Source organism: Franconibacter helveticus LMG 23732, from assembly GCF_000463115.2.
Taxonomy (GTDB): Bacteria; Pseudomonadota; Gammaproteobacteria; order Enterobacterales; family Enterobacteriaceae; genus Franconibacter; species Franconibacter helveticus.
Genome location: NZ_AWFX01000042.1, coordinates 114,456 through 171,539, shown reverse-complemented (window position 1 = coordinate 171,539; position 57,084 = coordinate 114,456). Strand labels below are relative to the sequence as shown.

The following is a 57,084-nucleotide window of genomic DNA, read 5'->3' as shown; positions in this document are numbered from 1 at the left end:
TCTGCATGCCTACCTGCCAGCACTGCTGTTCGAATCCCAGCATCGCCTCGCGAAAGCCTGGCAGTTCCGTTTCGGCGGGCCACAGACCTGCCATGCGCGGACGGGTTATCTGGTACGACTCTTTTTCATCCGGCGTGCCGGTGGAGGGACGAATTTGCGCGCGCTTTTCCCACCCCGCGTTGCGGTTGAGCGGGTACTGCGCTTTCACATCATCCGCCAGCGCGAAAAAGTGTTCGGCGCGTGCAAAGGCCTGATTAATGGCGTCCGGGGCAATGCCATGGCCGGAAACCTGGAAGAAGCCGATATCGACTGCCGCGCTCCAGAGCGCCTGGGCGATCTCCTCTTTACGGTTTGCGAAATCAGAAATATCAATGATGCGCACCTCGCGGCTGGTCTCTTTGCCGGTTGCGCCCATGCGGGATTCTTTGGTCAGTTCATGCAGGGAAAATGCTGCGTTAGCGATTGTCATGGTTCACCCTTCTCTGTTTGCTGAACGGGTGGCCCGCCGTCTGCGCCGGGCCACGTCACGGGCGCAGAACGTGAAACGCCCTGCGCCATGAGCAATGACCCGCCATCGTTAACGCCATGGCTGAACGCTTCTACTCGCTTTCCCTTAAGCAAGCGGCGTACCAGAAAGCGCGCTGCGCATAAAACCCCGGCAGCATAAGCCTTTAGCGCGGCGCGGCGTCTCAGCATTCCGGCATAACGCAGAGGCAACGTTCCGCCAGTGGGCAAAAAATTCACAAATGCTTCACAACTGTGCAGCACGTTTTGCTTTTCTCGCGTTTGCGACGTCTATTCCCGCCAAAGCACGCCCTCTGGCCGCCTCGCTCGCGGCTGGCACAACCTTTGCAAAACAGCCAGCAGAGTATAAGCGGTTAGCGCGCAGGCACAGCCTCGCGTGGGACATTGCTCTACAGCGCAACGCTGTTCCTCGTCAGGGGACGACGCCACCTGGCGTCGGGAGAACCGCTCACCCCTGATGCAGACCAATCTGACGCTTATTCGGGGGTTTTATGACATCTCGCACCGCTTTTACCGTCGCGCTTTCCGCGTTGCTGCTGAGCAGCGCCGCACATGCCGCAGACAAACTTATTCTGCAAACCACCTGGGTGGCCCAGGCTGAACAGGGCGGCTATTACCAGGCCGTGGCGGAAGGCATCTATAAAAAATATGGGCTGGATGTGGAGGTGCGCTCCGGCGGCCCGCAGCTTAACAACATGACGCTGCTGCTGGCGAAACGCGCGGACGTCATCGTCAGCTACGATTTGCAGGTGCTGAAAGGCATTGAGCAAAACTTCCCGCTAAAAGCCATCGCCGCGCCGTTTCAGTTCGACCCGCAGGGCATGCTGACCCACAGCAATGTGTCCGATCTCGCCGGGCTGAAAGGCAAAACGGTGCTGGTCTCCGCCAGCGGCCAGGCCTCGTGGTGGCCCTGGCTTAAAGCGAAATACCAGCTCAGCGACAGCCAGGTGCGCCCTTACACCTTCAACATGCAGCCTTTCCTTGCCGACAAAAACACGGCGCAGCAGGCTTACGCCACCTCGGAAGTGCAGCAGGCGAAGCAGGCGCAGCCGGACAGCCGCTTCTTCCTTTTTGCCGAGCACGGCTACCCTGCCTATGGCGGCATTCTCGTTACGCGAAACGATCTGCTGGCGGAAAAACCGGATGTACTGAAACGCTTTGTAGAAGCCTCAATGGAAGGCTGGCAGCGCTACCTGGCGGACCCGACGGCGGGCAACCGGCTTATCAAACAGGAAAACCCGCAGATGAGCGACGCGGTGCTGGCGTTCGGCGTTGCGCAGCTTAAAGCGCTGCATCTGATAGACGGCGGCGACGCGGCGCAAAAAGGGCTTGGCGTGATGACCGATCCGCGCTGGAAAGCGACGCGCGATTTTATGGTCAGCGCGGGCCTGCTCAATGCCGCCACTGACTACAAAGCCGCCTTCACCACGCAGTTTTACCCTAAAGCCGCCATGTAAGAGCGGCACGCACTGGAGCGCATGTATGAGTACTGTACTGTCGTTTGACGCCGCCCCTGCGGCGCAGGAAACCGCCGATCCGCGTTTTTTAATGGCGCGCGGCGTGGAGAAAGTTTACCCCAACGGCACGCTGGCCTTGCAGCGGCTGAATCTGGATATCGCGCGCGGTGAAATTGTCTCGCTGCTTGGCCCTTCCGGCTGCGGCAAAAGCACGCTGCTGAAAATGTTCGCCGCGCTGGAAGGCCCTACGGCGGGCCAGGTGCGCTGGAACGGCAAAGCGGAGATGGCGGCGGAATGCCGCATGGCGATGGTCTTTCAGGAAGCGACGCTGATGCCCTGGGCGACGGTGGAAGAAAACGTCCGCCTGCCGCTTTCTCTGCGCGGCATAAGTAAAAAGGCGAGCGCGCCGCAGGTGATGCAGGCGCTGCTGGCGGTGGGGTTGGAGAATTTTTTGCACGCCATGCCGCGCGAGCTTTCCGGCGGCATGCAGATGCGCGTGTCGCTCGCCCGGGCGCTGGTCACCGAGCCGGATCTGCTGTTAATGGACGAGCCGTTCGGCGCGCTCGACGAGTTCACCCGCCATAAGCTCGACAGCGATATTCGCAAACTCTGGGCGAAGCGCGGGCTGACGGTGGTGTTCGTGACCCACAGCATTTACGAGGCGGTTTATCTCTCCTCCAGGGTCATTGTTATGGGCGCGCGGCCGGGGCGCGTGGTGGCGGATGTCGCTATCGACGGCCCGCAGGAGCGCGATAAGGGTTTTCGCACCTCCGAGGCGTTTATTCGCCAGTGCGCGGCGCTTTCCGCGCTGCTGGAAAAAGCGAGCGCAGGAGCTGACCATGACTAAACCGCTGATGTCTTATCCCCAGGCGCAGCGCGCCGTCTGGCCGCTGGTCTCCGCCCTGGCCCTGCTGCTGCTCTGGGAGCTGCTGTTTCGCCAGTTCGCGGTGCCGGTCTATCTGGCGCCGAAGCCGAGCGATATTTTCTCAACGCTTGTCAGCCAGCGGGAGGCGCTGTTCGCCAGCCTGTTTACCACCCTGAAAGTGACCGTGCTGGCGTTCCTGCTGGCGGTGGCCATCGGCACCCTTATCGCCTTTCTCTTTGTGCAGAGCCGGATTATTGAATCCTGCCTGATGCCGTGGGCCATCTTATTTCAGGTGACGCCCGTGGTGGCTATCGCCCCGCTGGTGATCATCTGGATCCACAACACCACGCTTGCGCTGGTGGTCTGCGCCATGCTGGTGGCGGTTTTTCCGGTGTTGACGAACACCACGCTTGGCCTGCGCAGCGTGAATCCCGGGTTGCTGAACCTGTTTCGCATTAATCAGGCTTCACGCTGGCAGATCCTGCTGCGCCTGCGGCTGCCTAACGCTCTGCCGTACTTTTTCAGCGGGCTGCGTATTTCAAGCGGCCTGGCGCTTATCGGCGCCGTGGTGGCGGAATTTGTCGCCGGCACCGGCGGCAGCGGCGCGGGCCTTGCGTGGCAGATTTTGCAGGCGGGCTTTCAGCTCAACCTGCCGCTGATGTTCGCCGCCCTCTTTCTGATTACCTGTAGCGGGCTGGCGCTCTTTGGCCTGATGTCGCTGCTAAGCCATCTCTTTTTACGCCGCTGGCACGACAGCGCGCTGGCATAAGGAACCTTTATGAGCGCCATACTGATAAAAAACTGCGCCGCTATTCTCACCGGCCAGCGCCACGCCCCGCGAAGCGCGGCGCGGGATATTCGACTGCGCGACGGGTTGATTAGTGAAATGGGCGAACTTGCGCCCGCGCCTGATGAGCAGATTATTGACGCCCGCGATTGCGTGGCGTATCCCGCCTGGGTGAATACCCACCATCACTTGTTTCAGTCGTTGCTCAAAGGCGAGCCGCAGGGGCTGAACCAGAGCCTTTCCGCCTGGCTTGCCGCCACGCCCTACCGTTTTCGCGGCGCTTTTGACGAGCAGACGTTTCGCATCGCCGCCCGCATTGGGCTGGTTGAGCTGCTGCGCTCGGGCTGCGGCACGGTGGCGGATCACCATTATCTTTACTGGCCCGATATGCCGTTTGACGGCGCGGCTATTTTATTTGAAGAAGCTGAAGCGCTCGGCATGCGTTTTGTACTTTGCCGGGGCGGCGCCACGCAAACCCGCGGGCTTGAGGCTGATTTACCTACCGCCCTGCGCCCGGAAAAATTTGACGCCTGGATGGCGGATGTTGAGCGCCTCACCGCGAAATACCATCAGCCGGGCGCGCTTGCCTGGCGGCAGGTGGTCATGGCGCCCACCACCACCCTGCACTCCACCACCCCGCAGGAGCTTCGGGAAAGCGCCAGGCTTGCGCGAAGCCTGGGCATTCGCCTGCACAGCCACCTGAGCGAGACGGTGGATTATCTTGACGCCGCACGGGCGAAGTTCAACATGACGCCGCTGCAATTTTGCGCCGAACAGGAGTGGATTGGCGAAGATGTCTGGTTCGCCCATCTGGTGAAATTATTGCCCGAAGAGATCCAGTTGCTCGGCGCGGCGGGCAGCGGCATCGCCCACTGTCCGCAAAGCAACGGGCGGCTCGGCAGCGGCATTGCCGACCTGGCGGCGCTGGAAGCGGCAGGCGTGAAAGTGTCGATAGGCGTGGATGGCGCGGCCTCCAACGAGGCGGCGGACATGCAGAGCGAAACTCACGCGGCCTGGCTTTTACAGCGTGCACGCAAAGGAATGCTGGCGAAGCCGCGCTATGAAGGCGGCGAGTTTGAAGGCGGCGGCGCAGCCGCGACCATTGAAGAGGTGGTGCGCTGGGGCACGGCGGGCGGCGCGCAGGTGCTCGGCTTAACCGGTTTGGGCACGCTCGCCCCCGGCCAGGCGGCGGATATTGCGCTCTACCGGCTGGACGACCCGCGCTATTTCGGCCTGCACGATATCGCCATCGGCCCGGTAGCCTGCGGCGGTCGCGCATACCTGAAAGCGTTGCTGGTGGGGGGACGCGTGGCGGTGGAAGAAGACCGCATCCCCGGCCTCGACCTCGCGGCGCTGGGCCGTCAGGCGCAGGAGGCGGTCTTTACCCTGCAACGGCGGGCCGGGGTGCGGTGAGCTATTTTAAACCGAGCCGCTTCGCCAGCCGGTGCAGGTTCGCCACGTCAGTCTCCAGCGCCCTGGCGCTGGCCGCCCAGTTGTGATGGTGCTGATTAAGCGTTTCGCGGATGAGCCGCCGCTGGAACGCTTCCGTAGCGGCGCGCAGGTTTTGCTGTGCGACCGGCCCGGCAGGCGGCGCGGCGACAGGCGTTTCGCGCCCGGCGGTTTTCAGCGCGAAGTGGTGCGCTTCCAGCACCACTTCCGGCGTTCCCTGGGCGGCGCGGGCGAAGATAGCGGCGCGATGGATGGCATGCTCCAGCTCGCGCACATTGCCCGGCCAGCGGTAAGCGCGCAAATGGGCGATCGCCCCCGGGCTTAACACCAGCCGGGAAAGACCGAGGCGCGCCCGGCACTGCTCGCAGAAAAAGCCTGCCAGCAGCACGGTATCTTCTGCGCGCTCGCGCAGCGGCGGCACCACCAGCGGAAAGACGCTCAGGCGATGGTAAAGGTCGGCGCGAAAACGCCCTTCCACCACTTCGGTTTTGAGATCGCGGTTGGTGGCCGCCAGCACCCGCACATTCACCCGCAGGCTGCTATCGTCGCCCACGCGCTGGATATCGCCATATTGCAGGACGCGCAGCAGCTTGGCCTGTAACGGCAGCGAAAGCTCGCCAATTTCATCCAGAAACAGCGTGCCGTTATCGGCCATTTCAAATTTGCCGCTGCGGTTGCTGATGGCCCCGGTAAATGCCCCTTTCACATGACCGAACAGTTCGCTTTCCGCCACCGTTTCCGGCAGCGCGGCGCAGTTCAGGTAGACCAGCGGATTCGCGGCGCGCGGCGAACCTTCGTGTATAGCGCGGGCCACCAGCTCTTTGCCGGTGCCGGTTTCGCCGCTTATCAGCACGTTTAAATCGGAGGGCGCGACAATGGCTATCGCCTGCTTTAGCTCCTGCATCGGCGGCGATTCGCCGATCATCTCACCTGCGCTGCCTTCGGCTGCGGCCGCGCGCTGCGGCGCGATAAGCGGGCTCTGGTGCTCAAGCTGCTCAATCAACAACGCATTATTCAGCGCGCCCGCCGCCAGCACCGCCAGCAGCCGCAGCTCTTCATCGCTGAAATTATCGAACTGGTAAGGATCCATGCCGTCGAGGGTCAGCGCGCCAATCAGCGTCTGCCCGGCAAAAAGCGGCAGGCCGACGCAGGCGTGGACTTTTAACTGCTCGTGGCCCGGGATAAGCCCGTCGTACGGGTCCGGCAAGGCGCTGTCCGCCGGAAAGCGGACAATGTCGCCCGCGCGGGCGATGGCTTCCAGCCGCGGATGTTCAGCAATGGCGAAGCGCCGGCCGGGCACATCCGGCGACAGGCCGTCGGTGGCCAGCGGACGAAACGCTCCCTGCTCATAGCGCAGCAGCGCTGAGGCGTCGCAGCGCAGTACCTGGCGAAGCGTGGTGATAAGCCGCTGGAAGCGGTCCTGATGGCTGATGCCGCTTTGCAGCTCAATGGCGATAGTGGCGAGAAGGTTGACCGAGAGGCTCATGAAGGTGCTCCTTTGTGGTCGCAGAGACCACAAAGGATGCCACAGCAGAAGGCAGTCGCATAGTCAAAAGGACAATCCTCACCCTGATGAATACCCGCCTGCCTCTTGCGGATCACATACTGTAACCCGGTTTTTTGGCGAGTTTATCCAGATTCGGGGCAATCTCTTTGTCCCACACCTGCGCTTTCCAGTTGTCCGGCTCGACTTCTTCCAGCGCCACGGAAACGGAACTCGCTTTGCTTTGCAGATGCTTAACGATAACGTCGCTCAGCTCGTCGGCCAGCGCCTGCTGCGCCTCTTCGGTTAATCCGCGCGGAAAAAATTTTACGTCAACGTGCGGCATGGTTTGCTCCTTACTCATAAACGGGAGGTTCAGCCTGCGTTATCCCGCCTTGATTTACAAGAGCTTGTTGGCCTTCAGCACCGTTTCCAGCTCCACGCGCCCGCATACGTTATCCGCCATGGCGTTAAGTTTCGGCGTATTGGCGGCGAACCATTCTCGCCCTGGCCCCCAGCAGCGCAGCACCGGCCAGTAGGCATCCAGCAGGGTTATCTCTTCGCCGAAAGTATAAGGCCCTTCGCCCAGCTCCTGCTCAAGCCACTGGTAGTACGTTTTGCGCAGCCGTTGCGCGTTCGCCTTAAGTTGCGCCTGCTGTTCGTCCACCAGGCGTTCCGGGTAGTCGGCGAGCGTAAAGGTGGGATATACGTTCGCCACCAGCCAGACCAGCAGCCGCCAGAACCTGTCGCGGGCAGGCGTGCCGGGCCGGGGGGCGAACTGGGGATGACGGTCAAGCAGCATTAGCGCAATGGCGGCGCTTTCGGTCATGATGCTCTCATCTTCCAGCACCAGCGTCGGCACCTGGCAAAGCGGGTTGATGGCGATAAGCTTTTCCTGCTGCGGACCGGGCTGGTCAAAGCCCTCGACATTAACAAAATCGTAAGGCTCGCGGGTCATCGCCAACATCACTTCGCTGATAGCCGACCCGAATCCTGGCACACCATAGAGCGTAAGCATTGTCACCTCCTCAGTTTCAGATAAGTGTAGAAGCTGACGCCGCCTGGCGGTAACCGCTTAAGGTTTTCCTAATTTTGCTCTGGCACTCTGGGCGCCTTAATTGTTATCAGGCCTGCGCTATGCCACTGCTGAATGAAAAAAGACCGACGCTCGGTCGGCTCGCTTTTCTGGCGATTTTTTCGCTTTATATCTCACTTTTTCTGAACATCGCATTCTACCGCCAGGTGCTGAAAGCGATGCCGATCGTCACGGTTCACGAAGCGCTGGTGTTGCTTTCCATGCCGGTCGTGGCCTTTAGCGTCATCTTTATTGTGACGACGATAGCCTCTTTCTTCCGGCTGTCACGGGTGGTTCTCGCCGTGTTTATTCTTGTTTCGGCGTCGGTGCAGTATTTCATCATGAACTACGGCATCATCATGGACCGCAACATGATAGCCAATATTCTGGATACCACTGGCGCGGAAAGTTTCGCTCTGCTCACGCCCGAGCTGGCGCTGACGCTGCTGCTGACCGGCGCAGGCGCCGTGGCGGTGATGTTCTGGATCCGCATTCGTCCGGCCGCTTCGCGCTGGAAAGGCGTGCTGTGGCGTCTTGTCAGCATGCTGGGCTGTTGCGCGGCTATCGTCATCGTGGCGCTGCTGTTTTATAAAGATTACGCTTCGCTGTTTCGCAATAACCGGGAGCTGGTGAAAACCTTAAGCCCCTCCAGCAGCATCGCGGCAGGCTGGTCTTATTATTCCCACCACAGGCTGGCGAACCTGCCGCTGGTGCGTATCGGCGAAGATGCCCATTTGCTTGCCAGCCATCAGACCGGCAAGCCAAACCTCACCATTTTGATCGTCGGCGAAACGTCGCGCGCGGATAACTTCTCGCTGGAAGGCTATGGCCGCCAGACCAACCCGAAGCTTGCGAAAGATGAGGTTATCTGGTTCCCGCACACTGCCTCCTGCGGCACCGCAACGGCGGTTTCCGTGCCCTGCATGTTTTCCAATATGCCACGTTCGCATTACGACGAGGCGCTGGCGAGCCACCAGGAAGGGTTGCTGGATATTTTGCAGCGTGCGGGCTTGCAGGTGCTGTGGAATGAAAACGACGGCGGCTGCAAAGGCGCCTGCGACCGGGTGCCGCACCAGGACATGACCGCGCTCAATCTGCCGGGCATGTGCCAGGAGGGCGAATGTTACGATGAGGTGCTCTTTCACGGGCTTGAGGAGTACATTCAGAAGCTCAGGGGCAACGGCATCATCGTGCTGCATACCATTGGCAGCCACGGCCCGACCTACTATCACCGTTATCCGCCGCAGTTTCGGATCTTTACGCCCACCTGCGAGACGAATGAAATCCAGAGCTGTTCACAGCAGCAGTTGATTAACACCTACGACAACACGCTGTTATACGTGGACTATATTGTCGATAAAGCGATTACCATGCTGAAGGCGCACCAGGATAAATTTACCACCAGCCTGGTTTATCTCTCCGATCACGGCGAGTCGCTGGGGGAAAACGGCGAGTATCTTCACGGGCTGCCTTACGCCATCGCCCCGGAGCAGCAAAAACATGTGCCGATGCTGTTATGGTTATCGCCGGAATATCAACAGCGGTACGGTGTGGATGCGGGATGTCTGACCCATCTCGCGGCATCGAACCCTTTTTCTCAGGATAATCTTTTCTCCACCGTGCTTGGCATAACCGGCACGCAGACCCGCGAATACAAACCGGGCGATGACATCCTCACGGCATGCCGGAGCAAAACGTAATGAAAATTTTAGTTGTGGAAGACGACGCCCTGCTACTGGAGGGCCTCCTGCTGGCGCTGGAAGGCGAAGGCTATGTTTGTGACGGCGTCACTTCCGCCAAAGCCGCGCAGGCGCACCTGGCCTGCGGGTTATACAGCCTGATTGTGTTAGATCTCGGCCTGCCGGATGAAGACGGGCTGCATTTTTTGACGCGGCTGCGGCGAGAAAAAAACCGCCAGCCGGTGCTTATCCTGACCGCCCGCGATACGGTCAGCGAACGCATTGCCGGGCTTGATGCGGGCGCGGATGACTATCTCGTCAAGCCTTTCGCGCTTGATGAACTGCTGGCGCGCATTCGCGCCATTATTCGCCGCCATCTCAACCAGGCGGATAACCAGTTGCAGGTGGGCGAGCTGGCGCTGGATATGGCCCATCGCCAGATCCGCCTTGCGGGAGAACCGCTGGAGTTAACGCCCAAGGAGTACGCCATTCTCTCAAGGCTGATGCTGAAAGCGGGCCAGCCGGTACACCGCGAAATGCTTTATCAGGATATCTATAACTGGGAGACGGAGCCTTCCACCAACACCCTGGAAGTGCATATCCATAACCTGCGGGACAAAATCGGCAAATCCGCCATTCGCACCGTGCGCGGCTTTGGCTACACCCTGACCAAAACGGACGACGCGCCCGAATGACGCTGCGCAAACGCCTTAGCCGCAACAGCAAAAGCCTGAGCTTTCGCCTGCTGTTAGCCATCGGCCTGATTCTCTTCTTTTGCCAGGCCATCAGCGTGCTGTGGCTGTGGCATGAAAGCAAAGAGCAAATCCAGCTGCTGGTGGATGCCGCCATGCACAGCCATAACAACCACCGGCATATTGAGCGGGAGATCCGCGAGGCGATAGCGAGCCTGGCGGTGCCGAGCCTGGTGATTATCGGGCTGGCGCTGGTGCTCTGTTTACAGGCGGTAAAGTGGATAACCCGCCCGCTTCGCAAGCTGCAAAACCACCTTGAGCACCGCACCGAAGATAACCTCGAGCCAATTCAGTACCACAGTTCCGTGCAGGAGATAGACGCGGTTACCCACGCCATTAATCAGTTGCTCTCCCGCCTGACCGCGAGCCTTGAGCGCGAAAGGCTTTTCACCGCCGACGTGGCGCACGAGCTGCGCACGCCGCTGGCCGGGCTGCGCCTGCATCTTGAATTACTAGAGCGCAACAGCCATGTCCAGGTACAACCGCTCATCTCCCGCCTTGACCAGATGACCAGCAGCGTGGTGCAACTGCTGCAACTGGCGCGCGCCGGGCAATCTTTCACATCCGGCAACTATCAGGATGTCTCGCTGATTGAAAATGTCGTGCTGGCGACGGAAAACGAACTGCGCATGATGCTGGCCCAGCGCGATCAAACGCTGCGCCTGCGGCTACCCGAGGAGGTCCACGTACGCGGCGACACCACCCTTTTGCAGGTATTGCTGCGAAACCTGGTGGAAAACGCCCACCGCTACAGCCCGGCAGGCAGCGTGATAACCGTCAGCGTGGCGGCGCACCCTGCGGCTGCGCTTACGGTTGAAGACGAAGGGCCAGGCGTGGACGAAAGCAAAATCGGCGAGCTGAGCAAAGCCTTTGTGCGCATGGACCGCCGCTACGGCGGCATCGGTCTTGGGCTGAATATCGTGAGTCGCATTGTTCAGCTGCACAAGGGCGAATTTATTCTCGAAAACCGCACGCCGGAGCCGGGAAGCCGCGCCACGGTGCGGTTTTCTGACGAGCACTAAAGCGCGTTATAACGCCTGTTTTTCGCTGAGGCTTTGCAAAAACGCCTCGCTCTGCGCAGGGGAGCGCAGATGCACAAACCGGATATGGCGCCATGCCGGGTTTTGCATGTCGGCGAGGTAGCGGATCCGGTTGCTGCGCCAGGTTTTCAGCGTCCACAGCAGAATGGAGTCGCGGCTGAAAAAGCTTTGCCGAAAGCTTTCGCGGTTGCCGGTCCCCGGCCACAGCTCGCTTTTATGCCAGGCGCGCGTAAAAGCGCGGCGTATGGCCTGGCTCAGGGTGCGCGTGAAGGAATAATCAAGCCAGATAACGCACTCAACCTCCTGCCATTTCACTGGTTTTGTACGGTTGTAATTGCCGTCCAGCACCCATCCATGAGGATGGGAAGCCAGTTGCTTGCGGATCTTTTCCATAAACTCGTCATCCGGCGTGCCCTGCCAGTTCGCCCGCCAGTAAAGCGCATCCAGCTGGATATAAGGCAGCGAAAGCTGTTGCGCCAGACGGCGCGCGAAGGTGCTTTTGCCGCTGCCGCTGGTGCCTACCACATTAATTTTCACTTGTCTGCCCTCAGTTTGGGTGTTTCTTAGCGCCATGCGAGCCGCTATGTTATTGGCACTGGCAGAAAAAAACAGTCATTACTGCGTTGTTCACCATTTTCAGGGGGGTCAGCATGTTTTCAGGTTTAAGCGCTTTTCCTTTAACGCCGATGCGGGGCGAGCGTCCCGATGAGCAAGGTTTTATCAGGCTGGTGACGCGTCTGGCTGAGGCCGGGGTGCAAAGCATTGGCGCGCTGGGCTCGACAGGCAATTATGCCTACCTGACGCTGGATGAGCGGCTGCGCCTGACAAGGCTCGCGGTAGAACATGCCGCAGGCGTGCCGGTGATGGTAAGCGTGGGCGCCGTGCGCACCCGCGACGTGCTGACGCTGGCTGAAGGGGCGCAGCAGGCCGGAGTCAGCGCCCTGCTGCTGGCGCCGGTTTCTTACCAGCCGCTGACGCAAGATGAAGTGTTCAGCCTTTACCAGACGGTTGCGCAAAACAGCGATGTGCCGCTGTGCGTTTACGATAACGCCGCCACCACCCATTTTACGTTCACCGACGCGCTTTATTCGCGCCTCGCCGCGCTGCCTGCGATCGGCTCAATCAAGCTGCCCGGCGCGCCGCTTGCCGCGCCGGATGGCCGCGAACGGGTAGCCGCCCTGCGCGCCGCGCTGCCGCAAAGCGTGAAGCTCGGCGTGAGCGGCGATATGTTCGCACAGGCTGGCATGAGCGCAGGCTGCGATCTCTGGTATTCCGTAGTGGGCGGGTTGTATCCGCGCCTGGCGCTGCGCCTTATGCGCCATGCGCAGGAAGCCTCGGCGCAAAGCGCTGCATTTTTTGAAAGCCTGGCGCCGCTGTGGGCGCTCTTCAGTCGCCACGGCAGCCTGCGGGTGATCGCCGCCCTGGCGGTACTCTCTGGCCTGCTTGACGAGCCGCCGCTGCCCGCGCCGTTGAAAATGCTGCCAGCGCAGGAGCAGGAGGCGCTGCGCGCGCTGTTGCCGGTGCTTGACTCCTGGGAAACCGCGTAAGCCCGGGGTTGAATATGCCAGCAGGCGCGCTTGCCTGCCCCCTTCTTTTCACATTTATTGCGGCTTGCCGCCGCCATCCTGAAACCGTATGGCATCGCGCTGTAAAAATCGGGTAGGCTTGCACGGTCTATTTTACAAGCGGCTTGTGGACAGGCCGCCCATTAACCGGGAACAGAAAATGACGCTAGATGAAATCATCCGCACCCGCTTTACCAGCAAAGCCTATGACGAAACGCGCAAGCTCACTGCCGAACAGCAGCAGCAACTGCTTGACGTACTGCGCTACAGCCCCTCTTCCGTCAACTCCCAGCCCTGGCACTTTTTCGCCGTGACCAGTGATGAAGGGAAAGCCCGCCTGCTGCCTGCCGTAGCGGAAGCCAACGCCGGGAAAATCGAGAAAGCGGCGATGGTGGTGGTCTTCGCCATTCATGAGCGCATTACCGATGAACACTTGCAGGCTCTGCTTGATAAAGAGCAGCAGGATGGACGGTTTATCAGCGAAGAGATGCGTCAGGGCCAGGACAAGGGCCGCCGCTATTTTGTCGACCTGAACAGCGCATCGGTGGAAGACCAGCAGGCGTGGATGGCGCGCCAGGCTTATATTTCGCTTGGTTTCTTCCTGCTCGGCGCCGCAAGCCTTGGGCTTGACGCCACGCCGATAGAAGGCTTTTCGCCGGAAAAAATGGACGAGGCGCTGGCGCTGACGGACAAAGGGCTGAAAAGCGTTGTCATGGCGACGGTGGGCTATCACAGCGAAGCCGACTTCAACGCCGCGCTGCCGAAATCCCGTCTTGACGCCGAACAGGTTATTACCCTGCTCTGACCTTCCCGGGGCCGCGTCGCAGGCGGCCCCTTTCCGCGCTTTCTTCTTCCTCGTGTACTGGCACGCTGAAACGTGTCCGGGGCGGCTTCACACCCTCACTGGTATGTTTTGCTTAGGCCTGAGTTTGCAGGTAGGATGCTGCGCCATGTTTCGCTTTTAACGCATAGCTATTCACTATAAAAGCGGACATTTCCCGTACAGAAGACCAGCAAAAGCAAACGATTGGTCAGCAACGGGCTTTCCCAGTTAGCAGACAGGATGACAGGAAAACAATGAAGACAACGAAGCAAAGCGCGGCCGATCATCAGGCCGCGAAACGTCGCTGGTTGAACTCCCACGAGGAGGGATATCGCAAAGCGATGAGCAACCGTCACGTACAGATGATAGCCATCGGCGGCGCCATTGGTACGGGGCTCTTTTTAGGCGCGGGCGGGCGGCTCCAGGCGGCGGGTCCGTCGCTGGCTATCGTCTATCTGGTGTGCGGTATTTTTTCTTTCTTTATTCTGCGCGCGCTGGGCGAACTGGTGCTGCATCGCCCGTCGAGCGGCAGCTTCGTCTCTTACGCCCGTGAGTTTCTCGGCGAAAAGGCCGCCTACGTGGCGGGCTGGATGTACTTTGTAAACTGGGCGATGACCGGCATTGTGGATATCACCGCTGTCGCGCTTTATATGCACTACTGGGGCGCGTTTGGCGATGTGCCGCAGTGGGTCTTTGCGCTGGGCGCGCTGGCGATTGTCGGCACCATGAACATGATCGGCGTGAAATGGTTTGCCGAAATGGAGTTCTGGTTTGCGCTGCTTAAAGTGCTGGCTATTGTGCTTTTTCTGGTGGTGGGCACCATTTTCCTCGGTACCGGCAAACCGCTGGACGGCGGCGCGACGGGCTTTCATCTGATACCCGATAACGGCGGTTTCTTCCCGCACGGCCTGCTGCCGGCGCTGGTGCTGGTTCAGGGCGTCGTGTTCGCCTTCGCCTCTATCGAGCTGGTGGGTACGGCGGCGGGCGAATGTAAAGATCCGGAAACCATGGTGCCGAAGGCTATCAACAGCGTTATCTGGCGTATCGGCCTGTTTTATGTCGGGTCGGTGATCCTGCTGGTGCTGCTGCTGCCGTGGAACGCTTATCAGGCGGGGCAAAGCCCGTTCGTCACCTTCTTCTCAAAACTTGGCGTGCCTTACATCGGCAGCATTATGAACATCGTGGTGCTGACTGCGGCGCTCTCAAGCCTGAACTCCGGCCTTTACTCCACGGGACGCATCCTGCGCTCAATGTCGATGGGCGGCTCTGCGCCGAAGTTTATGTCGAAGATGAGCAAGCACCAGGTGCCGTTCGCCGGGATTCTGGTCACGATGGCCGTCTACGTGGTAGGCGTGTTCCTGAACTATCTGGTGCCGTCCCAGGTGTTCGAGATTGTGCTGAACTTCGCCTCTTTGGGCATTATCGCCTCGTGGGCGTTTATTGTGGTTTGCCAGCTGCGTCTGCGTAAAGCCATTAAAGAAGGCAAAGCGGCAGACATTCACTTTAAACTGCCGGGCGCGCCGTTCACCTCCTGGCTGACGCTGCTGTTCCTGCTGGCGGTGCTGGTGCTGATGGCGTTCGACTACCCGAACGGGACTTACACCATCGCCTCAATTCCGCTAATCGCCCTGCTGCTGGTTCTCGGCTGGTTCGGCGTGCGCAAGCGCGTCAATGAGATCCACAGCGCCGCGCCGCAAAATCCCGATGCCGTAGAAACAGTGACGCTGAAAGAAGAGCATTCGCGCTAAGCGCTTAGCCATGCTGCAAAAAACCGCCCCCCGGGCGGTTTTTTTATGCGCAGCGTAGAAAAACGGGTGACGTTTCACTGCTGAATGCTTTCTCTCCCTACGCCTTCTCTCTCTCTCCGCCTGGGCGTTTCTGCCCTTCGCCAAAACGAAAAAGCTTTCCCTCTTCCTGCATTAGCAAAGCAAAAAAAAGCATTTATCCATTACGACTAACTTATTCCAATAAACACTTTTGCTTTTTCTTATCACGCCTGCACGATTAAGCCATCGATATAGACAAAATCCTTTATTTATCACTTACGGGAATAACCATGAAAATAACGAAAACAACAGGCGCCATTGCGCTGGCGCTGTTATTCGCCACGGGCGCGGCGCAGGCTGAAGGAGAAATCAGCATCGCGCAGCAGTTCGGTATTGGTTATTTAATTCTGGATGTCGTACGCGACCAGCAATTAATTGAAAAACAGGGCAAGAAACAAGGGCTGGATATAAAGGTGGACTGGCGAACCCTTTCCGGCGCAACGGCGATGAACGAAGCGCTGCTGTCCGGCGCGCTGGATGTCGCCTCGGCGGGCGTGCCGCCGCTGCTCACACTCTGGGATCGCACCAAAGGCCGACAGAATGTCAAAGCCATCGCCTCGCTCGGCTCCATGCCCAATTATCTGCTCAGCAATAACCCGGCGGTAAAAAGCATTAAGGATTTAAGCGATAAAGACCGCATCGCGGTGCCGGCGGCAGGCGTCGGCTTCCAGTCCCGCACACTGCAAATTGAAACCGCGAAACTTTTCGGCGACGCTGACTACAAGCGCTTCGATAAAATCAGCGTCAGCCTGCCGCACCCGGACGCCAGCGCGGCGCTTATTGCCGGCGGTTCAGAAATCTCCACCCACTTTTCCAGCCCGCCATTCCAGTACCAGGCGCTGGAACATAAAAACGTGCATAAAATTTTAAGCTCTTACGACGTGCTGGGCGGCCAGGCCACCTTCAACGTGCTTTACACCACGCAAAAGTTTCACGACGAAAACCCTAAAACCTATCGCGCTTTTTATGACGCGCTGGCCGAAGCCGCGCAGATTATTAATGCGGATAAAAACAAAGCCGCTGAAACCTATATTCGGGTAGAAAAATCGCGCCTGCCTTTGCCGCTGGTACAGAAGATTGTTAATGACCCGGAAATTAGCTTTACGATTTCTCCGGAGCGCACCTTTATTTATGCCGATAAGCTCCACCAGCTTGGGGTAATTAAAAATAAAGCCGACTCCTGGAAAGCTTATTTCTTTAACGAAGCCTGGCAGAATCCGGGCAGCTAATTCACCTGTAAGGATAGCCTTATGACAACGACATTCGACGCTCCCGTACGCCCGCAGGATTTTGTGGTTAGCCCGTTTGAAAATCTGGGTGCGGAAATAACCGGCCTTGATTTAAGCCAGCCGCTGAACGAAGCGGATTTCGCCCGGGTAAAGCAGGCGCATCTTGATCACCATCTGGTGGTCTTTCGCAACCAGCGCATTACTGCGCAACAGCAGGTAGATTTCAGCCGCCGCTTCGGCCCGCTGCAAATCCATGTGCTGAAACAGTTTTTATTAAAGGATCACCCGGAGATCCTGATTGTTTCCAATATCGTTGAAAATGGTCAACCGATTGGCCTCGGCGATGCCGGGAAATACTGGCACTCCGACCTCTCTTATAAAGCACTGCCAAGCCTCGGCTCCATGCTTTATGCCCAGGAGTTACCGGAAGAAGGCGGCGATACGCTGTTCGCCGATATGCATAAAGCCTGGGAGACGCTGCCGGTTGAGCTGAAAAAAGCGGTGGAAGGCCGACGGGCGGTGCATTCCTATACGGCCACCTACAGTAAACCGAAATTCGGCACGCAGTGGCGACCGCAACTCACTGAACAGCAACTGGCGGAGGTAAAAGCGGTTTCGCACCCGGTGGTGCGCACCCACCCGGAGAACGGACGCAAAGCGCTGTTCGTAAGCGAGGGGTTCACCACCCACATTGAAGGTCTGCCGGAAGAAGAAAGCCGCGAGATTTTACAGGCGCTTTATGACCACAGCATCAGGCCGGAGCACCTTTATCGCCACCGCTGGCAGTATGGCGACATGGTGTTCTGGGATAACCGCTCGCTTATTCATCTTGCCACCGGCTGCCCGGAACACCTGCGCCGCAAGCTTTATCGCACCACCATCGAAGGCGACGCGCCGTACTGAAGGAGGCAACATGATCCAACCCCGCCCGAACGGGCCGCTGCTGACCGTTAAAAATGTCGATCTGGAGTACCGCACCCGGCAAAGCCGCGTGCGCGCCACGCATCAGGTGAGCTTCGACGTCTGGCGCGACGACCGGTTTATTCTGCTGGGGCCGTCGGGCTGCGGGAAATCGAGCCTGCTGAAAGCCGTCGGCGGCTTTATGGCGCCGGTAAGCGGCGAGATCACGCTTGAAGGTGACAACGTCACGCAGCCAGGGCCGGAACGCATGATGGTGTTCCAGGAGTTTGACCAGTTGCCGCCCTGGAAAACCGTGGTTGAAAACGTCATGTTTCCGCTGGTTGCCAGCCGCAAGGCGAGCAAAGCCGAGGCGCGGGAGCGCGCGCTGCACTATCTGGACAAAGTGGGGCTTTCGAAGTTTGCCGATGCCCTGCCGCATATGCTCTCCGGCGGCATGAAACAGCGGGTGGCGATAGCCAGAGCGCTGGCGATGAAGCCGAAAGTGCTGCTGATGGATGAGCCGTTCGCCGCACTCGACGCGCTGACCCGGCGAAAGATGCAGGAAGAACTGCTGACGCTGTGGGACGAAGCGCGCTTTACGCTTCTGTTCGTCACCCATTCCATTGAAGAGGCGCTGGTGGTCGGCAGCCGCATCCTGGTGCTTTCGCCGCACCCCGGTCAGGTGCGCGCCGAACTCAACTGCCATCAGTTCGGCATGGCCGATTTCGCAAGCCCGGCGTTTCAGCACGCCGCCCAGCAGATCCACGATCTGCTTTTCCCGTCTGCGGTCACGCCGCAGGCGCCTTCTTCACCCAAGGAGCCAGCTTATGTCGCAACAGCCGCCCGTCCGTCCCGAGTATCAGCGTGAGCTAACCGCGCCAGGGGCGCTGTCGCTGGATGTGCCGCTGCCGCTTACCACGCGGCTATGGAACCAGACCTGGCTTCGCAAAACGGTCATCGTTTTTCTGCTGCTGGCGGTATGGGAAGCCGTGGCGCGGCTGCAAAACAACGATCTGATGCTGCCGGGCGTGGTGCAGACGCTGCGCGCCTGGGCGGAGGATATGCACAGCGGCGAGCTGCCGGCGAAAATCGTGAACTCGCTCGGCACGCTGCTTAAAGGCTATCTTATCGGCAGCGTGCTGGCGTTGCTCTTTAGCGCGCTCGCCATCTCTACCCGTCTGGGGCGCGACCTGCTAAGCACGCTGACGGCGATGCTCAATCCGCTGCCTGCTATCGCCCTGCTGCCGCTGGCGCTGCTCTGGTTCGGTCTTGGCAAAGCGAGCCTGATTTTCGTGCTGGTGCACTCGGTAATGTGGCCGATTGCGCTCAACACCTGGTCTGGCTTTACCAGCGTGCCGGAAACGCTGCGCATGGCCGGGCGCAACTACGGCTTAAGCGGCCCGCGGCTGGTGCTCAATATCCTTATTCCCGCCTCGCTGCCGTCGATTATCTCCGGGCTGAAAATTGGCTGGGCTTTCGCCTGGCGCACGCTGATTGCCGCAGAGCTGGTGTTTGGCGCCTCAAGCGGCGACGGCGGGCTGGGCTGGTATATATTCCAGAACCGCAATGAGCTTTTTACCGACCGCGTTTTCGCCGGTCTCGGCACGGTGATTGTCATCGGTTTGCTGGTGGAAGGCCTGGTATTCGCCACCCTTGAGAAAGCCACGGTGAAGCGCTGGGGCATGCAGCGCTAGCTCGCCACCCGCATTCCTTTGCGCCGCCGCCAGATTTTGGCCAGCGCCCGCCGGGCGGTGTTAATCCACCCCGTCGGGCGCGGGTCCGCCAGCATGCTGAGGGCGCGGGCGTAATCCAGCACCAGCCCTGGCGTCCAGGCCATGGTCTGGCCGCGCTTGCGAATTTGCAGCGCCACCCACAGCTCCGGCGTTGTCATCAGCTTCCCGAAGGCGACCCAGAAGCCTTTGCGTTGCCAGAGCCGACCCACGCACCCTTCCAGCGCCGCCTCCAGCCCTTTCGCCACGCTGCTGGAGCAGTTGCGGTGGGTTAAATTGTAAGTGCTGTCTTGTCGGTAATGCTGCCAGAAGCGCTCAAGACGCGCCGGGCTGTAGTTGCGAATGCGGACCTGGCGCGTGAAGGGGCACCATTGCGCCGCCTCGCTTTCGTAGTCGCTGAGAAACCGCCCGGCGACGTTGTTCTCTCGCGTAGCGCGCAACAGGCGGGTGAACTCATCCGGCGAGCGGTCAATCTCCTGCGCCGGGTAAAGGCTGATATAGACCCCTTCAGGCGAGGCCAGCGCGGCGTGGCCGGTAGAAATAACCCCTTTTTCGTCCACCGCGGCGATGTATCGGCTGATAACCGGGCGCTGTCGCGCGCTGCCTGACGCCGTGCCGGTGGGAGTCCAGACATGCACCGTTAGCGCCGGTTCATCCGGCGCAGGCGGCCCCTCCCACTGGGTAATTAACGGCGCGCCAGGAATGCCCGCCTGCGCCGCCGGGTCGTCCAGCGCCGGGTTGCGCTTCGCCCGTTTCGCCCGTCGCGCCAGCAGCATCAGATTCCAGCCGGTAAACGCCAGCCCCAGCCCCAGGCAGTACGGCACCACACCCTGATAATGGGTCGGCCAGGGTTGATAAAAGAAGATGGCGATAAACACTTCCACCACGCCGCCGAACAGCGCCAGCCGCCAGTTGGGGTAGCGCACCACAATGGCCGAGGCGATTTGCAGCGCCCCATCCGCCAGAAATAGCGTGCCGAACAGCAAAGAAAGCACCAGATCGCCATGATGGTTGCCTGCCAGTATCAACAGCGACGAGATAACAAAAGCCGCCCCTTTTACATAGCGCAGACGTTTCTGCCCGCCGATGCCGCTGCCTGCGACCATTAACGTCGCGCAGCCTTCCACCAGCAACAAAAACGCAAAAGGCTCGATGGGAAAATAGAGCACGCCGTCCAGCGCATCGATAAAAATCACCGTGCCGGCAAGCAGCGTAAAAGCGCCGAACCGGCGCAGGCCGCGCCAGTGGGTACGCAAGAAATCAACGCCAAGCAGGATCAAAATCAACCGGACCATCGCGCCCTCCCTTTTGTTATGCAGGGCCACCGATTTGGATTTTTCAAGCGTAGCTCAGGCCGTGCGCCTTCGCTGCCTTGTTAGCAGCGCAAGTCGCTGCTAAGCGTTATAGAAACAGCGGGAGAAAAATATGGGCGACGCATGGCGTGGAAAAGCCGTGGTGATAACCACGGTTATGGTGTTCGGCCTGACTTATGGCCTGACCGCGCCGCTGGTCTCTCTGCGCCTGAGCGCGGCGGGTTACGGCGAAGCGCTGATTGGCCTGAATGCGGCGATGCACGCCGCAGGCGTGTTCGCCATCGCGCCCATGCTGCCAGGACTTTGCCGCCGTTTTTCGCCGTGGGCGCTGATGCTGTTTTCGCTGGCAGCGATTTTCCTTACCCTCTGCCTGTTTGCTTTTTTGCCGCTGGCAAGCTGGTTTGCGCTGCGTCTGCTGCTGGGCGTTTTTAGTGAAATCATTCTGGTGGTGACCGAAACCTGGCTTAACCATGCCAGCGTGGAAAGCGCGCGGGCTAAAACCATGGCGTGGTATGTGGCGAGCCTGTCGCTTGGGTTTGCGCTCGGGCCGTTTTTCCTGCTGGCGGGCCATGGCGAAGCCCCCTTTTTCTACGGCGCGCTGCTGGCGCTGGCGGCGGGGGCGATTCTCCTCGCTCATCGCAAAAAGCAAGCGCCGCTGGCGCAGGAAAAAACAGCCCCCTTCTGGCGCTATCTGGCGCTTGCGCCAGTGGCCATGGCCGCCACCATGCTGAATGCTGCGCTGGAAGCGGCGGGCATGAACCTGCTGGTCATTTATGCGGTGAATCTTGGCTGGAGTGAAAATCTCGCCGCTCTGCTGCTTAGCGTGCTGATGACTGGCGCTATTGTGCTGCAACTGCCGGTGGGCTGGCTGGCGGACCGCGTTGATCGCAGGCGGCTGGTCGTAATATTTGCCGCAGCCTCAACTTTCGGCGCGCTAATCTGGCCGTGGGCGCTTGCCTTCGCGCCGCTGGCATGGGGGGTGATGTTCTTCTGGGGCGGCCTGTTTGTTGGGATCTACACGCTGGTGATAATCCAGGTTGGCGAACGCTTTTCCGGCGCGCAACTGGCCGGTGTTTACGCCGCTATGTCGATAATGTGGGCGGCGGGCGCGCTGCTCGGCCCTTCCCTCGGCGGGCTGGCGATGAGCGTTGGCCGTGACGGTTTGCCATGGCTCGCGGCGACGCTCTGCGGCATGTTTACGCTTTATGCGTGGCGGGGAAACCGGGGCGACGCCTGACCGCTGACTCCCAAAGGGGCTAAGGCGTTAACCAGCGGGCAGCGCTTCGCTACCCGCTTCGTATTGCGGCGCGCGCTCAGGTCGCCTGCTGCGCGTTACAGCGCAATGCGCACCACATCGTCGGGGCTGGCGGCCTCTTTCTGGCGGCTCGACGCCTGCTTCACGCTCACATACAGCGTTTTACCGTCGGCAGAAAGCGCCAGGCTGTTCGGGTGAGTCGGCGTCTCAACGGTTTTGACTACTTTGTAACTCTTCGCATCAATGATGCTCACGCTGCCTGCTTCACGGTGGGTGACGTAAATCTCATTGCGAGCCGGGTTGAACAGCACAGCCAGTGATTTCGGCGCGTCGATTTTATGCGTCACGTTGCCATTGTTTGTATCCACCACCAGCACCTGCGCCTGTTTTGAGTCGGTGACAAATGCGCGATGGTTGGCGGTATCCAGCGCCAGGTTGAGGTACATATGCTCGCCCTCTTCCTGCAATTTCTTACGGGAAACTACGCTGTTATTCGCGGTGTCGATGGTGATGAACTCGCCGTCGGCGTTAGTGGTGTAGAGGCGTTTCGCTGCGGCATCGAGCGCCAGGCCGGTATTCATTTTACCAAGGCCGGTAATGGTGGCGCGAAGCTTCAGCGTTTCGCCGTCCACGACCCAGACCACGCTCTCTTTGCCAAGACCGCCAATGTAAACGGTGTTGGTCGCTTCATCGACCGCCAGCTCGCGCGGCTGGAGCGGGCGCGCGGTTTCAGAACGCTTTGTCGGGTCCAGCACCAGGCGGCCTTTCACTTCCGCCGTTTTGGCGTCGATAGCCGTCACTGCGCTGTTTACGGTATTGCCGAAGTAAAGCGTATTGGTTTTGGTGTTGATGGCGGCGCCGAACGGTTTCACGTCGTTATGAATAACTTGCGTGATTTCAAGCGTGGTCGGATCCAGACGGTAGACCACGCCGCCTTTATCGAGCGTCCGGCTCTGGGACGTGGCGAGATAAAGCGCCTGCTCTGTCGGGCTGTAAGCCATTTCATAGGCGCCTTTGCCTACCGGCTTGCGCAGCAGTTCCTGTGCCGCCTGGCTTGAGAAAGCGGTAAACGTGGTGGCGAACAGCAGCGCGCCCAGCAGCGCACGCGGCGCGGACAGATGAGGTAATTGCATAAAGACTCCCTTTTAAAACATGCGGTAATGGTTACGTCACATTGCTTCCGTTAAGGACAGCCGGGGTACCTGCCGCCGGCCTGTTTTGTTGAGAATAATAATCATTATTTCACGAAAAAGGGATCTTTTTCTCTGCGAAGGGCAAACGCCGGAGAAAGCGCGGGTAACCATGGCTGTTGCCGCAGTTTCGGCTACACTTTGCCTGGCTGCGCATTACTGTTAACGATATGTGCCGTTTGGGTTTTCAAAAATTTACATAAAGTTTAACATAGCGCCGAATGTTCCATCTGGTTCGTATGCGAACCCCTAACCCGGTTTGATGAATGAAAATCTCCCGTGCCGCGAAAGCGCCTCTGTGGCTGCTGCCCGCCGTATTCTCCCCCTGCTTTATCGCCAGCGCCGCTGCGGCCGATGAGCAGACGATGGTTGTTACCGCTACCCCTGGCACCGTTTCCGAACTGGATACGCCTGCCGCGGTGAGCGTGGTGAATGGCGAAGATCTGCGCCACGCCGCGCCGCGCGTCAACCTCTCAGAAAACCTCGGCAGCGTGCCGGGCCTGCAAATCCAGAATCGCCAGAACTATGCGCAGGATTTACAGCTTTCGATGCGCGGGTTTGGCTCCCGTTCCACCTACGGCGTACGCGGCATTCGCATGTACGTTGACGGTATTCCGGCAACCATGCCGGACGGCCAGGGTTACACCTCTAACTTTGATTTAAACAGCGTCGACAGCGTGGAAGTGCTGCGCGGCCCCTTCTCGGCGCTCTACGGCAACGCCTCGGGCGGCGTGATTAATGTCAAAACCGAGACCGGCGCCCAGCCGCCGAAAATTGAAGCCGGTACGTATTACGGCAGCTACGGCAGCGTGCGTTACGGCCTGAAGGCCACTGGCGCCACAGGCGACGGCACCCAGGCGGGCGACGTGGATTACTCCGTTTCCACCACCCGCTTCACCACCCACGGCTACCGCGACCACAGCGGCGCGCGTAAAAACCTCGCTAACGCGAAGCTTGGCGTGCGTCTGGATGACGCGAGCAAGCTGTCGCTGATTTTCAACAGCGTGGATATTAAAGCCAACGATCCGGGCGGCCTGGACCGTGACGAGTGGCGGGACAATCCGCGCCAGTCGCCGCGCGGCGACCAGTACAACACGCGCAAAAACACGAAGCAGACCCAGGCGGGCCTGCGCTATGAGCGCGCGCTGACGGCGAATGACGATCTCAGCGTCATGGCTTACGCTGGCGAGCGCGAAACCGTGCAGTATCAGTCTATCCCCCGTGCGCCGCAGCTTAACGCGACGCACCCGGGCGGCGTTATCGACCTCACCCGCCATTATCAGGGCATCGACAGCCGCTGGACCCACCGCGGCGACCTGGGCGCCGTGCCGTTCAGCTTCACCACCGGGCTTAACTACGAAAACCTTATCGAGAAGCGCAAAGGCTTTGAAAACTTCTCGATGGTGAACGGCGCGCCGGTTTACGGCGAAAAGGGAAATCTGCGCCGCGACGAACGCAACCTGATGTGGAACGTAGACCCTTATCTGCAAACCACCTGGCAGCTTACCGACAAGCTGAGCCTGGATGCGGGCGTGCGCTACAGCAATATCTGGTTCGACTCTAACGACCACTACGTTAATGCCCGCAATGGCGACGACAGCGGCGAGGCGAACTACCACAAATGGCTGCCGGCAGGCTCGCTGAAGTATGCGGTCACCGAGGCGTGGAATGTCTATGTGTCCGCCGGTCGCGGCTTTGAAACGCCGACCATTAACGAGCTTTCTTACCGGGCGGGCGGCATCAACGGCCTGAACCTGGATCTGAAGCCTTCGACCAGCGATACCGTAGAGATCGGCAGTAAAACGCGTATCGGCAACGGCCTGGTGACCGCCGCACTGTTCCAGACCGACACCGATAACGAGATCGTGACCGACACCAGCAGCGGCGGGCGCACCACCTACAAAAACGCCGGTAAAACCCGTCGTCAGGGGGTGGAGCTGGGTGTGGATCAGCAGTTTGGCGACGCGTGGAAGCTGAAAGCGGCGTGGACTTACCTTAACGCCACCTACCGCACCGACGTTTGCAACGGCGACGTCAACTGCAACGGCAACCGCATGCCGGGCATCGCCCGCAACATGGTTTACGCCTCTATGGGCTATGAGCCGGAAACCGGCTGGTACGCGGGCGGCGACGTGCGCTACATGAGCAGCATTATGGCCGACGACGAGAACACTGCTAAGGCGCCTTCCTATACCACCGTTGGCCTGAACACCGGCTATAAAGTGAAACAAGGCAACTGGATGCTGGATGTGTTTGGCCGCGTCGACAACCTGTTTGACCGGGATTATGTCGGCTCTGTTATCGTTAACGAAGGCAATGGCCGTTACTACGAACCCGCGCCGGGCCGTAACTACGGCGTAGGCGCGGCAGTGACCTACAGCTTCGAATAACCCACCGAAAACCCTCAGAGGCGGTATGGCGCTTGCGCCTGCCGCCTCGCTTTACGGCCCTTGCCGTCACGCCTGCCAGCGCAGCGGCTTTGCTGATGGGTCAGGCGGTTTTGCTGTTAGCCTTCTCGCTTAACGCCTCTGCCAGCTTGCTGTAAATCATCTCTGGCTCTTTGCCCAGCCCAATATGCTTGCTGGACAACACCGTCATCATTTCTTTGATTCTGTCGACTTTGCCTTCCGACGCTTCCATTATGGCGGCCTGGGTATCATAAAGCTCCGCCAGACGGGCGTAATACCGTAAGAACCCCACCATGATTTGCAGGATATAGGCAATAAAACCCACGGCTCCTGCGGCGATGAGCAACGCGCTTATCATGTTCGACCAGGTGTTGTCGGTCTTGATAACCGGACGGCTGTTCAGCGACTGGGCAATTTTCACATAATTATCAACGAGCTTATCAAGCTGCTCCATGGCCTGTTTACGCTGCGCGTCCGTGAGCGAGGCGTTAGCGCCGCCGGGCTTTGTCTTTTCGCTGGTAATTTGCGGCTCTGCGCCGTTTTTTATCGCGCCGCGCTTTTCTTCCCCGGCGACGGGCGACAGCAATTGCGCCTGCCTGCTAATGGCAGTAATCAACGCCGCATTATCGGTGTAGCTGCCCGTTGCCGGCGCGACGGGCGCAAACGGCAGCTGCGTAATGCCGGGGGCGTTTAAGAGACGCAGAGAAATAATGGCGATAAGCGCAAAGGCTGCCAACACCAACGCCGTCATTAACGTATTCCTGATACCTCTGGCCTTTTTTGATTGCTTCTTCAGCGAGGCAACCATGTCAGTTACCGCCTGGCTCGATAACGCATCCATAATGCATCCTTACCTGATTGTTTTTCATAATGAATCTGCTCTACGGCAGTTCATGCTGTCAGGTCAATTAACGACCGGCAAGCTCTGACGATAAAACAGCAAAGGTTAAGTCCAAAACCGCAATCTACAGGCAGAGCATCGCGTCAACAACTGCCAACTTTTGCCTGTAAAGCTCGCTCACCCTTGCCGGTTGTTATCGCCGCAGACCTCAAACAGCACCTCCCTCAGCCAGCGGTGCGCCGGATGATGGTGCGTGCGCTCATGCCAGGCGGCCACTTTGGTGAAACCGGGAATAGCAAGCGGCGGCGCGAAGGTCAGCAGCGCATCTTCTTCGCGAATGAGCCTGCGCGGCACCACCGCCAGCAGATCGGTCTCTTTCAGCAAAGCCACCAGAAACAAAAAGCTGTCTACCGAGAGGCTGACCCTGCGCGTGAGGTTTTGCGCCGCCAGCGCCCGGTCCGTTACGCCGCTAAACGGATCGCCGGAATAAGAGACCAGCGCCTGGTCAAGCTCGCAGAAACGCGCAAGGCTCAGCGGCTCGCCCGCCGCCGGATGGCGGGCACGCATAGCGCAAACATACTCTTCGTCATAAAGCCGGCGGGCATGCAGCTCTTCCGGCACGGTTTGCGTGGTGAGTATCGCAAGATCGATTTCCCCTTTTTCCAGCAGCTGGCGCACGTTCGCTTCGTCTATCCCCCGCACCGCAAGCCGCATGGCGGGCGCCCGCCTGCGCAGTTCGCGGATGAAAGGGTCGACAATGGCGCGCAGCGCATAATCCGTAGCGGCAATCGTGACGGTGAGCGTCGAGGTGGCCGGTTCGAAGCGCTCCGGCTGCATCAGCGTCTGGATATCATGCAGGATACGCTTGACCGGCTGCGCCAGCTCCAGCGCGCGGGGAGTGGGAATGACGCCGCGCTGCGAGCGGACAAACAGCGGGTCATTAAAGCTTTCGCGAAGCCGGGTCAACATGGCGCTGACCGCCGGTTGCGTTAGCGAAAGCCGCTCTGCGGCGCGCGTGACGTTGCGCTCATCCAGCAGCGCGTCCAGGGTTTTCAGCAGGTTAAGATCAAGATGATGAAGTTCGCGCATGGCTCGCCCTGAGAAATAAATTTCATTTATACCAGTTATTAAAACATGCGATTGGTTTTATATCACGGCGATTTTTAAGATGGCGGCATTGAGCAAACAGGAGAAAAAAAGATGAACAGCATTATCTGGCCGGAAAAATATACCCCGGCGACCACTGACAATTTTGTTTCCAACGAAGTGATTGTGGCGGGCCTGACGGCGAAAGAGGTCTGGACTTACCTCACCGACACCAACTGGTGGCCAGGCTATTACGAAAACGTCTCTGACATCCGTTTTTACGACGCAACCGGCCCGCAGCTTGCAGCAAACAGCCGCTTTCGCTTCACCACCTTTAGCTTCCCGGTAGAGGCGCAGGTCACTGAATTTGTGCCGCCAGCGGAGGGCCAACCCGCCCGTCTCGCCTGGCGCGGCTGGGTGGATGGCGATGAGCAGAGCGCGCTGGACGTGCTGCACGCCTGGCTGATTGAAGACTTATCCGGCGGGCGCGTGCGCATTCTTACCCAGGAGAGCCAGCTCGGCAAACCGGCGCAGCAGCTGGCGGCCACCACGCCGAACCCCATGCTTAACGCTCATCAGGCCTGGCTTGATGGCCTCGCGAAAACCGCGCTGGCGCAAAAAGCTGAACGGGCATAAAAACCGCACAGCAACGTTTTACAGGGTGGCCGAAAAGCGCCACCCGCTTTACTCATCACCGTTAATAACGGATCTCCGCCGTTTCGCGCAGCGCCTGCGCAGTCGCCGCTGGCAAACCGAAAAATTCGAGGTACGCGGGGATCATCTCAAACAGCATGTCCACTCCCTGCTGAGTGACGCAGCCCTGCTCGCGGGCGGCCTGCAAAAACGGCGTAACGGCGCTTTTCATCACCACTTCCCCCACAAAACAGCCCGGCGCAAGGCGTGAAACGTCCAGCGGCAGCGGGTCTCCCTGCTGCATGCCGAGCGGCGTGGCGTTGACCACAATGTCGTGCCCCTGCGGATCGCGCTCGCCCGTGGCGAGCTGAAGCTGCGGATAATGTTGCTGCAACCGCGCCGCCAGCGCCTCGCTGCTCTCCCTTCGGGTATCGTACAGCGTCAGGGAAGCGACGCCCGCCGCCGCCAGCGATGCGCTAATGGCGCAGCCCACGCCGCCGCACCCCACCACCAGCGCGCGCTTGCCCTCAGCCGCCTGTCCACGTTGGCGCATGCCGCGCACAAAGCCTTCGCCGTCGAACATGTCGCCTTCCAGCTCCCCCGCCTCGTTCACGCGCACCGCGTTACAGGCGCCCGCTATCCGGGCGGTCGGGCTAAGCCGGTCAACCAGTTCCGTGGTAGCGACCTTGTGCGGCATGGTAATGAGCGCGCCTATCACGTTGGTGGTGCGAAAAAGCGAGCGCAGCAGGTCGGCAAACGCCTGTGGCTTTACGCCTATCGGCATCACTTTGATATCCAGACCGTTGGCGGCAAACCAGGGGTTATAAATCATCGGCGCTTTAAAGCTTTCGGTAGGAAAGCCCAGATGCGCGATCAGGCGGGTATGTCCACTTATCATAAGAGTCCTTATGCGGCGACGCCGTTGCGCCGCCGCCCTGCGTTAGTCCAGCTCGATGCGTTTTACATCGCCAAGAATAAAGAGGTAAGAAATAACGCCCAGCAGCGCTGCGCCGCCGACATAAATCAGCGCGTAAAAGAAGTTGCCGGTCCCGGCGACAATAAAGCCGATCACCAGCGGCGTGACGACAGAGGCCATGTTGGTACAGAAGTTAAACAGGCCGCCCGTTAACCCGGCGAGGTTTTTCGGCGCCATATCAGAGACCAGCGTCCAGCCCAGCCCCACCATGCCCTGGCCGAAAAAGGCGAGCGACATAATGGCGATCACCCCTTCGTTGGTAGACATCCAGTTCGCCAGAATGATGGTGCTGGCGAGCAGCAGCCCGCCGACAATCGGCAGCTTGCGCGCAATATTGGCGGAGCCGGTCGCTTTCAGCAGTTTGTCGGAGAGAAAACCGCCCGCCATGACCCCAACCGCGGCGGCAAGGAACGGCATAATGGCGAAGAAGCCCACCTTCAGCCACGGCATCTGCCGTTCGACGGCGAGGTAAGTGGGAAACCAGGTCAGGAAAAAGACCAGCGTGGTGTTGCCGGCGAACTGGCCGATGCCTGCGCCGATCATCTGGCGGCACTTCACCAGTTTGCCAACATTGGCCCAGCTAAAATGCATTTTCGCTTCCGGCTGGGCGGCGCCGTTTTGCAGGCCGATGTAGTCAAGCTCCGCTTTGTTCGCGCGGCGGGAATCTTCCGGCTCGTGATAGCCAATCCACCACACGGCTGCGAAAAGAATGCCCGCCACGCCGGTGGTGATAAACAGCGCCCGCCAGCCGAAGCTTTCCATTATCCAGAACAGCAGCGGCGCAAAGGCCGCCAGCCCGACATACTCGCCTACGGTATAGACCGCCGTGGCGCGGGCGCGCTCGTGCTGCGGAAACCATTTCCCCACCACCCGGCTGTTGACCGGAAAACAGGGCGCTTCGCTGACGCCAAGCCCCAGCCGACAGAGCAGCAGGGTTTTCAGGCCAATCGTCATGCCGTGCAGCAGGGTAAAGACCGACCAGAAAACCAGCGAAAGCGCGTAGGTAATTTTGTTGCCGAAGCGGTCGAGGAACAGGCCGCCGGGGATCTGCATGACGGCATAAGTCCAGGCGAAGGCGGAAAAAACAATGCCCATGGTGGCGGCATTGATGCCGAGATCACGGCTCACCTCCGGCGCGGCGATGCCAAGCACGGTACGGTCGAGATAATTGATCATCGTCCCTATGGCCAGCAGGGTGAGTATAACCAGCCGGGTACGGGTGCGCTTCACGCTTCCCGCCCGCGGGGCGGCGATGTCGCCCGGTTGCAACGTTGTCATGTTGTTATCCTTTTTATGCAGGTACAGAGTTATAGTTATGCGATGTTCTGTGTCTCGCCCGCCCTGAACCCAATGGTCCACGGCGGGTAATGCTACTGATGTGTTTGCATGGCGGCAAGCCGGACGGCCGCATTGCTGGCGCCGTATTGCTGGTAATCCCCCTTACGCTCCACTATCTCAAAGAAAAAACGCCCTTCCCGGAACGGCGGCGTATAGATATGCAAAAACGCGTTGCCGCTGTCGTCGCGCTCGTAAAGCGCCTGAAGCGACGACAGCGTCGCCAGCAGCCCGCCGCATTCGCCATAGCGCGCCAGCAGGTCGTCGTAATAGTTTCCCGGCACCGGCAGCGGCCGCATCCCCTGCGCCTGCAACCGCGCGGCGGCGCTTAACAGGTCGGCGGTGGCGAACGCCACATGCTGTAAGCCGCTGCCCTGATAACGGGCCACAGAACGGGCAATCTGCGTGTCGCGGCTCTGCGACATGTTCAGCGGCAGACGAACCGTGCGGCACGGGCTGTGCAGCACCTGGCTGCGCACCAGGCCGTAGGGATCCGGCAGGCTGTATTCACTGTCGAGTTCAAAACCAAAGACCGAGCGAAAGAACATCACCCAGTTGTCGCGGCTGCCTTCCGGCAGGCCGAGCGCCAGATGGTCGATGCCGGTATAATCGCTGTTCGGCGTGGCTTGCAGATGAAAATCGGCGCGCCAGCCCTCTTCGCCTGCCGATTCAATCAGGTAGATAAGGCTGCCGTCCGGCGCGCAGATGGCGGGCAACTCTCGCTCGTCCGGGCCGTGCGCTTCCTGCCAGAGCGGATAACCGTAATCCTGCGCCCGCTGTAATAACTGCGCCGCCCCTTTTACCCGCCAGGCCTGGGCGCAAAGTGAAACGCCGTGGCGCTGGTAGAAATTGTCCGCCCAGCTATGGGGCTGATGGTTAAGAATGACGTTGGCGCCGCCGTTGCGCCAGAGTTCCACTTTCTTCGAGCGGTGCTGGCCTGCCCGGGCAAAACCCAGCGGACGCAGCGCATCGCCAAGGGCGACGGCGTCTTCATCGCTGGCGGCGAACTCAATAAACTCCACGCCGTCATAGCGGGCGAGCGGCGCCGACGCAAACAGCGGCGCGTCGCTGTCCGGCAGATGCTTGCGGGTCTGCTCCTCCAGCCAGAGCAGCGAACGGTAGCCGTCTTTTGCTGTCGGCGCCGTGGGGAAGGCGCGAAAGCCGTCGTTGAAAATCTCAAGCGACCAGGGGCCGCGGTAACCTTTGGCAGTAAGATCGCGGGCGAACTCTTCCAGCGGCAGCTCGCCCTGCCCCGGAAAGCAGCGGAAGTGGCGGCTCCACTCCAGCACATCCATCTTCATAACGGGGGCGTCGGCAAGCTGCAAAAAGGTGATCTTCTCAACCGGGATATCCTCCATCGCGCCGAGCCTGTCGCCGCGCGCAAGAATATGAAAGCTGTCGAGCACGATGCCGAGCGCCGGGTTATCGACCGCCTTTACCCGCGCCCAGGCGTCGCGAAAACGGTTTACATGGGCGCCCCAGGCCAGCGCTTCATAGCCCACTTCAATTTCAAACTGCTGCGCCAGCTCCGCCATTTGCGCCAGATCGCTCACCTGCAAATCAAAATTGGAGGAGGCGTGCGGCGAAACGTTGCTGCAAAGCAGCATTTTGTCGCAGCCCAGTTGCTGCATCAGGTCAAACTTGCGGCGCGCCCGTTCCATGTTGGCGGCGAACTGCTGGCGCGACATGCCTTCGAAATCGCGAAACGGCTGAAAAAGGGTAATCGCCAGCTCCAGATCGGCGCACATCCGGCGCACGTCGGCAGGGCTGCCGGGGTAATAAAGTAAGTCGTTTTCGAAAATTTCAACGCCGTCGAACCCGGCGGCGGCAATGGCATTCAGTTTTTCCGGCAGGGTGCCGGAGACCGAAACGGTCGCAATTGAACGTTGCATTTTTATCTCTCACAGCTTTCAGGGTGTGATCAGAATTGTATCAACTGGTTCATTATGCAAATCAAAAGTTAAATAAATGTGATTTGATATGCCGTTTTTCTGTACAGTTATGTCTCCACATGGTGTACAGCGCACGAACTGCCCGTGTAAAACGCGGAGAAAAACACCGGACTTTTCCTGGCTTCGCCGTCTGGTTCCCGCTACCGCCTATACTCAACAGTGATTTTTCATTGTCGAAAAGGAGCCGCCTATGGGCCGCGTCTGGCATCAGAACGCCGTGATTTACCAAATCGATCCCAGCCGTTTTTACGACAGCAATGGCGATGGCTGGGGCGACCTTCGCGGCATCATCCAGAAACTGGATTACATCGCCTCGCTTGGCGTAACGGCGCTGTGGCTTACCCCTTTTTATCGCTCCCCGCGGCGGGACAATGGCTATGACGTGGAAGATCACCTTTCCATCGACCCCCGCCTCGGCGAGCCGGAAGATATCGACTGGCTGCTGGCGGAGGCGCGCAAGCGCGATATCCGGGTGATCATTGAACTGGTGGCGCAGCACACTGCCGATACCCACTACTGGTTTCAGGAAGCGCGCAAAAACGCGCAGGGGCCGTATCGCGACTATTATCTCTGGTCGAAAAACGGCGGGCCGGACGAACCGAAACCGATGTTCCCAACCGTTGAGCCGCACATCTGGCGCTGGGATGACGAGGCGCAGAGCCACTATCGCCACCTGTTTTATCACCATGAGCCGGACCTGAACCTGGCTAACCCCCGCGTGCTGCATGAGGTTGACCGCATTCTGGCGCACTGGGTGGATAAAGGCGTGGCGGGCTTTCGCATCGACGCCGCCTCGCACATGGTCGAACAGGCGGGCAACGGCGATAAAGCGCAGGGTTACCGCTTTTTTAACCACGTTCATGACCTGCTGGCGCGCCACCATCCGCAGCTGATGCTGCTGGGGGAAGTGGATGTTAACGTTGATGAATTTAAAGATTATTTCGGCGACGGCGATCGCCTGACCACCCTGCTGAACTTCTGGATCAACAAGAATATCTTCCTGGCGCTGGCGCGGGAAAACGCCGGGCCGCTGGTGGCCGCGCTCAACGAGCTGCCCCTGCCGCCCGAGCACGGCGGCTACTGCTTCTGGCTGCGCAACCATGACGAACTCGATATGGAAGATTTGAGCGAAGAAGACTTTACCTTCGTGATGAATAAGTACGCGCCAGACGAAAACATGCGTATTTACGGGCGCGGCATCCGCCGCCGTCTCGCGCCAATGCTGGAGGGCGACGAGCGCCACCAGGCGCTGGCGCACGCCCTGCTCTTTTCGCTGCCCGGCACACCTGCCCTGCGTTACGGCGCGGAAATTGGCATGGGGGATAACCTTAACCAGCCGGAGCGCGAAGCGGTACGCTCGCCGATGCAGTGGCGTAACGCGCCGGGCGCCGGTTTTTCCACGGCCAACCCGGCCGATTTTGTCTCGCCGTTGATTGCGAGCGGCCCCTACGGCTACCAGAAGATTAACGTGGAAGAACAGCTGGGGCGGGAAGATTCTCTGCTGCACCGCATCCGGCGCATCGCCGAAACCTGGCGTACGCTGCCGGAGGTGTGCTATCACCACTTCCAGCCGTTCACCGTGCCGCAGCAAAGCGTTTTCGCCGCCCGCTATCAGGGGGAAGGCTACGCGACGCTGATGTTCGCCAACCTATCGCCGCAGCCGGTTAACGTTAATTCAGGCGAGTTAGATCTGGACGGCGCAGTGGAGATCCTGGCGGATGAGCCGTATCCGCCAGTTTCGCGAGAGCTTGCGCTTAACGGTTACGGCTATCGCTGGCTGCGGCTACGCTCGCTAACGGCGTCGGCGGCATAAACCGCGCAACGCCAGGCCGACCAGCGCGACAGCCGCCACGCCCATGACTCGCGAGTCAACCGACACGGCTTTTTCTCGCGCGATACGATCGAAGCGCCCGCGCGCCTGATGGCCGCTTTCCAGCGGGCGAAACAGATAGTCGTCGCGCATGGGCGCTTCAACTTCATCGGTAAGCTGGCCCTGCCATGTGTTTCTCGCCATGTAGCGGTCCAGCAGCCCCGGGAAAAACATATTCCCCACCACCGACATAATCGTGCTTTTGCCAAGCCACACTTCGCGGGGCGTCATGCGCGCCACGGCGGCGTTATAAATCGCTTTTGCCGCCACTTCCGGCTGGTAGACCGGCTCCACAGGCTGCATGCGATGATGAAACTTATTGCGCGCCCAATTGAACTGCGTGGTATTCACCGCCGGGAGCTGCACCATCGTCACTTTTACGCCGCTTTTCTGATGCAGCAGTTCGCAGCGCAGCGAATCCGTAAAGGCGCGCACCGCCGCTTTTGCGCCGCAATAGGCGGATTGCAGCGGAATGGAGCGCAGCGCCAGCGCGGAACCTACCTGCACAATGATGCCGCTGTTGCGCTCCTGCATATAGCGCAGCGCCGCGCGCGTGCCGTTAACGGTGCCGAGATAAGTGACTTCCGTTACGCGGCGGTATTCGTCAGCGCTCATCTCTTCAACCGGCGCCAGCACGGTGGTCATCGCGCAGTTGATCCAGACGGCGACCGGCCCAAGCTGCTCTTCTATTTTTTGGGCGGCGTTGCTTACCTGTTGAGGGTCGGCCACGTCGGCGCTGATGCCGATAACGTTTCCGCCGTGGCGCTCAAGCTCCTTTACCGTATCCGCAATCCCCTGTTCGCCGCGGGCGATAACGGCAACGTCATAGCCCGAGGCCGCAAAATAGTTTGCTGTGGCGCGTCCGACACCAGAACTTCCGCCGGTCACGACAGCGACAAAGGCGTTTTTTGTCATGTCGTTATCCTGTTTCAATGAAGGTAACCAAAGCGTAGTACAGGCGGGGCGTTCACGCTCCGGGCAACCACCAGGTAAAAGCGAAAAACGCAAAAGAAAACGCCCGGCGAACCGGGCGTCAGGGAAGCTTTCTTCAGAATGTGGTCCAGCCGTCATCCAGCGTCACGCCGCGTTTTGGCGCAGGCGCGCTGGCAACCGGGCGGTTTTGCGCTGCCGCGGCGCGGGTGGGTTTGCCTGGCGCATCCTGTTCGGCCAGGCGGAACGTGGCCACCAGCTGCGACAGCAGGCTCGCCTGCTCTTCCAGCGCCTGGGCGGACGTGGACGACGCCATAACCAGCTGCGCGTTCTGCTGGGTCGTGGCGTCCAGTTCGCTCACGGCGCGTGAGATCTGCTCAATGCCGCGGCTCTGCTCTTCGGAGGCGGAAGAGATTTCGCCCATGATGTCGTTGACGCGGGTGACGGAACTCACCACCTGCTCAATCGTCTCGCCCGCCCTCGCCGCACGTTCGCTGCCGGTCTGGATGCGGTTGACCGATTCATTGATCAAGTGCGCGATATCTTTCGCCGCCTGGGAGCTGCGGCTGGCGAGGCTTCGCACTTCGCTTGCCACCACCGCAAAGCCGCGGCCCTGCTCGCCCGCCCGCGCCGCTTCCACCGCCGCGTTGAGCGCCAGGATATTGGTCTGGAAGGCGATGCTGTTAATCACGGCGGTAATATCAGCGATTTTCTGCGAACTGGCGGAGATTTCGCCCATGGTTTTCACCACGTCGCGCACCACTTCCCCGCCCTGGCTTGCGGTTTGCGACGCTTCGGCGGCGATTTTACTGGCGTGGCGCGCGTTGTCGGCGTTGTTTTTCACCGTTGCGGTTAACTGCTCCATGCTGGCGGCAGTCTGCACCACCGCCGCCGCCTGCTGCTCGGTGCGTGAAGAGAGGTCGCTGTTGCCGGTGGCGATGTCGCTTGCGGCATGGGAAACGCGGGAGACGCTCTGGCGCACGTCGCCAATGATCGCCCGCAGCCGTGCGTTCATGCCGCCCATCGCGCCGGTAAGCTGACCCAGTTCGTCACTGCGATCCGCTTTAATTTCCGAGCTGAGATCGCCGCTGGCGATACGCTCCGCCAGCGCCAGGTTATGGGTCAGCGGACGGGTTATCTGGCGGGTAATGTAAAACGCCACCAGCAGGCCGAACAGCACGGCCAGCGCGCCGATAATAATAGCCGCCGTCGACGAGTTATACGCCAGTTCGTCATTCTGCGTTTTCACCAGCGCGATTAGCTGGCGAATGGAGGCGCTGCTCTGATCGCCGGCGATTTTCACGCTATCTTCCGCCGCTTTTAACTGATTCCAGCTGGCGTAATAGCTTTTGCTGAGATCGCGATAGCGCGTGGTGTCGCTCCACAATGCCTGGAAAGGGGCCTGCAACGCGGGGTCAAGCTCGCTCATCAACGCGTTAAGCTGCGTTTGCGCCGCGCTGTAGCGCTGGTCGAGCGCCTGTTGCGCCGCGTCGTTGCCGCTAAGGCGCAGCGCCCAGGCGTGATCGCGCACGCTGCTGATGGCGAACAACAGGTCATAGATTTTATAGGCCTGCTCCGGGTCTGAAACGGGCGTGCGGATAAGCTCGCCGAAGCGTTGCGCCTCTTCTTTCGCCGACATCGCATCAAGCGACGCGCGCAGACTCGTCATCTGTTGCGTGGCCGTTCCCATCGCCGCGATGCTGTCGCTAAAGCCCGCCAGCGCGCGATCGATATCATTAATGATGTTTTTCTCGCTGCCCGCCCAGGTGAGCGCCTGCGCCTGCGCCGTCAGTTCCCGGGCGTGTTGCACATACTTCACCATGGTTTCACGGGCTTTATCGTCGCCGCTGTAGAAATATTTCAGGCGGTTAATTTTTGCCTGAAACACTTCGATATTGATGTCGTAAACCAGATTGGTTTTTTGATAAACGTCGCGGATAGCCATAAAGCGAACCACGCTCAGCGCCGTCGCCAGCGCGACCAGCAGCAACACCAGGCCGAAGCCCAGCGAGAGCTTGCGCGAGATGCGCATATTTCGTAATCGGGGTACCAGACCAGTCATCCTGCCTCTCCTTGTTATTGTGCTGGCGCTTTTTAGCGCCTGAAGAGGTTATCGGTTGCGTGGCTGATTTATTGAGTGACTTTCATTCAAAACGGTGAAAAAAGGACCTTTCGCCCGATAGCCTCGGCAGAAGCCGCCGGGGAAAGGCCCTTACGCCTGCGCGCACAGTTCGTTCCAGTAGCGCAGCCGGATCCCGCGTCGCAACGCGCTATCGGTTGCGATACCAGACCGGATCGATATTGCCGAAATCAATGCCATAGAGATGCCCCGCAGGGATAAAAGATTCCAGCATGCGAGTGCTGTCGTTAAGGGGGCGCGACAGCGTTAACGCCCGGGCGGCCCGGCGGATACGCGTTGTCAGCCTGCGCGACGTGTGTCGGGATAATAAAAGCATCGCCTCCTCCTGTTACGGGTGAATACAGCACCAGTTAAGCGTCGGGGAGGCGCGAAGGGAAACAATCATTTCAGCAGTGGTTAGCAACAAAATCGCTAACCGCCGCGACAGTCAGGCGAAGTACTGTTTTTTCAGGATAACGGTCGCGTCGTCGATAGCGTAATGAATCGCCTGCACGCTGCGCTCCACATCGCCCTGCTCCAGCGCGACCAGCAAGTCTTCGTAGTCGTGATGCTTTTTCACATAGTCCGGCGACTCGGGGTAGAGAAAGTTAAAGCAGGGGCCGATACGCACCCACAGTTGTTCAATAAGATTAAGCAGCGTGGGCATCTCAGCATAAGAGTAAAGCTGAAAACGCAGCAGGTGGTTAGTGTGCAGCGCCTCTTCCACATTGCCGGCGAGCTTGGCGGAATGAAAACGCTGATAAACCTCGCGAAGCGCAGCGAGCTGCCCGCGGGTGAGGCGCGGGAGAGCCGCTTCAACCGCCATGCCTTCCAGGTTTTTGCGGATCTGGCTTATCTCTTCGTAACGCTCAACGCTCATTTCCGGCACCAGAAACGCCTGCGCAGGCGTGGCGTTTAGCGCGCCGCAGGAGACCAGCCGCAGCAAGGCTTCGCGCACGGGGGTGATACTGGTCCCGAGCTGGTCGGCTATTTCTTTGGTCACAAGCCGCGCGCCGGGGCGTAAGCTGCCGACAATCAGCGCGTTTTTAAGTTTAACTTCAACTTGCATCGTGAGGCTCATGCGCTGCGCTTTTTCCAGATCAAGCATGTTTATTTCCTATCAAAATTTTACTTGTTATTGCAGGTGAGTAACCGTCTTACCTGAGATATAACCAGCACGACAGAGTCTGGTCAGACCTGGCGCAATATGACCGCACGATTGCACAGCATAATCATTCAAAAATAAAGGGTTGCTGTGGACCGCACGCAACGCGCGACTGTCCAGTAAAGCTGTTTGTTTATTATTTTGCCGTTATGGTTGTTATCCGGTTTATTTCACTGCCGTTATTATGCGTAGCGGGCTTATCCAGGCCGGGGCTACGCCAACAGGCGATATGAACAGCGCGATGACACCAAAGCCGGGCCGACACTCGTCTCATTCAGTTGCCTTATTGTCATTTACTTCGCTTGCTGTTCAGGCTCACTCGTTACGCCAGTTTATGTAAGTAAAGTCGTTGTTACAGAAATTGCACGAAAACCTGCAATTCCGGGCATTTATAGGAAAAAACCGTATCCGCCAGCGGCTAAAACGCCACAATCACAACGCTATTCCCCTGCCTGAAATGACCGGTTGCGTCGGGATAAGCGCGGCATACATAAGCCGGAATGATGAAATCAAATTTGACCCCCAGCGCTGACAACAATACCTTTACAACCTTATGCGGTTCGCAAATGGATGCGGTTAACCTGGCGCAGGACTCTACAGGCAATATAAAACCGCCGATTTCGGCTGGTGACATGCGTCGCCAGCCGCGCTGATGCTTAGCGTCAGCCTTTTACTGTGAACAATTTTGTACCGAACCCGAGGATCCGTTTATGACCGGCCTGCCCCATCACACTCTTGATCTCACCCTTGAACTGCTTGAAAGCCTCACGCCCTGGCGCAGCGTTGCCGCTGAGCCGGTTCAGCAGCGCGAGCTGGCCGCCTGGCTTGAGCAGTGGTTGATTGATGAGCTGGAGGCGCAGGTTGTGCTGCCGGTCGCAGGGCAGTCGCCTGCCGCGCCGCCGCTGGTGCATGTTCGCATTGACGCTGGCGCGTCGCAGACGGTGGCGCTCTATAACCGCTATGACGTTCTGCCGGCCTCAGAAGATGGCTGGGAGGTTGATCCTTTCCTGGGCGGCGTTCGTCACTGGCCGCAGTGGGGCGATGTCTTTATCGCCCGCGGCGCGCAAAAGCACAAAGGCCCGCTGGCCGGCATGCTGCTGGCGGTGCGCGATCTCCAGGCGAGCGGCTTATTATCGGTGAATCTGGAGATTATCCTGGAAGGCGAACAGGCCTGCGGCAGCGCCGTGTTGCGCCAGTATCTCGCGCAGACCCCCTCTCCTGTTCCACCGGCCGAAGCGGTGCTTTTCCCCGCTTTCTGCGAGCAGGAAGATGGCGCGCCGCGGCTCTGCCTGGGCTACACCGGTATGACGCAGGGACGCGTGCGCGTGAAGGGCGGCTCGCAGGCGCCGACAGACGCAAGCTATGCCGCCTGGGTCGCCAACCCCGCCTGGCGACTCGTTGAGGCGCTGAACGCCATCGCCCCGGCGCAGGCCAATGGCGTGCTGGAAACGCGGCCGCTGGATGTGGAAGCCGCCGAATGGCTTGATGAACTGGCGCAGCAATTCACGCCTGACGAGACACTCGCGCCATCATTGAAAACGACCTCTTACGAGGCGCTGGCGCACCTGCTCGGCAGTTCGGTGCTGGCGGTAAGCGAGCTAAACACCTCCTCCGGCGCGCCTGGCGTTATATCGCCTGAAGCCTGGGCGGAATTTACCCTCACCACGCCGCCCGGCAGCGATCCGCAGGCTTTGCTGGCGCGTCTGCGCGAGCGGCTGGCGCAGCCGGACCTCGCGGGCGCGGAGCTGGAAGCCAGAGAAAGCTATCCGGGCGCGCGCTTTAGCGCGCAGGCGCCGGGCGTAATGGAGCTGTTGATGAGCTATCAGCAGCAGCAGGCCCGCGCCCAAATCTGGCCCTGGTCGCCGGAATGTGCGCCCGCCAGCGCTTTCTCGCGCGTTGCGCCAGCTTTTGTGATGGGGGGTCTTGGTTTCGGCGGCAACGCCTGCGGCGCCAGTGAATTTATTACCCTCAAAGGCCTTGCGCGCTTTCAGCGTTCGCTGCGGGACTGGCTGCTCTGTTTCTGAACGCAGAGGTGAAGAAAAAGGTGGCGGGAACCGCCACCCGAAGGGTTACTCCTCGCCGGTAAGGCGAACCACCAGCTTACCGAAGTTTTTTCCTTCCAGCAGGCCGATAAACGCCTGCGGCGCGTTTTCCAGGCCGTCCACCACCTGCTCGCGATAATGGATTTTGCCCTCTTTCACCCAGGGCTCCATGGCGCGGCGAAACTCTTCGATGCGATGGCCGTAATCCTGGTTAATGATAAAGCCCTGCATACGGATGCGTTTTTTCAAAATGGTGCCCATCAGCAGCGGCAGGCGGTCCGGGCCTTGCGGCAGGTCGGTGGCGTTATAACCTGAAACCAGGCCGCAGACCGGCACGCGGGCGGCGGTGTTAAGCAGCGGCAGCACAGCGTCGAACACCTGGCCGCCGACGTTTTCGTAATAAACGTCAATGCCGTCCGGGCACGCCGCTTTTAACTTTTCGGCAAAGTCGCTGGCGCGATGGTCGATACAGGCGTCAAAGCCCAGTTTTTCCACCGCGTGGCGGCACTTCTCTTCGCCCCCCGCTACGCCGACCACCCGGCAACCTTTGAGTTTGCCAATCTGCCCGACGGTTGCGCCCACCGGGCCGGTTGCGGCGGCGACCACCAGCGTTTCGCCCTGCTTCGGATTGCCGATATCCAGCAGGCCCATGTAAGCCGTAAAGCCCGGCATGCCCAGCACGCCAAGATACCAGGAGGGATGCGCCGGCTGTTTGCCAAGGGGCGAAAGCTCTTTACCGCTGGCGATGCAGTAATCTTGCCAGCCGCCATACCCCACCACCCAGTCGCCCTCGGCGAAATCGGGATGCAGCGATTTTTCCACCCGGGAAATGGTGCCGCCCACCATCACTTCGCCAATCTGCACCGGCGGCGCATAAGAAGGCTCGTCGCTCATGCGTCCGCGCATATAAGGGTCGAGCGAAAGGTAAACGTTGCGCAGCAGCACCTGCCCTTCGCCAGGCTCCGCAACGGTGTCTTCTTCCAGACGGAAATTTTCTGCGACCGGCGCGCCATGCGGACGGGAAGCCAGCACCCAGCGGCGGTTTTGTTGTTGAGTCATAACGTTCTCCTGATGACAAAGCCTGTCCCAATAGTAGAACATCCTCACGGACCGGCGTTATTAAGCCGCACAACAAGGTAAACGCAGGGCGTTTCGCTCTCGTTGATAAAGTGGCAGTCGTTTGGCGGCCCCAGTTCAAGGCAATCCCCCGCCTGCATGTGATGCCGCGTTTCGCCTTCCACAAACACCAGCTCGCCGGACTGCACCCAGATAAGCTGGCGCGCATTAAGATAAGCCGAGGCGGGCATCGGAATATCGCTGCCTGCGGGCAGCTCGACCTGCACCAGATCGAGCGGCAGATCGGATCGCGGCGAGACGTGGCGGCGCAGATAATGGCTTTGCGGGTCGCGCCATACCGGCTGCTCGTGAAAGCGCAGCAGCCTGCCTTCCTGCATCTCTGCCCGGGCGATGAGCGTAGACATGCTAAGGCCGAACGCGCCGGAAAGCCGCCCCAGCAGCGTGGCGGTAGGGCTGCTGTCCCCGCGCTCGATTTTATGGATCATGGCGCGCGAAACCCCTGCCCGCTCGGCCAGTTCATTTTGCGACCAGCCGCGCGACTCGCGTTCCGTACGAATGCGCTCACCCAGTCGTTGACTTAATGTGTCGATGATATTATTCATAGTTGACCATTATAGTTTACAACCGCCGGGGTTCAACCATGCTAATCCGCCACGCTCGCGCAGAAGACTGCGCCGCCATCGCCGATATTTTTAACTATGCGGTGCTGCACACCGCCGCTATCTGGAACGACAGCACTGTCGATGCGGAAAACCGTCTCGCCTGGTTTTATCAACGCGGCAACGCCGGTTATCCGGTACTGGTGGCGCAGGATAACGACAAGGTGGTGGGATACGCCTCCTTCGGCGACTGGCGCGCCTTCGACGGCTTTCGCCATACCGTCGAACATTCCGTCTATGTTCACCCGGAACATCACGGAAAAGGCATTGGCCGGTTGCTGATGGAACAACTTATCGCAGAGGCCCGCAAGATCGGCAAACATGTGATGGTGGCGGGCATTGAGTCGCAAAACGCCGCATCTGTCGCCCTGCACCATAAGCTGGGTTTTACCATTACCGCGCAGATGCCGCAGGTGGGAACGAAGTTTGGCCGCTGGCTGGATCTCACCTTTATGCAGTTGCAGCTTGATACCCGCAGCGAGCCGGACCGGTTGCCATGAACGCCTCGTTGACCCTGCTGTTTCTCACTGCCGCCGGTGTCGGGCTGGTCGTGCAGAATATGATCATGGTGCGCATCACCCAGTCCGCCTCCACCATTCTCATCGCCATGCTGTTGAACTCGCTGGTAGGCATTGTGCTGTTTACCGGCATCTTGTTGTTCAGAAACGGTCTGGCGGGCTTTAGCGAACTGGCGGCGACGGTGCGCTGGTGGACAGTGATCCCAGGGTTGCTCGGTTCATTTTTCGTCTTCGCCAGCATCAGCGGTTATCAGTATGTGGGTGCGGCCACCACCATCGCCGTGCTGGTGGCAAGCCAGCTGGTGGGCGGGCTGGTGATGGATATCGTGCGCAGCCACGGGCTGACTTTTCGCGCGCTAGCCGGCCCCGTGGCGGGCGCCGTGCTGCTGGTTATCGGCGCCTGGCTTGTGGCGAGACGGCAGTTTTAGCAGCGCAGGCAGTCTGAGCCAGTAAAAAAGCCCAACCGGAGTGGGCTTTGCGCAAAGGGTTATTCTTTAAATTGCAGGCGTGATGACCGGGAACTAGCTCTGGCCGCTGCGCCGTGCGCTGACCGTCGCCAGCGCCGCCCAGTCGAGCTTTTCATCGCCGTGCGCCAGCGCGTCAAGGTAGTTGTCGCGCAGCACGCCGGCAATGCCCATCGGCACATTTTTGCTTTCCGCCGCCTGCTGGGCGAGCCGGACATCCTTCAGCCCCAGCTTCATGGTGAAGCCCGCCGGAGAATAGCGATCTTCGGCAATCATCGCGCCGTAGTTTTTATAGGCGGGCGCGGCGAAAAGGGTGCTGGTGAGCATGCCCAGAAAATCGCCTTTAGCCACGTCGTATGCCTCGACTAACGCGGACGCTTCGCCCATCGCCTCGATGGCGCTCGCCAGCATAAAGTTTGCCGCCAGCTTCACCGTCGCCGCCTGGGCCGGACGCTCGCCGAAGCGCCAGGTTTTCTGGCCCAGCACGTCAAAAATTTCCTGCACTTTATCAAGCAGCGTCGCCTCGCCCGCCGTCAGAATATTGAGGTTGCCGGCAGCCGCCACGTCAACGCGGCCCAGCACCGGCGCGGCGATGTAGGCGATGCCTTTTTCGCGGGCGCGCTTTTCCATCTCTTCGGTAAAGGCTACCGAAACGGTCGCCATGTTGATCCAGATAGCGCCGCGCGGCAGCGCCGCCAGCGCCCCCAGGCCTACCACCACCTGTTCGGTGGCGATGTCATCGGCGAGGATAGTAATCAGCACCGAGGCGGGGGCGATGTCGGCGGGCGTCGCCGCCACGGTTGCGCCCTGCTCCGCCAGCGCCTGCGCGGGTTCAGGCGAACGGTTCCACACCGTCAGCGCATAACCCGCCTTAAGTAAATTGAGCGCCATCGGCTGGCCCATGCCGCCGAGACCCAGAAAAGCAATATGCATGATTCCTCCGTTAAATGATGGTGCCGCCTTTAGTCAGCTCCGCCAGCCGCTCCTGTGCCTCGCGTTCGCGATCCTCTTTATGCTGGCGACCGTGGTGAGCGATGGCATGGCGTAGCCGCTGCTGCTGTTCATAGCGCGCTTCGCGGCTCAGTTCGCTGTCTTCGCTTAGCGCAATCAGCAGTTCATTCATGTGAGCGATAACGCTTTCGCTAATCGCCGCATCAACGCGGCTTATTACTTCATCCAGATGCGACATGAGAACCCCCTGGCTTATCGCCGCGGCGCCGGGCCGCGGCGTCAACATTAATTGAGTTTCGCTTTGGAAAAATCGCTGCCCATCAGGCTGACGCTGTAACCGCTCACGTTGCTGCGGGTAGCGAAGAAGGTTTTGCCGTTGGCGAGCGGCACCCACGGCGCCTGCTCATGAAAAATCACCTGCGACTGCTGATAAAGCTTAGCGCGCGTCGCCGGGTCGCTCTCGCGTTTGGCCTGGTCAATCAGCGAGGTGAATTTTTTATCGCACCAGCGGGCGGCGTTTGAGCCGCTCTGGATGCTCTCGCAGCTTAACAGCACATCGGTGAAGTTATCCGGGTCGCCGTTGTCAGACATCCAGCCATAGAGCGCGGAGGAGTGCTCGCCCTTGCGCAGGCCAGAGAGGTATTCACCCCATTCATAGCTGACAATTTTCGCCTTCACGCCCACTTTCGCCCAGTCGTTCTGGATCATCTCGGCGATACGGCGCGAGTTAGGGTTATAAGGACGCTGGACCGGCATCGACCAGAGGTCGGTTTCAAAGCCCTTCTCAAGCCCCGCCTGCTTCAGCAACGCTTTCGCCTTTTGCGGATCATATTCGTAATCTTTCAGATCGGGGTTAAAGCCCATCATGTTTGGCGGTATCGGCGATTTCGCCACGCTGCCGCTGCCCATAAACACAGCGTTGATAATCGCTTTTTTGTCCACCGCATAGTTCAGCGCCTGGCGCACCAGCACATTATCAAACGGCTTTTTCTCCGTGTTGAAAGCGAGATAACCGACGTTCAGCGCCTCGACGCTATGCAGCGTCAGGTTTTTATCCGCTTTGATCTGCTCAAATTGCACCGGGCTCGGCGCCGGGATTATCTGGCACTCGTTGGTTTTGAGTTTCGCCAGGCGGGTTTCCACGCTGGGGGTAATAGAGAAAATCAGGTGCTTCGTCGGCACTGCGCCATCCCAGTAGTTGGGGTTGGCGATGTAGCGGATCAGGGAATCGGCTTTGTACTGTTGCAGCGCATAAGGGCCGGTGCCAATGGGCCAGTTATCGACGTTTTCCGGCGTGCCCTTTTTCAGCATCGCATCGGCATATTCCGCAGAAAGTATGGAGGCGAAATCCATGCCCCAGTCGGCAAGGAACGGGGCGTTAGGTTCGCTCAGCGTAAACTGCACGTGGTAGTCGTCGAGCTTTTTCACGTCGGTGATGAGCTTATCCAGCCCGACGTCATTGAAATACTCGTAGTTGCCCTGTGAAACGTTATGGTACGGATGCTTCGGATCTTTCTGGCGCATCACCGAGAAAATCACGTCGTCGGCGTTAAAGTCGCGGGTGGGTTTGAAGAATTTGTTGCTGTTGAACTTCACCCCCTGGCGCAGGGTAAAGGTCCAGACCAGGCCGTCTTCGCTGACTTTCCAGTCGGTGGCGAGCGAAGGCACCGGCGCGTTGGTTTTAGGGTCAAACGTCACCAGGCGGTTATAAAGCACCTGCGAACTGGCCACGAAGGTTGGGCCGGAGCTGGCGATTTGCGGGTTAAACGATTCGGGCGAAGCCTCGGAGCAGTAGATAATTGTGTCGCCGGAGGCCGCCTGCGCGGCGGCAGGCAGCAGCGCCGCGCCGAGCAGCAGCCCGGGCAGCATTTTAGCGGGGGTCATCTTTGCCATAAAAAACACCAATTATTATTAAGGTAAATATTATGAAGGGTAATCACAACACAGCCTTATGCCACTGGCAAATAACAAAAAACTGGCGGGTTATGCATTTTCAGCGGTTTTCGCTCAAAACACCGGCAGATCCAGACTGAAACTTCATAACACGCCGTTAACTGCTTTCCTGCCAGCCGCTTGCAACGCAAGTCAAGAAAATTCCTAAGGTTCAATAGCCCGAGAATTGGCCCGATTTCGCGTTTCTTTTGCCGTTTGCTTGCCGCCACGCCCGGTAAAGTGGAGCCGTGAAAAAAGTTTTTATGCAGAGAGTGTGACGTGGCGAAAATTCTATTGCGCAGCGGTTTCCTGGACGATTTCCAGAGCGTTGGCGAAAACGGCCAGGCGGTGTTTGACTCCGCGCTGCAAATTCGCGAAACCCTTCGTCTTCGCAAGCAGCCGCTGGAGGCGTGTCTCGCCATTCCACAGCTGAATGATGATGGCGACCGGGTTGACTGGTACTCGCCGGTAACCGGCGACGTTGTGAGCTGGGCGGCGGCAGACGACGACGCGCGCCGCCGCGCCCGGCGACTGCTGGAGAGCGCCGTAGGCAGCGCCCGCGCGCTGAGCCAGCGCTGCCTGCAATCTGAGAAAACCGCACAGCAGCTCTTTGGCGCCCTGCTCGCCAAAACGGCGCAGTTTCCTGCGGCGAACCATGTCTATCTGGTTGGCGGCAAGCCGGTCATTACTTTCTGGGGCTTCGTTAACCTCAACCAGAGCGTGCGCGAAGAGGTGCTGGACTGCCTGGCGCAGGAAGAGCGCGAGCCGGAAATCGTCATGCTGCCGCCGGAGCCGGAAGAGGAGCCGCAGCCGGAGCGCCTCGTTTTAAGCGAGCCGGATGCGCCCTTTCTGGCGCCCGCCCCTGCGCCCGTCGCGCCGCAAATCGCGCCGCCCGTCGCCCCGGTTGAACCTGTCGCCGCCCCGCCTGTTGCCGAGCCAGCGCTGGCTACCCCTGAGGTCGCCGCCGCCGCGCCAGCGCCTGGCCGTAAGCGCCGCTCGCTCTGGATGCTGCCGGTTGCGGCAGCGGTTGCGCTGGCCTTCGGCGCGCCTGCGGCCTGGAAAATGCTGCATACCGACGCCGCCGTGAAACCGGCGGTATCGGTGGCCGACATCAAAGCCGTGGAAATTGCGCCTGCGCCGGTGAAAACCGTGGATGCGCCCGCGCCGGTCGAACCGCAACCCACCGCCGCGCTGCCGCTTGCCGAGGCGCAGATCGCCGCGCCCGTGGACACGCCAGCGCCTGAAGCCGCCGCGCCTGCGGCTGCGCCGAAAACGCTGATGGTGATGGACGCAGGCCAGGTAAAAGCCGGCTCTACCCGTTTTCTTAACGGCGCGTGGCGCGTTACCGTTGATGTTAACGATCCGGTCACCGGCAGGCCGCCCGCGCTGCGTTATGAACTCAAAGATAATAAAGGGCTGGTGCGAATCTCGCGCAGCGGCGGCGTGGTGTGCCGCGCCGAGCTTTACGCCGGGCTGCATCAGTCCGGCACGCTGATGATCAAAAGCCGGGGCAATGCCCGTTGCAGCGACGGCAGCCGTTATCCGGTGCCGGAAGTGGCCTGTAAAGCAGGCGACCAGGATGTAGCCCAGTGCACGGGCCGTTACGACGAGAAAACCGTGCTGCCCCTGACGTTTAAGAAAGTGAGCGCCTGATCCTATGCTGGCAAACCTGTGTGATTACAAACAAAGCGTCACCCTGATTGAAAACAGCGGGGTGCAGTTTTTAGATTTCGGCGTTACGCCAGCAGACGCGCCGCACGGCGGTCGCTTTGTGCGTAAAACCGCCAACGGCCCCCTGCTGCGCCTGGATTACGACAGCGCCGGCGGCAAATTTACCCTGCCCTCGCCCAATGGCGGCGCGCCGGAAGTGGTTCGGCCTGAAAGCACCTTCGCCCTGAGCCAGTCGCTGGCGGTGCTCGACGGCGTCTGGCTGCCGGTGCCGGTGCTGCGCTTTAACCCGCCACGCACTTTCGTGCAGGGCCCGGATAACTGGGCGCGGGTGCAGATCCGCCGTCTGGAGACGCCGGACAGCGCAGGCCATACGCACCGCGTGACGCTTGCCTTCGACACACAAATTCAGCGCGATGAGAGCAACCAGGGGCAGCTTGCCCCGGTAGAAAACGACGTGCGCAACGGCAGCCGCTTCGCGCTCGCCTGGCGCGATGACGAAGTCGCCGATTTTCTCGACCAGACCTGGGTCGACGGCTGGCTGCGGGAAACGTTTAGCCATTTCGCCACCCAGCAGGAGGCGCGCAGCGAGGAGTCGCTTGTCCGCGCCATGAAAGGGTTTGAGTACCAAGGGCACTGGCTGAACCTGATGTCGTTGCTGGGCGAGCAAATCCGCGTGCCGGAACTGAAAATCGTCACCGCCACCCTGAGCGCTCCTGCCGTGCCGGTCGATTTAATTCTGGACGTTGGCAACACCCATACCTGCGGCGTGATTATTGAAGATCACGGCGAGGCGAACGACGGTTTGCGCCAGACCATGGAGTTGCAGGTACGTTCGCTCAGCGAGCCGCAATACCTTAATGCGCCGATGTTCACCAGCCGCCTCGCCTTTGCTGAAGCGCGCTTCGGCAAACAGCATTTTTCCGTGGAAAGCGGCCGCGACGACGCCTTCACCTGGCCTTCTATCGTGCGCGTGGGCGACGAAGCGCGTAAGCTCGCGATGCAGCGCCTCGGCACCGACGGCAGCAGCGGTATCTCCAGCCCGCGCCGTTATTTATGGGATGAAACGCCCGCCGCGCAAGCCTGGCGCTTTAATTTACTGACGCCGAAAACCCAGCGCGAACCGCTCGCCACAGCGTTTCCGCTGATGAACCTGATGAATGACGAAGGCCAGCCCCTGTGGGAGCTGCCCGCCGACGAACGTCTGCCGGTCTTTTCGCCGCAGTACAGCCGCAGCTCGCTGATGACCCACATGCTTTGCGAACTGCTTTCCCAGGCGCTGTGCCAGATTAACAGCGTGGCGAGCCGCCTGCGGATGGGCAACGCCCACTCTCCGCGCCAGCTGCGCACGCTTATCCTCACCTTGCCTTCCGCCATGCCTAAGCAGGAGCGCGAAATTTTCCGCCGCCGCATGCATGAGGCCATCGCGCTGGTCTGGAAAGCCCTTGGCTGGCACCCGCAGGATGACGATTTTACCTCCGCCAAAGGCCAGCAAAAAAGCCGCGTGCCCGCGCCGCAGGTACAGATGGACTGGGACGAAGCGAGCTGCGGTCAACTGGTATGGCTTTATAACGAAGCCATGGTGCGCTTTAACGGCCAGACTGAGCGCTTTTTCGCAAGCTACGCGCGGCCCGACCGCGACACGCCGGCAGGCGAGAAGCCGGGGCGCCAGCTGCGCATCGCCTCGATAGACATCGGCGGCGGCACCACCGATATGGCCATTACCGACTACCGGCTGGACGACGGCGTCGGCAGCAATGTGAAGATCGCGCCGGAACTGTTGTTCCGCGAAGGGTTTAAGGTGGCGGGCGACGACCTGCTGCTCGATATCCTTCAGCGCTGCGTGCTCCCTGCCTTGCAGGAAAGCCTGCAAAAAGCGGGCGCGCCGGATGCGGTGACGCTAATGGCGACGCTGTTCGGCGACTCCGGTCGCATGGACACCCAGGCGATTTTACGCCAGCAAACCGCGCTGCAACTGCTGATGCCGGTCGGCCATGCGATTTTACACGCCTGGCAGCAGAGCGAAGCCAACGACCCGCTGGCCGGGCTGCACGCCACCTTCGGCGAACTGCTGACCCGCCAGCCAACGGCCAACGTGCTCAATTATCTGCATCAGGCTATCGGGCATGCGCTGCCAGGCGACGCTGTCGCCTTTAACGTGCTTGATGTGCCGTTGCAGGTGAGCTTCAGCGAGCTACAGGAGGCGATGCTCAACGGCAAATTCAGCCTCTGCGCGCCGCTGCATGCGCTCTGCGAAGCTATTACCCATTACGCCTGCGACATACTGCTGGTGACGGGCCGTCCAGGCTGTTTGCCGGGCGTGCAGGCGCTTATTCGCCACCTTCAGCCGGTGCCGGTGAGCCGCATTGTCTGGCTTGATAATTATGAAGTGCACGAGTGGTATCCGTTCAGCCAGCAAGGGCGCGTGGGCAACCCGAAAGCGACGGCGGCGGTGGGCGCGATGCTCTGCGCGCTGGCGCTCGACTTACGCCTGCCGCGCTTTAATTTTAAGGCGGCGGATATCGGCGCCTATTCCACCGTGCGCTATCTCGGCGTGCTCGATAACGTCGCCAACCTGCTCAGCGACGAAAACGTCTGGTACAGCGAGACAGACCTCGACAACCCGGGCGAGAAGCTCGATGCGCGTCTGCATTTTCCCCTGCGCGGCAACGTCACCCTGGGTTTTCGTCAGCTCGACAATGCGCGCTGGCCCGCCACGCCGCTTTATACCCTTTCGGTAAACGCGCCGGAGCTGGCGAAAGCCATTGCCGGCGACGGGGTGCTTAACGTGCGCCTTCAGCTCACCGGCGGCGGCAAACACCAGGCCCCGGAAGCGTTCAGCCTGGCGGAAGCGTGGCTTTCCGACGGCACCCGGGTGCCGCTGGAGCAGCTGACCTTTAAACTTAATACGCTGGCTGACCGTCGCAGCAGCGGCAGCCATTACTGGATAGACAGCGGGAGCGTTTATTTAAAATGAGTCATCCGAACCTCACTTCACGCACCCTGATCGCCCTGACTCACTGGGTAGAGGAAGCGCGCCAGCGCGCGCCTCTGCTGAATGACGAAGCCGACGCCCTGCTGGCCCGGTTGCAACAGCTTGAAAGCCGCGCGCAAGCAATAGTGAAACTGAGCGACGCGCCGCGCACGGTGGGCCTTTACGGCTACGCCGGGGCAGGCAAAGCGTTTTTGCTCTCCACGCTTGCCAGTTGCCAGCCGGAGCGGCTTCACGTCACGCCTGGCGGCAAACACCTTGATTACCTCACGCATATTAATCCGGGCAACAGCGCCACGGCGATGGCGGTGCGCTTTACGCAAGACGAAGGCGACCTGCCGGAGCGTTTTGCCCTGCGGTTACGCCTGTTAAGCGAAAGCGAGCTGGTGCAGATTTTTATCGCCCGCTATTACGCCGACGGCGCGGCGCGCACGCTGACGGATGCGCAGGTGCAGCAACGCCTGGCGCCGCTGCGGGCGCTGTGCCAGCCGCAGGCGCACCCGGCGGTGCGGGCTGAAGAGGTCGCCACCCTCGCGGCCTTCTGGAGCGAGACGGCGCCGAAACGGCATCAAAGCCTGACGGACGCAAGCTGGCACCAGCTTGCCGCCCTGCTTCCGGCCCTGACCCTGAACGATCGCGCGCGCGTTTACCCTCTGCTGTGGGGCGAAAATCAGGAGCTGACGCAGCAATGGCTGGAACTGGCGCAAACGCTGGAAGCGCTGGGTCATGCGCCGGAAGTTGCCGCGCCGCTGAGTCTGCTGGTGGATTCATTCTCCCTGCCCGCTGAGGGCTTTTTGCTGCCGGGCGGAACAGCGGATGAAAACGTGCAGGTTTGTCCGCTGGACGCTAACGGCGTTCAACCGGCGCACAGGGTTGCAGTGGACACGCTCGCCCTGCTGACCCGGGAACTGGTGCTACCGCTGGCCGACGCTACGCAACTGCGCAGCAGTTCGCACAACGGCTCGGGCAACAGCGAAATCATCGACATCCCCGCCGCCCCTGCCGACAACAGCCTGACCGCCAGCAAAATTCGCTGGCTGCTGTCGGGCTATCGCCAGCGCCTTCAGCCCGACGTGTTGCTGGTATGCAACGCGGCGCCCGAACGCGCCGCCATTATTCCCGCCGCGCGCGAATTGCGCCGCTGGGTGGATGATACGCAGCCCGAAGGCGCGCAGCCAAAGCTGGTCTGGGTGATCACCCCTCACGACGCCCGCTTCCACGGCGGGCAGCATCTTGATGAAGGGGTGCAGCGCCTGCTTGGCAAACCAGGCAGCCGCTGGGGCGCGTTGCAGGCGCTCGATGCCCGCAATGTACAACGCCTGGTGGAATGGCTCAGCGAAGCGCTAAACGATGCGGGCCATGAAGCGCGCCGGGCGGCGATGGAAAACGCGCTGTTCGCCTCGGCGCAGGCGCTGTTTCAGCGCTACCTGGCGGTTGAAAGCGACGACGACGCCCGCCGCCGCGCCGAGCAGGAAGTCCGCGCGCTTCAACGCCAGGCATCGCGCCATGGCGATGTGCTGGAAGCGCTGCTGCCTGCTGGCCGCGCGCGCAGCGCGGATGACGATACGCCGCCGGGCGTTATCGACACTACGCAGGCGATCTTTAGCGACAGCATTGATCTTTTTGCCGATGACCCCGCAGAAACGGCAGCGTTAGCCAGTGAACGGCAGACAAGCAAAAGCGAACAGCATCCCCACCGCCGCTGGGTTAACCATGTGCGCCACTGGTCTCAGCAGCCGGATAATGCCGCCGCGCTGGGGCTGGAGGCGTCAACCCTGCGCTGGCTTGGCGAAACGCTGGCGGTTGCGAGCTACCGGCTGGCGCTGGATGAAAAGCTTGAGTCGTTGTCGGGCGACGAGGCGCAATGCCACGCCGCGCTAATGCAATTTGTCAGTTGGCTCGGTTACGCCGAAGCGCCGCTGGCGCAGCGCCCCGCAAGCCGCGTGAATAAAGGCGCACCGATTTTCGCGCCGGTTGAAAGCCCCCGCCAGCGGCTTTCGCGTCTTGGCGACCAGCCCGTCCATGCCGCCACGCGCTATGTTTACGACTGGCTGGTGGCGCTTTACACGCTGGCCTGCGACAACATCGGCTACCGCCATCCGCTGGATGTGAGCGACAGCGACCGTCAGGCGCTGGCCGCGCTTTTCAGGTAGCCATTTCTGGCCGGTTTGCAAAATGTGAACCGGCCGCTAACGCGTTAAAAAACCGTGCGATATCCGCCCCACCGCTGGTTTTTCCTGCTGCGCCCCGTACACTCTCACCACGCTTTACATTCTTATAACAATTGAGGTGTCCGATGGCTTCTGTTCCTTTTACGCCTGCGTTACTGATCAATGGCGAGCAACGCGCCGCCGCGACCGGGCGCACCTTTACCCGGCTCAATCCGCTGGATGAAAACACAGCGACTATCGCCCCCGCCGCCACGCCGGAGGATGCGCTGGCCGCGGCAGACGCCGCCGCCCAGGCGTTTATCGGCTGGCGTGATACCGGGCCTGGCGAGCGCCGGGCGCTGCTGCTGAAGGCGGCGGCGGAACTGGAGGCGCGGGAGGCGCAGTTTATCGCCGCGATGGCGGCGGAAACCGGCGCTTCCGCCCAGTGGGCGGGGTTCAACGTGCATCTGGGCGCGGGCCTGCTGCGCGAAGCGGCGGCGCTCACCACGCAAATCACCGGTGAAGTTATCCCCTCTGACGTGCCGGGAAACCTGGCGATGGCGGTGCGCCAGCCAGCCGGCGTGGTGTTCGGCATGGCGCCCTGGAATGCGCCGGTGATCCTCGGCGTGCGCGCTATCGCCACACCGCTTGCCTGCGGCAATACGGTCATTCTTAAAGGCAGCGAGCTTTCTCCCGCCACCCACGGTCTTATCATCGACGCGCTGCACGCGGCGGGCTTTGCGCCCGGCGTAGTGAATTTTATTACCAGCGCGCCGCAAGAGGCGGCGGCAATCACCGAGGCTGTGATTGCGCATCCGGCGGTGCGCCGGATCAACTTCACCGGTTCAACCCGCGTGGGCCGTCTTATCGCGCAAACCTGCGCACGCTATCTCAAACCCGTGGTGCTGGAGCTTGGCGGTAAGGCGCCGCTGCTGGTGCTGGACGATGCGGACATTGAGCTTGCGGTAAACTGCGCCGCGTTTGGCGCCTTCGCCAACTCCGGGCAGATTTGCATGTCCACGGAGCGCATTGTGGTGGATGAGCGCGTAGCCGATGAGTTTGCCGCGCAGTTCGCGGCGAAGGCGGCTTCTCTTCCCTGCGGCGACCCGCGTAACGGGCCAACGGTACTGGGGTCTGTGGTGGACAAACAAACGGTGACGCGCTGCAACGCGCTGATTGATGACGCCCTTGCCAAAGGCGCCACGCTGCTGGCGGGCGGCAAAGCGGAAACGACGCTGATGCCCGCCGCGGTGCTGGATCATGTCACGGCGCAGATGCGTATTTATCATGAAGAGTCGTTCGGCCCGGTAAAAGCGATTGTGCGCGTGCGTGACGAAGCAGAAGCCATTCGCGTTGCCAACGATAGCGAGTTTGGCCTTTCCAGCGCCGTTTTCAGCCGCGATACCGCGCGCGCCTGGCGGGTGGCGCAGCGGTTACAAAGCGGGATTTGCCATATTAACGGGCCAACGGTACACGACGAGCCGCAGATGCCGTTCGGCGGCGTTAAGGACTCCGGTTACGGGCATTTTGGCGGACAAGCAGGCGTGCAGGCGTTTACCGAACTGCGCTGGATAACGCTGCAAACCGCGCCCCGTCCGCTACCTTTCTGAGTCAGCGACGCAACTGGCGGTTGTTAAATTCCCACAGTCGGTTGTAGCCGACGTCATCAAGGCGGCGCGCCGCCGCCGCGTTGCCCCTGAAGGGCCGCGAGGTGGTGGCCGCCGCACCCCAGGGAGAAAGCCGGTCATAGCTGTCGTCTATCAGGCTGTCGCGAATAAGCAACTGGCCGTTAGCGGTTACGCCAGGCAGATAGCCGGTTTTTCCGGCGCCCTGATCCCAGGCGCGGCCGAGCTTCGCTTTGCGCCCGTCTGCATAGCCCGCATCGCCGGTGAACAGGCTGTCGCGCACCAGAAATCCCCAGCGGTTATGCGGCAAGGTGGCAGGCGCCAGCACATAAGCCTCGTTTGAGCCGCGGCTGGAAACCGTGTGAAAATGCACCCGTTCAAAAACGGCGTTGGCGCGGCCAAAGACATAATCGACATCCCCTTCCACATAGCTTTCGCTGACCCGCACCCGGCTGATGCGGTCCGTTACGGCCTCATTCAGGCGGTTGCTGGTGTTCAGATAGAGACTGTCCTGACGGCTAATCACGCGCAGCTTTTCCAGCTGTACCCGGTCGCCATCGGTGCGCAGCGCCACGGCCTGATGGCTGAATGCATCCACGCTGTCGAGCAGGCTGTTGACCACGCTGAGATTGGCCAGCTGGAAATCGTCGCTTTGCGCCCAGACCACGGCGCTGCAATTGGTGCCAATGGCGTCGGTCGTTTTACCGGCGCACAGGTCGTACATATACCAGGCGGGATCGTGCGCCGCAAATTGTCTGCTTACCGCCTGTCGGTAGCGGGCGGGCGAAAAGCGCGCGTCAAGCGCCAGGCGGAGCGTGACCGCCTGCGGCGTTGAACCGGCGCCGAAAATCGTCACCGGCGGCGCCTGTTGCGGAACATAGACCACGCCGTCATAAACGCCCGGCATCACTTTGATCCAGACGCGCTCGCCAGAGGGGCGACGCAGCGCGGCATTCAGCGCTTGCTGCACCGTGGCGTAAGGCGCGTTTTGCCCCACCACATACGCTGTATCGGCTTTTATCGCCACCGGCTCCGGATGCCAGCGGCCCGTCAGACTTGCCAGTTTACCGCCCGCCGCGAAAAGGTTTTCTTCGCTAAAATCGCGGGCTTCTTCAGCGCTGAGCACAGGCCGCGTTGTGGTGCCGGGCGACTCGAAAGTATAAACATTGCTCACGCCGCACCCCTGTGCCAACAGCGGCAATGCAGCAAGCGGAAGGTTTTGCCAGCGCATTTCATCCTCTTATGCAGGAAACCGAAACAGAAGAAGATGATAATGAAACGCTGTTTTATAAAATACCCACACCGTCACGCTTTACGGCTGTTGCAGACAAAAAGCCCGCAGCGCCTCAGCCAGCGCGACAGGGTTTTCCCAGGAGAGGGAATGCCCGGCGGCGGGAATAAGGGTGGTCGGCACGCCGGCTGCCGCTAAAGCGGTAAAATCGGCATCCGGCAGCGAAAGCTCGCCAAAAATAAGCAGCTTAGGTTTATCGAGCGCCACGAAAGCCTGATACCAGTCGACGCTGCTTCCTTTTACCAGCGCGGCGGCGCTTCGCCACACCGCCCACGGCGCGCTACTGAGCAAGCTGCCAGCCCAGGGCGAGCTCTCTTCGTCCAGCATCTGCTGATATTTCTCGTTAACGAATTGCGCTTCGCTCCAGGCGGCAATAACGCTGCTGCTTTCCCCGCCCCCCGGGTGAAAATTGGGTTCGGATACCGCAAGCCCCTGCAAACGCGCATCCGCCCTGCTCGCCGCCTCGATGGCGATACTGCCGCCCATGCTATGACCGTAAAGCCAGAAAGCGCCAGGGTTGAGTTCCTCCACCAGCTCCATCACCACCTGTGCCTGGTCCCCGGTGCTGTAAGCGTAATCGCGCGGCCTTTCGCTGTAGCCGCTGCCGGGCAAATCAAGGAGCACGACCCGTTGCCCGCCAAAAGCGGGATCGATGGCGATGCGCGGATATTCATAAGAGGAAGCGCAGCCAAGACCATGCACCATCAACAGCGGGTCGCCGCTGCCTGGAAAATCGTGATAGCGCACAAGACAGCCTGCGTGACGGGAATAAAAAGTTTTCATGGCTCGCCCTTAAATACTGGTTATATATACAGATTTATCATTATAACGACGTTTTAAGAAACATTTTTTTGCGAGCTGCATCCAGAAAACGCAGCGGCGGCGAAAAATACAGAATTAAGGAAATCGCTTTTCGTTGCCGCTGTGCTGAAATGCTGTTGAACACCCCTGAAAGTAAGGATCACCTTATGAAAGCAAAAAAACTGGCTACGGTTGCGGCGCTGCTGGCAGGCTGTATGGCGATGGTCTCAGCCCCGGCGCTGGCTAACCCGGGCAACGGCAACGGCAACGGCAACGGCAACGGCAATGGCGGCGGTCATAGCAATGGCAACGGCGGCGGCCATGGGAATAGCGGCAACCATGGCAATAGCGGCAATAGCGGCAAAAACAACAATAAAGGCGACAAAGAGAACGGTGCCCACGGTAAAAATTACGGTAAGCCCGATCGCGTTGAGGCGGATATCTCCCCTTCACGCGCGCGTCAGCTGGCGGTGAATTACGGGCTGACAGGCTATCAATCCTTACCGCCGGGCATCGCTAAAAATCTGGCGCGTGGCAAACCGCTGCCGCCGGGCATAGCGAAAAAAACCGTGCCCGCCGACATGCTGCGCGATCTGCCTTATTACCCCGGCTATGAATGGCGCGTGGTGGGCGAGGATCTGGTATTGATTGCGCTC

General features: G+C 60.1%; 49 protein-coding genes (1 of these 49 cut by a window edge). 26 read left to right on the top strand and 23 right to left on the bottom strand.

Features of this window, described 5'->3' with window-relative positions:
- Positions 1-469, bottom strand: the 5' portion of a protein-coding gene (locus DW56_RS11100) for an isopenicillin N synthase family dioxygenase (RefSeq protein WP_024554890.1). Its footprint begins 515 nt before the window's first position; 469 of the gene's 984 nt are visible here — the first part of the coding sequence; its start codon is at positions 467-469; its stop codon lies beyond the left edge, outside the window.
- Between the two features lie 547 nt (positions 470-1,016).
- Here DW56_RS11100 and DW56_RS11095 point away from each other — a divergent pair.
- The 4 genes from DW56_RS11095 to DW56_RS11080 are packed head-to-tail and all read left to right on the top strand — an operon-like array spanning position 1,017 to position 5,047.
- Positions 1,017-1,982, top strand: a complete 966-nt coding sequence (locus DW56_RS11095) for an ABC transporter substrate-binding protein (RefSeq protein ID WP_024554891.1) — start codon at positions 1,017-1,019, stop codon at positions 1,980-1,982.
- Between the two features lie 25 nt (positions 1,983-2,007).
- On the top strand, positions 2,008-2,829 hold the full coding sequence (locus DW56_RS11090) for an ABC transporter ATP-binding protein (protein WP_024554892.1): 822 nt from the start codon (positions 2,008-2,010) through the stop codon (positions 2,827-2,829).
- Entirely contained in the window at positions 2,822-3,616 is a 795-nt protein-coding gene (locus DW56_RS11085; protein ID WP_024554893.1) for an ABC transporter permease, read from the top strand. Before DW56_RS11090 ends, DW56_RS11085 begins: the two co-directional genes overlap by 8 nt.
- 9 nt (positions 3,617-3,625) lie before the next feature.
- The gene (locus DW56_RS11080; protein ID WP_024554894.1) at positions 3,626-5,047 is read left to right on the top strand and encodes an amidohydrolase family protein; all 1,422 of its coding nucleotides are present in this window, start codon (positions 3,626-3,628) and stop codon (positions 5,045-5,047) included.
- A 1-nt stretch (position 5,048) separates the two neighbouring features.
- Here DW56_RS11080 and norR read toward each other — a convergent pair whose 3' ends face one another.
- From norR to DW56_RS11065, 3 genes are all read right to left on the bottom strand, one after another.
- Positions 5,049-6,569 (bottom strand): nitric oxide reductase transcriptional regulator NorR, encoded by a 1,521-nt coding sequence (gene norR / locus DW56_RS11075; RefSeq protein ID WP_029589812.1) that lies wholly within the window; start codon positions 6,567-6,569, stop codon positions 5,049-5,051.
- A gap of 112 nt (positions 6,570-6,681) precedes the next feature.
- Positions 6,682-6,912, bottom strand: a complete 231-nt coding sequence (gene pptA / locus DW56_RS11070; RefSeq protein WP_024553655.1) for a tautomerase PptA — start codon at positions 6,910-6,912, stop codon at positions 6,682-6,684.
- A 54-nt stretch (positions 6,913-6,966) separates the two neighbouring features.
- Positions 6,967-7,584 carry a glutathione S-transferase family protein gene (locus DW56_RS11065; RefSeq protein WP_024553656.1) on the bottom strand — a complete coding sequence of 206 codons (618 nt, stop codon included), beginning with the start codon at positions 7,582-7,584 and terminating at the stop codon, positions 6,967-6,969.
- A 119-nt stretch (positions 7,585-7,703) separates the two neighbouring features.
- On the opposite strand from DW56_RS11065, the gene eptA reads away from it, so the two are divergent.
- Genes eptA through pmrB form a run of 3 tightly spaced genes read left to right on the top strand, consistent with a single transcriptional unit; the run spans position 7,704 to position 11,094 of the window.
- On the top strand, positions 7,704-9,341 hold the full coding sequence (gene eptA / locus DW56_RS11060) for a phosphoethanolamine transferase EptA (RefSeq protein ID WP_024553657.1): 1,638 nt from the start codon (positions 7,704-7,706) through the stop codon (positions 9,339-9,341).
- Complete coding sequence (pmrA, locus tag DW56_RS11055; protein ID WP_024553658.1) at positions 9,341-10,015, top strand: two-component system response regulator PmrA; 675 nt, start codon at positions 9,341-9,343, stop codon at positions 10,013-10,015. The genes eptA and pmrA overlap by 1 nt, the downstream gene beginning before the upstream one ends.
- Positions 10,012-11,094 carry a two-component system sensor histidine kinase PmrB gene (pmrB, locus tag DW56_RS11050; protein WP_029697568.1) on the top strand — a complete coding sequence of 361 codons (1,083 nt, stop codon included), beginning with the start codon at positions 10,012-10,014 and terminating at the stop codon, positions 11,092-11,094. Before pmrA ends, pmrB begins: the two co-directional genes overlap by 4 nt.
- Before the next feature lie 6 nt (positions 11,095-11,100).
- Here the strand turns inward: pmrB and DW56_RS11045 are convergent, their stop codons facing one another.
- On the bottom strand, positions 11,101-11,649 hold the full coding sequence (locus tag DW56_RS11045) for a P-loop NTPase family protein (RefSeq protein WP_024553660.1): 549 nt from the start codon (positions 11,647-11,649) through the stop codon (positions 11,101-11,103).
- Positions 11,650-11,762: 113 nt separating this feature from the next.
- Here DW56_RS11045 and DW56_RS11040 point away from each other — a divergent pair, with 113 nt between their 5' ends.
- From DW56_RS11040 to DW56_RS11010, 7 genes are all read left to right on the top strand, one after another.
- Positions 11,763-12,659 carry a dihydrodipicolinate synthase family protein gene (locus DW56_RS11040; RefSeq protein WP_024553661.1) on the top strand — a complete coding sequence of 299 codons (897 nt, stop codon included), beginning with the start codon at positions 11,763-11,765 and terminating at the stop codon, positions 12,657-12,659.
- Positions 12,660-12,837: 178 nt separating this feature from the next.
- Positions 12,838-13,482 (top strand): oxygen-insensitive NAD(P)H nitroreductase, encoded by a 645-nt coding sequence (nfsB, locus tag DW56_RS11035; RefSeq protein WP_024553662.1) that lies wholly within the window; start codon positions 12,838-12,840, stop codon positions 13,480-13,482.
- Positions 13,483-13,754: 272 nt separating this feature from the next.
- Entirely contained in the window at positions 13,755-15,248 is a 1,494-nt protein-coding gene (gene ansP, locus DW56_RS11030; RefSeq protein ID WP_024553663.1) for an L-asparagine permease, read from the top strand.
- Positions 15,249-15,556: 308 nt separating this feature from the next.
- On the top strand, positions 15,557-16,555 hold the full coding sequence (locus DW56_RS11025) for an ABC transporter substrate-binding protein (RefSeq protein WP_029697450.1): 999 nt from the start codon (positions 15,557-15,559) through the stop codon (positions 16,553-16,555).
- 21 nt (positions 16,556-16,576) lie between these two features.
- Complete coding sequence (locus tag DW56_RS11020) at positions 16,577-17,458, top strand: TauD/TfdA dioxygenase family protein (protein WP_024553665.1); 882 nt, start codon at positions 16,577-16,579, stop codon at positions 17,456-17,458.
- A gap of 10 nt (positions 17,459-17,468) precedes the next feature.
- Positions 17,469-18,323, top strand: coding sequence for an ABC transporter ATP-binding protein (locus DW56_RS11015; protein WP_024553666.1), 855 nt, complete (start codon positions 17,469-17,471; stop codon positions 18,321-18,323).
- Complete coding sequence (locus DW56_RS11010) at positions 18,283-19,149, top strand: ABC transporter permease (protein WP_024553667.1); 867 nt, start codon at positions 18,283-18,285, stop codon at positions 19,147-19,149. The genes DW56_RS11015 and DW56_RS11010 overlap by 41 nt, the downstream gene beginning before the upstream one ends.
- Here DW56_RS11010 and DW56_RS11005 read toward each other — a convergent pair.
- Positions 19,146-20,480 carry an HdeD family acid-resistance protein gene (locus DW56_RS11005; RefSeq protein ID WP_029589811.1) on the bottom strand — a complete coding sequence of 445 codons (1,335 nt, stop codon included), beginning with the start codon at positions 20,478-20,480 and terminating at the stop codon, positions 19,146-19,148. The genes DW56_RS11010 and DW56_RS11005 overlap by 4 nt on opposite strands.
- A 130-nt stretch (positions 20,481-20,610) precedes the next feature.
- Between DW56_RS11005 and DW56_RS11000 the strand changes: the two genes are divergently transcribed.
- On the top strand, positions 20,611-21,735 hold the full coding sequence (locus tag DW56_RS11000) for an MFS transporter (protein WP_024553669.1): 1,125 nt from the start codon (positions 20,611-20,613) through the stop codon (positions 21,733-21,735).
- Between the two features lie 95 nt (positions 21,736-21,830).
- On the opposite strand, the gene yncE is transcribed toward DW56_RS11000, so the two are convergent.
- On the bottom strand, positions 21,831-22,886 hold the full coding sequence (gene yncE, locus DW56_RS10995; RefSeq protein ID WP_024553670.1) for a 7-bladed beta-propeller protein YncE: 1,056 nt from the start codon (positions 22,884-22,886) through the stop codon (positions 21,831-21,833).
- Between the two features lie 323 nt (positions 22,887-23,209).
- Here yncE and pqqU point away from each other — a divergent pair, with 323 nt between their 5' ends.
- The gene (gene pqqU / locus DW56_RS10990) at positions 23,210-25,333 is read left to right on the top strand and encodes a TonB-dependent receptor PqqU (protein ID WP_024553671.1); all 2,124 of its coding nucleotides are present in this window, start codon (positions 23,210-23,212) and stop codon (positions 25,331-25,333) included.
- A 100-nt stretch (positions 25,334-25,433) separates the two neighbouring features.
- Here pqqU and DW56_RS10985 read toward each other — a convergent pair whose 3' ends face one another.
- Both DW56_RS10985 and DW56_RS10980 read right to left on the bottom strand, forming a co-directional pair.
- Complete coding sequence (locus tag DW56_RS10985; protein ID WP_024553672.1) at positions 25,434-26,102, bottom strand: hypothetical protein; 669 nt, start codon at positions 26,100-26,102, stop codon at positions 25,434-25,436.
- 267 nt (positions 26,103-26,369) lie between these two features.
- Positions 26,370-27,281, bottom strand: a complete 912-nt coding sequence (locus DW56_RS10980; protein ID WP_024553673.1) for a LysR family transcriptional regulator — start codon at positions 27,279-27,281, stop codon at positions 26,370-26,372.
- A gap of 111 nt (positions 27,282-27,392) precedes the next feature.
- Between DW56_RS10980 and DW56_RS10975 the strand changes: the two genes are divergently transcribed.
- The gene (locus tag DW56_RS10975; protein WP_024553674.1) at positions 27,393-27,914 is read left to right on the top strand and encodes an SRPBCC family protein; all 522 of its coding nucleotides are present in this window, start codon (positions 27,393-27,395) and stop codon (positions 27,912-27,914) included.
- A 61-nt stretch (positions 27,915-27,975) separates the two neighbouring features.
- Here DW56_RS10975 and DW56_RS10970 read toward each other — a convergent pair whose 3' ends face one another.
- The 3 genes from DW56_RS10970 to DW56_RS10960 form a co-directional block, all read right to left on the bottom strand.
- Positions 27,976-28,809 (bottom strand): shikimate dehydrogenase family protein, encoded by an 834-nt coding sequence (locus DW56_RS10970; RefSeq protein WP_024553675.1) that lies wholly within the window; start codon positions 28,807-28,809, stop codon positions 27,976-27,978.
- A 42-nt stretch (positions 28,810-28,851) separates the two neighbouring features.
- The gene (locus DW56_RS10965; RefSeq protein WP_024553676.1) at positions 28,852-30,165 is read right to left on the bottom strand and encodes an MFS transporter; all 1,314 of its coding nucleotides are present in this window, start codon (positions 30,163-30,165) and stop codon (positions 28,852-28,854) included.
- A 92-nt stretch (positions 30,166-30,257) separates the two neighbouring features.
- Positions 30,258-32,114: a bifunctional sugar phosphate isomerase/epimerase/4-hydroxyphenylpyruvate dioxygenase family protein gene (locus DW56_RS10960; protein WP_024562166.1), complete on the bottom strand. Its 1,857-nt coding sequence runs from the start codon at positions 32,112-32,114 to the stop codon at positions 30,258-30,260.
- A gap of 250 nt (positions 32,115-32,364) precedes the next feature.
- On the opposite strand from DW56_RS10960, the gene DW56_RS10955 reads away from it, so the two are divergent.
- On the top strand, positions 32,365-33,987 hold the full coding sequence (locus DW56_RS10955; RefSeq protein ID WP_024555150.1) for an alpha-amylase family protein: 1,623 nt from the start codon (positions 32,365-32,367) through the stop codon (positions 33,985-33,987).
- On the opposite strand, the gene DW56_RS10950 is transcribed toward DW56_RS10955, so the two are convergent.
- The 4 genes from DW56_RS10950 to DW56_RS10935 all read right to left on the bottom strand — a co-directional run bounded on the left by DW56_RS10950 (position 33,967) and on the right by DW56_RS10935 (position 38,201).
- Positions 33,967-34,959 (bottom strand): SDR family oxidoreductase, encoded by a 993-nt coding sequence (locus tag DW56_RS10950; RefSeq protein WP_024555151.1) that lies wholly within the window; start codon positions 34,957-34,959, stop codon positions 33,967-33,969. The genes DW56_RS10955 and DW56_RS10950 overlap by 21 nt on opposite strands.
- A 133-nt stretch (positions 34,960-35,092) precedes the next feature.
- Complete coding sequence (locus tag DW56_RS10945) at positions 35,093-37,036, bottom strand: methyl-accepting chemotaxis protein (RefSeq protein ID WP_024555152.1); 1,944 nt, start codon at positions 37,034-37,036, stop codon at positions 35,093-35,095.
- Between the two features lie 208 nt (positions 37,037-37,244).
- A complete protein-coding gene (locus DW56_RS10940) occupies positions 37,245-37,430 on the bottom strand; it encodes a hypothetical protein (protein ID WP_024555153.1) in 186 nt (61 codons plus the stop codon).
- A 111-nt stretch (positions 37,431-37,541) separates the two neighbouring features.
- Positions 37,542-38,201 (bottom strand): GntR family transcriptional regulator, encoded by a 660-nt coding sequence (locus DW56_RS10935; RefSeq protein ID WP_029589810.1) that lies wholly within the window; start codon positions 38,199-38,201, stop codon positions 37,542-37,544.
- 767 nt (positions 38,202-38,968) lie between these two features.
- On the opposite strand from DW56_RS10935, the gene DW56_RS10930 reads away from it, so the two are divergent.
- Positions 38,969-40,282 (top strand): M20/M25/M40 family metallo-hydrolase, encoded by a 1,314-nt coding sequence (locus DW56_RS10930; protein ID WP_024555033.1) that lies wholly within the window; start codon positions 38,969-38,971, stop codon positions 40,280-40,282.
- Between the two features lie 45 nt (positions 40,283-40,327).
- Here the strand turns inward: DW56_RS10930 and DW56_RS10925 are convergent, their stop codons facing one another.
- Together DW56_RS10925 and DW56_RS10920 are read right to left on the bottom strand one after the other, a co-directional pair.
- Complete coding sequence (locus DW56_RS10925; protein ID WP_024555032.1) at positions 40,328-41,359, bottom strand: NADP-dependent oxidoreductase; 1,032 nt, start codon at positions 41,357-41,359, stop codon at positions 40,328-40,330.
- Between the two features lie 44 nt (positions 41,360-41,403).
- Positions 41,404-41,979, bottom strand: coding sequence for a helix-turn-helix domain-containing protein (locus DW56_RS10920; protein ID WP_024555031.1), 576 nt, complete (start codon positions 41,977-41,979; stop codon positions 41,404-41,406).
- A 38-nt stretch (positions 41,980-42,017) separates the two neighbouring features.
- On the opposite strand from DW56_RS10920, the gene DW56_RS10915 reads away from it, so the two are divergent.
- Positions 42,018-42,536, top strand: a complete 519-nt coding sequence (locus tag DW56_RS10915) for a GNAT family N-acetyltransferase (protein ID WP_024555030.1) — start codon at positions 42,018-42,020, stop codon at positions 42,534-42,536.
- Entirely contained in the window at positions 42,533-42,982 is a 450-nt protein-coding gene (locus tag DW56_RS10910; RefSeq protein WP_024555029.1) for a DMT family transporter, read from the top strand. The genes DW56_RS10915 and DW56_RS10910 overlap by 4 nt, the downstream gene beginning before the upstream one ends.
- Before the next feature lie 93 nt (positions 42,983-43,075).
- On the opposite strand, the gene DW56_RS10905 is transcribed toward DW56_RS10910, so the two are convergent.
- From DW56_RS10905 to DW56_RS10895, 3 genes are read right to left on the bottom strand one after another with little or no spacing between them, the layout of a single operon-like run.
- On the bottom strand, positions 43,076-43,951 hold the full coding sequence (locus DW56_RS10905; protein WP_024555028.1) for an NAD(P)-dependent oxidoreductase: 876 nt from the start codon (positions 43,949-43,951) through the stop codon (positions 43,076-43,078).
- 10 nt (positions 43,952-43,961) lie between these two features.
- A complete protein-coding gene (locus DW56_RS10900) occupies positions 43,962-44,207 on the bottom strand; it encodes a DUF2526 family protein (RefSeq protein ID WP_024555027.1) in 246 nt (81 codons plus the stop codon).
- Positions 44,208-44,254: 47 nt separating this feature from the next.
- Complete coding sequence (locus tag DW56_RS10895) at positions 44,255-45,853, bottom strand: ABC transporter substrate-binding protein (RefSeq protein ID WP_024562283.1); 1,599 nt, start codon at positions 45,851-45,853, stop codon at positions 44,255-44,257.
- Between the two features lie 327 nt (positions 45,854-46,180).
- Between DW56_RS10895 and DW56_RS10890 the strand changes: the two genes are divergently transcribed.
- The 4 genes from DW56_RS10890 to DW56_RS10875 all read left to right on the top strand — a co-directional run bounded on the left by DW56_RS10890 (position 46,181) and on the right by DW56_RS10875 (position 54,321).
- Complete coding sequence (locus tag DW56_RS10890; protein WP_024562284.1) at positions 46,181-47,554, top strand: SrfA family protein; 1,374 nt, start codon at positions 46,181-46,183, stop codon at positions 47,552-47,554.
- A 4-nt stretch (positions 47,555-47,558) separates the two neighbouring features.
- Entirely contained in the window at positions 47,559-50,546 is a 2,988-nt protein-coding gene (locus DW56_RS10885; protein WP_024554477.1) for a virulence factor SrfB, read from the top strand.
- Complete coding sequence (locus DW56_RS10880; RefSeq protein WP_024554476.1) at positions 50,543-52,714, top strand: virulence factor SrfC family protein; 2,172 nt, start codon at positions 50,543-50,545, stop codon at positions 52,712-52,714. The genes DW56_RS10885 and DW56_RS10880 overlap by 4 nt, the downstream gene beginning before the upstream one ends.
- 143 nt (positions 52,715-52,857) lie before the next feature.
- A complete protein-coding gene (locus DW56_RS10875) occupies positions 52,858-54,321 on the top strand; it encodes an aldehyde dehydrogenase (RefSeq protein WP_024554475.1) in 1,464 nt (487 codons plus the stop codon).
- 1 nt (position 54,322) lies between these two features.
- Here the strand turns inward: DW56_RS10875 and DW56_RS10870 are convergent, their stop codons facing one another.
- Positions 54,323-55,567: a putative acyl-CoA thioester hydrolase gene (locus tag DW56_RS10870; RefSeq protein WP_024554474.1), complete on the bottom strand. Its 1,245-nt coding sequence runs from the start codon at positions 55,565-55,567 to the stop codon at positions 54,323-54,325.
- Between the two features lie 81 nt (positions 55,568-55,648).
- On the bottom strand, positions 55,649-56,410 hold the full coding sequence (locus DW56_RS10865) for an alpha/beta fold hydrolase (protein ID WP_024554473.1): 762 nt from the start codon (positions 56,408-56,410) through the stop codon (positions 55,649-55,651).
- Between the two features lie 185 nt (positions 56,411-56,595).
- Between DW56_RS10865 and DW56_RS10860 the strand changes: the two genes are divergently transcribed.
- Positions 56,596-57,084: anti-virulence regulator CigR family protein (locus tag DW56_RS10860; RefSeq protein WP_035889904.1), on the top strand; the 489-nt coding region annotated here is incomplete at its 3' end.

Coding starts and splice junctions, on each gene's coding strand:
- pptA (WP_024553655.1), bottom strand. CDS start 6,912: ATGCCGCACGTTGACGTAAAATTTTTTCCGCGCGGATTAACCGAAGAG.
- DW56_RS10865 (WP_024554473.1), bottom strand. CDS start 56,410: ATGAAAACTTTTTATTCCCGTCACGCAGGCTGTCTTGTGCGCTATCAC.
- DW56_RS11085 (WP_024554893.1), top strand. CDS start 2,822: ATGACTAAACCGCTGATGTCTTATCCCCAGGCGCAGCGCGCCGTCTGG.
- DW56_RS10975 (WP_024553674.1), top strand. CDS start 27,393: ATGAACAGCATTATCTGGCCGGAAAAATATACCCCGGCGACCACTGAC.
- DW56_RS11040 (WP_024553661.1), top strand. CDS start 11,763: ATGTTTTCAGGTTTAAGCGCTTTTCCTTTAACGCCGATGCGGGGCGAG.
- DW56_RS11090 (WP_024554892.1), top strand. CDS start 2,008: ATGAGTACTGTACTGTCGTTTGACGCCGCCCCTGCGGCGCAGGAAACC.
- DW56_RS11000 (WP_024553669.1), top strand. CDS start 20,611: ATGGGCGACGCATGGCGTGGAAAAGCCGTGGTGATAACCACGGTTATG.
- DW56_RS10945 (WP_024555152.1), bottom strand. CDS start 37,036: ATGACTGGTCTGGTACCCCGATTACGAAATATGCGCATCTCGCGCAAG.
- DW56_RS10900 (WP_024555027.1), bottom strand. CDS start 44,207: ATGTCGCATCTGGATGAAGTAATAAGCCGCGTTGATGCGGCGATTAGC.
- DW56_RS11015 (WP_024553666.1), top strand. CDS start 17,469: ATGATCCAACCCCGCCCGAACGGGCCGCTGCTGACCGTTAAAAATGTC.
- eptA (WP_024553657.1), top strand. CDS start 7,704: ATGCCACTGCTGAATGAAAAAAGACCGACGCTCGGTCGGCTCGCTTTT.
- ansP (WP_024553663.1), top strand. CDS start 13,755: ATGAAGACAACGAAGCAAAGCGCGGCCGATCATCAGGCCGCGAAACGT.
- DW56_RS10885 (WP_024554477.1), top strand. CDS start 47,559: ATGCTGGCAAACCTGTGTGATTACAAACAAAGCGTCACCCTGATTGAA.
- DW56_RS11005 (WP_029589811.1), bottom strand. CDS start 20,480: ATGGTCCGGTTGATTTTGATCCTGCTTGGCGTTGATTTCTTGCGTACC.
- pmrA (WP_024553658.1), top strand. CDS start 9,341: ATGAAAATTTTAGTTGTGGAAGACGACGCCCTGCTACTGGAGGGCCTC.
- DW56_RS10955 (WP_024555150.1), top strand. CDS start 32,365: ATGGGCCGCGTCTGGCATCAGAACGCCGTGATTTACCAAATCGATCCC.
- DW56_RS10930 (WP_024555033.1), top strand. CDS start 38,969: ATGACCGGCCTGCCCCATCACACTCTTGATCTCACCCTTGAACTGCTT.
- DW56_RS10875 (WP_024554475.1), top strand. CDS start 52,858: ATGGCTTCTGTTCCTTTTACGCCTGCGTTACTGATCAATGGCGAGCAA.
- DW56_RS10910 (WP_024555029.1), top strand. CDS start 42,533: ATGAACGCCTCGTTGACCCTGCTGTTTCTCACTGCCGCCGGTGTCGGG.
- yncE (WP_024553670.1), bottom strand. CDS start 22,886: ATGCAATTACCTCATCTGTCCGCGCCGCGTGCGCTGCTGGGCGCGCTG.
- DW56_RS10880 (WP_024554476.1), top strand. CDS start 50,543: ATGAGTCATCCGAACCTCACTTCACGCACCCTGATCGCCCTGACTCAC.
- norR (WP_029589812.1), bottom strand. CDS start 6,569: ATGAGCCTCTCGGTCAACCTTCTCGCCACTATCGCCATTGAGCTGCAA.
- DW56_RS11095 (WP_024554891.1), top strand. CDS start 1,017: ATGACATCTCGCACCGCTTTTACCGTCGCGCTTTCCGCGTTGCTGCTG.
- DW56_RS10895 (WP_024562283.1), bottom strand. CDS start 45,853: ATGACCCCCGCTAAAATGCTGCCCGGGCTGCTGCTCGGCGCGGCGCTG.
- DW56_RS10935 (WP_029589810.1), bottom strand. CDS start 38,201: ATGCTTGATCTGGAAAAAGCGCAGCGCATGAGCCTCACGATGCAAGTT.
- DW56_RS10965 (WP_024553676.1), bottom strand. CDS start 30,165: ATGACAACGTTGCAACCGGGCGACATCGCCGCCCCGCGGGCGGGAAGC.
- DW56_RS11025 (WP_029697450.1), top strand. CDS start 15,557: ATGAAAATAACGAAAACAACAGGCGCCATTGCGCTGGCGCTGTTATTC.
- DW56_RS11010 (WP_024553667.1), top strand. CDS start 18,283: ATGTCGCAACAGCCGCCCGTCCGTCCCGAGTATCAGCGTGAGCTAACC.
- DW56_RS10980 (WP_024553673.1), bottom strand. CDS start 27,281: ATGCGCGAACTTCATCATCTTGATCTTAACCTGCTGAAAACCCTGGAC.
- DW56_RS10870 (WP_024554474.1), bottom strand. CDS start 55,567: ATGCGCTGGCAAAACCTTCCGCTTGCTGCATTGCCGCTGTTGGCACAG.
- DW56_RS10920 (WP_024555031.1), bottom strand. CDS start 41,979: ATGAATAATATCATCGACACATTAAGTCAACGACTGGGTGAGCGCATT.
- DW56_RS10950 (WP_024555151.1), bottom strand. CDS start 34,959: ATGACAAAAAACGCCTTTGTCGCTGTCGTGACCGGCGGAAGTTCTGGT.
- DW56_RS10940 (WP_024555153.1), bottom strand. CDS start 37,430: ATGCTTTTATTATCCCGACACACGTCGCGCAGGCTGACAACGCGTATC.
- DW56_RS10970 (WP_024553675.1), bottom strand. CDS start 28,809: ATGATAAGTGGACATACCCGCCTGATCGCGCATCTGGGCTTTCCTACC.
- DW56_RS10985 (WP_024553672.1), bottom strand. CDS start 26,102: ATGACGGCGTTGGTGTTGGCAGCCTTTGCGCTTATCGCCATTATTTCT.
- DW56_RS11065 (WP_024553656.1), bottom strand. CDS start 7,584: ATGCTTACGCTCTATGGTGTGCCAGGATTCGGGTCGGCTATCAGCGAA.
- nfsB (WP_024553662.1), top strand. CDS start 12,838: ATGACGCTAGATGAAATCATCCGCACCCGCTTTACCAGCAAAGCCTAT.
- DW56_RS10925 (WP_024555032.1), bottom strand. CDS start 41,359: ATGACTCAACAACAAAACCGCCGCTGGGTGCTGGCTTCCCGTCCGCAT.
- DW56_RS10915 (WP_024555030.1), top strand. CDS start 42,018: ATGCTAATCCGCCACGCTCGCGCAGAAGACTGCGCCGCCATCGCCGAT.
- pmrB (WP_029697568.1), top strand. CDS start 10,012: ATGACGCTGCGCAAACGCCTTAGCCGCAACAGCAAAAGCCTGAGCTTT.
- DW56_RS11020 (WP_024553665.1), top strand. CDS start 16,577: ATGACAACGACATTCGACGCTCCCGTACGCCCGCAGGATTTTGTGGTT.
- DW56_RS10960 (WP_024562166.1), bottom strand. CDS start 32,114: ATGCAACGTTCAATTGCGACCGTTTCGGTCTCCGGCACCCTGCCGGAA.
- DW56_RS11080 (WP_024554894.1), top strand. CDS start 3,626: ATGAGCGCCATACTGATAAAAAACTGCGCCGCTATTCTCACCGGCCAG.
- DW56_RS10905 (WP_024555028.1), bottom strand. CDS start 43,951: ATGCATATTGCTTTTCTGGGTCTCGGCGGCATGGGCCAGCCGATGGCG.
- pqqU (WP_024553671.1), top strand. CDS start 23,210: ATGAAAATCTCCCGTGCCGCGAAAGCGCCTCTGTGGCTGCTGCCCGCC.